The sequence below is a fragment of the Gluconobacter sp. R75690 genome (assembly GCF_015244525.1).
Lineage (GTDB): Bacteria > Pseudomonadota > Alphaproteobacteria > Acetobacterales > Acetobacteraceae > Gluconobacter > Gluconobacter potus.
This window is the reverse complement of record NZ_JABCQB010000013.1, coordinates 1-57,671: the sequence shown is the minus strand read 5'-3', so window position 1 is coordinate 57,671 and position 57,671 is coordinate 1. Positions and strand designations below refer to the sequence as shown.

The following is a 57,671-nucleotide window of genomic DNA, read 5'->3' as shown; positions in this document are numbered from 1 at the left end:
ATGGCTGCGAAATATCTGGCACCGGCAAACGCGAAGACGATGGCGATCATCGGCAACGGTGCGCAGTCCGAGTTCCAGGCCATGGCGTTCCGCGAGATCGTCGGGATCCGGGCGCTGCGGCTGTATGATCTGGACCGGACGGCTTCGGAGAAATGCGCCCGCAATCTGAGCGGACAGGGCTTCGACATCACGATCTGCGACAGCAGTGAAGAGGCCGTGGACGGGGCAGACATCATCACGACCGTCACGGCTGACAAGCAGTGCGCGACGATCCTGTCCGACAACATGGTTGGCGCGGGGATTCACATCAACGCAGTGGGTGGGGACTGCCCGGGCAAGACGGAGCTTCAGCGCGATATCCTGCTGCGGTCCTCCATCTTTGCGGAATATCCGCCGCAGACGCGCATTGAAGGCGAGATCCAGCAGCTTCCCGAAGACCATCCGGTGACGGAGCTGTGGCAGGTCATCAACGGCGAGGCCAAGGGCCGCGCCAGTGAGAGCCAGATCACGCTGTTTGATTCCGTGGGTTTTGCGATCGAGGATTTCTCGGCGCTGCGCTATGTGCGCGACAGGCTGGAAGCCACCGGCCTGTATGAGAAGCTCGATATGCTGGCCGATCCGGATGATCCGCGCGACCTGTTCGGGATGCTTCAGCGCTCCAAGGGCGCTGACAAAGCCTGAAACGCCGCTCCGGCTGCCCTTCTCGCAGGGGCAGCCGGAGCAGGTCTTTAGAGGCCGCCCTGTTCGATGATGAAGCGGGCAATGGCAGGGACGCCCTCGCCGGCGCGGATATTGGCGAAGACGAAGGGCCGTGTGCCGCGCATCTTTTTGCTGTCGCGGTCCATCACGCCCAGATCGGCACCGACATAGGGTGCGAGATCGATCTTGTTGATGACCAGAAGGTCGCTCCGGGTAATGCCGGGGCCGCCCTTGCGGGGGATCTTGTCTCCGGCCGAAACGTCGATCACATAAATCGTCAGGTCCGCCAGTTCAGGGCTGAAGGTCGCGGCCAGATTGTCGCCGCCGCTCTCCACGAGAACCAGATCCAGCCCCTCGAAGCGCTCCGTCAGTTCGGCGATGCCTGCCAGATTGATGCTGGCGTCTTCGCGGATGGCCGTGTGGGGGCAGCCGCCCGTTTCGATCCCCTTGATCCGCTCCGGCGGGAGCGAGCCTGCGCGGGTCAGGAACTCGGCGTCTTCGCGCGTGTAGATGTCGTTCGTGATGGCGGCGATGTTGTAATCGTCGCGGAAGGTCCGGCACAGGGCATCCATCAGCGCCGTCTTGCCCGTTCCGACCGGGCCGCCGATCCCGACCCGCAGCGGGCCGTGTTTTGCTTTTGTCATGTTCTGAACAACCTTGTTGTCTGGGTTTCGTGATGCATGGCCGCGAGGTCGGAGCGGAAGCAGGCGCCCCCGACATCGTCCAGGGTCCGGTTTTTCGTAACGGTCACGGCGCGCGAAAGAAGCGGTTCCAGCTTGGCCAGCGCGTGCAGGCCGTCCGTCTGCCCGAGCGGGACCAGACGGACGGCTGCGGATACGAGAGCGGCGATGGTGGCGTATCCACCCGAGAGCAGCGCCTGTTCCAGCGCCAGACCGCCGCGCCGGAACACCAGTCCCTGCGCCACCGGCAGCGGCCAGCGCGTACCGCGCAGTTCGGACGGATCGGGCGTGACCGGCCAGACGGATGCGGCCTTGAGGAAAGCTTCGCCCTGATAGACGGTTTCGTCATAGCGCTCCCGCGAGGAGGCGCAGGCGCAGGCAAATTCTGCCAGTTCGCGCAGGCGGGGCATATCGTCCGCAGTCTTCCAGGCTTCCTGAAGAACGATCAGGTCGCTGCCCGGCGCGCCGTGCTCCAGCAGGCAGCCGATCCAGTCGCAGAGGGTTGCGACATCCGTGACGTCTCCGCTTTCCACCGCCCATTCCAGACCGTGGCTGTAGGCGTATCCGCCCGTCGGAAAAGCGGGCGACACCCAGGACAGGAGGCGCAGGAAGGCGGCTCCTGCTTCCGGGAGCGGGGTTTCAGTCATGCGTGTGGTGATGGTGCCCGTCCCCGTGGTGGTGCGGCTCGTGGCCGCCCGCGCGGGAGGCATAGGCCCCGCTTTCCGGGTCGAACGGCGCTTCCACCATGCGCACATGCCCGCCCAGACCGTGGATCATGTCGGCAATGACGTGATCGCGGCGCACGAGGATGGCGTGTTCCGAAATGGCGGCGGGCAGATGGCGGTTGCCGAGATGCCATGCGAGCTGAAGCAGTTGCAGGGGGCTGTGGGCCGTGACTTCCATCAGCTCTTCGGGCAGGGCTTCCACGCGGATGATGCGGCCATCCTCCAGACGCAGCCCCTCCCCGGCCTGAAGCAGGCGGGCATGTTCCAACTCTAGCCGGATTTTCTCGCCGTTTTGCAGGGTCAGCATCATCCGGCGACGATGCCGCCCTTCATAATCGGCGGCGAAGGTGCCGCTGGCCTCGGTTTCGGGCCAACTTCCGGCGGGAAGGATATCCAGGATTTGGGTCATCAGAACAGGAAATACCTCTGGGCCATGGGCAGGACTTCGGCGGGCTCGCAGGTCAGGAGCACGCCATCGGCCCGCACTTCATAGGTTTCGGGATCAACTTCGATATGGGGCATGGCGTCGTTATGGATCATGCTGCGCTTGCCGATCCCGCCGCGCACGTTCGAGACGGCCGAGAGCGGCCGGCGCAGACCCAGCTTGCGGCCGATATCGTCTTCCAGCGCGGCCTGTGACACGAAGGTCAGGCTGGTATGGGTCAGCGCGCCGCCATAGCCGCCGAACATCATGCGCCCATGCACGGGCTGCGGCGTGGGGATCGAGGCGTTGGGATCGCCCATCATCGCATAGACGATGGCGCCGCCCTTGATGACCAGATCGGGTTTGACGCCAAAAAAAGCAGGATCCCACAGGACCAGATCCGCGAGCTTGCCGACTTCGACCGATCCGACTTCATGGGACAGCCCATGCGAGATGGCGGGGTTGATGGTGTATTTGGCGATATAGCGCTTCACACGGGCATTATCAGCGGCCCCGTCCCCGAGCAGAGAGCCGCGCTGGATTTTCATTTTATGGGCCGTCTGCCATGTGCGCAGCGGGACTTCGCCGACACGGCCCATGGCCTGACTGTCCGACGACATCATCGAAAGCACGCCCATGTCATGGAAGATGTCCTCGGCGGCGATCGTCTCGCGGCGGATGCGGCTTTCGGCGAAAGCGATGTCTTCCGGCACGCGCTGGTCCAGGTGATGGCAGACCATCAGCATGTCCAGATGTTCGTCCAGCGTGTTGACGGTGAACGGGCGCGTGGGGTTGGTCGAGGACGGCAGGACGTTGGGCAGGCCTGCCACGCGGATGATGTCCGGAGCATGGCCTCCGCCCGCGCCTTCCGTATGGAAGGCGTGGATCGTGCGGCCCTGAAAGGCGGCGATCGTGTCCTCGACGAAGCCGCTTTCGTTCAGCGTATCGGTATGGATCATGACCTGCACGTCCATGCGGTCCGCAACGCTCAGGCAGCAGTCGATGGCGGCGGGGGTTGAGCCCCAGTCTTCATGCAGTTTGAGGCAGCAGGCCCCGGCGCGCACCATTTCCTGCAGCCCGTCCGGGCGGGAGGCATTGCCCTTGCCCGCGAAGGCCAGATTGACCGGGAAGGCTTCCGCCGCCTGAAGCATCCGCGCCAGATGCCATGGGCCAGGTGTGCAGGTTGTCGCGGCCGTGCCGGTGGCGGGGCCGGTGCCGCCACCGAGCATGGTCGTGATGCCCGATGCCAGTGCTTCCTCGATCTGCTGCGGGCAGATGAAATGGATGTGGCTGTCGATCCCGCCGGCGGTCAGGATCTTGCCCTCACCCGCGATGATTTCCGTGCCCGGGCCGATAATGATGTCCACGCCCGGCTGGATATCGGGGTTGCCCGCCTTGCCGATGGCCGCGATCCGCCCGTCGCGGAGTGCGATATCGGCCTTCACGATCCCCCAGTGATCGATAATCACCGCATTGGTGATGACGGTATCCGCCGCACCCTCGGCCCGCGTGACCTGCGACTGGCCCATGCCGTCGCGGATGGTCTTGCCGCCGCCGAAGCGGACTTCCTCGCCATAGGTCGTGTAGTCGCGCTCGATCTCGACGAGGAGCGCGGTATCTGCGAGGCGCAGGCGGTCGCCGACCGTGGGGCCGAACTGTCCGGCATAGTCATGTCTGGAAAGACGCATCACTGATCCACACTCCCCATCACATCGCCCCGGAAGCCCACGACGCGCCGCAGGCCGCGCAGGGGGACAAGCGTGACTTCGCGGTCCTGTCCCGGTTCAAACCGGATGGCCCCACCGGATGCGACATCGAGACGCCAGCCTGTGGCCTGCGCGCGGTCGAATTTCAGGGCCGGATTGACCTCGGCAAAATGATAATGGCTGCCGACCTGCACCGGCCGGTCGCCGGTATTCGTCACCAGAAGCGTCCGGCGCGGCTGGCCTTCGTTGAGGACGATCTCGCCTTCGGCGGGCAGGATTTCGCCGGGAATGGCCTCGGCGGCGAGGGATTCAGCGTATCGGGTCATGAACGGTCACCAGCTTTGTGCCATCGGGGAAGGTTGCTTCCACCTGCACGTCATGAATCATCTCGGCCACGCCCTGCATGACCTGTTCGCGCGTCAGAACGCGGCCGCCGCTGGCCATGAGTTCGGACACGCTTTTTCCGTCCCGTGCGCCTTCAATGACGTGATCGGTGATGAGAGCCACGGCTTCCGGATAATTGAGCACGACACCGCGTTCCAGCCGTCGGCGCGCGACATTCGCCGCCATCGCCACCAGCAGCTTGTCCTTTTCCCGGGGGGTAAGTTTCATGTCCTGCTCCGTTACGAACTCTGTGTCATGACCGCCATGTGGCCGGCATGGGGCGCCCGTCCCGCAGGACCGGCAGGATCCGTCTGATCGTCTTTTCCAGCGACCAGCCACCTGACGCCACCCCGCGGATAACCAGCATGCCATTCCACGCCGATGCTGCAAACTCATGCGGCGCGATGGCGTCCAGCACCTCCCGCACGGTGTCGAGATGCGCTTCCGCGAGCGGCGAAATCAGAACCAGCGTGGCGACCGCGAACTGGTCCGTGCTCACGGCCTTGCGAGCCATCAGGGCGGAGACATCGCGGCTTTCCAGCCGCACGAGGTCTTCCAGAATGAGGCTTCCGCCCCGCCGGACTGTCAGCCGGTCGCGCAGGGCCAGTGTCTGGAGGATCTCGCCTGAGCCGGTGCGGCCGAATATCCGGCTTTCAAGAAAGAGGAAGCTGGATGAGGCATCCATGTCCACCTTCATGTACCGCCGCAACTGGCTGCCATCGAAGAAGATCGTTCCATGGGGCAGCCAGTCCAGCCGGGCTCCGGCCGCGATACGGCAGGAGGTGAGGATTTCGGGAGGCGTATCGCTGGCGCGGGCGCGGTAGATGCGTTCTGCGGCCTGCGATGTGACCAGAAGTTCCGTGTCCGGAGCGCAGGCGATACGGCCTTCAATCCGGTCCCCACCTGCGATGCCACCGGAAATATTGACGGTGACGGCTTCCAGAGAAGCGCCATCCACGCGCGGGAAAAGGAGGCGGCAGCATCCGCCCTGCTCCAGATCGCCGCGGACAGTCTGACCGTCACGGAGTTTTGCCGTCAGGCCGAACCAGCCCCGGGCGCGCTGAAGGACTGCCGTGCTCATGCAGGTTCCTCCCGGCCGGATCGCAGCAGAAGCCATCCGAGGACGGAGGCGCAGAAGACAGCCGCGCCGATCAGTTCAAAATGCTCGGACAGCAGGCTGGCGAGAGATGTGAGCGTTTCCAGTCCCGGCAGATGGTCCGCAAGAAGGTTCACCAGTTCGATCCCCGCAATGACAAGCGCCAGCATAACGGAGATGGTGGTCAGGGCCAGATTCCAGTTCATCCTGCGCCCTGCCCTTTGGTACAGGCCGTGCATCAGGACGCTGTCGGCCGTGTCCAGCAGGGCCATTCCGGCGGTAAAGAGCAGCGGGAACATCATGATCTGCCAGATCGGCAGGCCGTGCTGGTTCTGGACGATGGAAATGCCCAGAAGGCTGATTTCCGAAGCGGTATCGAAGCCCAGACCGAAGAGAAACCCGACCGGATAGAGGTGCCAGCTCACAGACACCTGACGCAGGACCGGGGCGAGCAGTCGGCCGAGGCCTCGGGATGGCATTTCGGGGGAAGTGGTTTCTGCGCCGCGCCGTCTGCGCCACAGATCATGCAGGGTCGTGGCGTTGAGGGTGGCGATGACAAGCAGGAACAAGACAGAGATCCATGTTCCGAACAGGCCGCCCTGTGTCGCAAAAGCGTCGATCTGCGTGCGGTAATGTTGTCCGGCGAGGACGATCACAAGTGTGGCCAGACAGACGATCGTGGAGTGACCCAGCGAGAAAAACAGTCCCGCTGCCCGCGCCTCCCGCCTCTCCCGCAAAGCCGCCCGCGTGACATTGTCGATGACGGCAATATGGTCCGCATCCAGTGCGTGACGCAGGCCCAGCCCATAGGCCAGGGAGGCGGCGCCCAGAAGAAGGGCGTTTCCATGGAACAGCAGGACTGCCAGAAGCCACGCCAGAGCGTTGACCCCAATCAGAGGTCCGATCAGGCGCAATGCTCCGGAACGATGGGGGAAATCCTTCCCTGTCAGGGACTTTCTCCCGTGTCTGGCACCCTCATGAAGCGCGTTTCCTAGAAGTTCAGATTGGCCTGCAGGTAGTAGTATCCACCGTTATAACCGAGCTGTTCAATCTGATAGTCATACTGGAACGCACCGAGGTAGCGGAATTCCTTGGGAATGCGGCGCTGCTTCGCGTTGCCGACATTGTTTCCGCCGAGCGTCAGCCCAAGCTGCGGCAGGACCTGATAGGACACGGCCAGATTGGTTTCGAAACGGGCCTTGTTCACGTAGCGCATGAAGTCGGTATTCGAATAGGCCAGCGGGCCTTCGTAATAGGTCAGGGACGAGGTCGCGTGGCCGTAGCGGACTTCATGGACCGAGACACCGAGCTTCTTGTACTGCCAGGTTCCACCGAAGATCAGCTTGTTCTTGGGCGTATAGCTCGTGATGTAGGCGGCCTGCTGGGAGTTCAGCAGACTGTTGCCGTTCCCGTCCTTGCCGACATGGGTCAGGTCAGTTTCGTTGAGGTTCAGGGCCACGTCCCAGTCGACCTTGCCCCAGTCGCGGAAGCGGGTTTCGTACCGCGCGGTCACGTCCAAGCCGCGCGTCCGCGTATCGGCCGCATTGGCGTAGTAGGAAGCCGTGACGGCATTGGAATCCAGCGTGGACGGCACCGTAAAGCCATCGAGACGAAGGGCTTCGATCGCATTCGCGCCGTTATAGACGCCTGCCGCCAGGATGCGGTTCTTGATGGCGATCTGATACGCATCCACACTGATATGCAGGCGCGGCAGCGGGTCCAGCGTGAAGCCGGCGCTGTAGCTCATGGTGTGTTCCGGATGGAGCGGCTTGGCCCCGATCAGGCGCGCGCCAGCGGAATTGACCGGCAGATAACCCGTTGCATAGGTCGGCGCGACCGACAGGTTGGACCAGTGCTCCTGAAGCAGGGAGGGTGCGCTGAAGCCGTTCGAGATCGTCCCGCGCAGGGCGAAATACTTGTTGAAATCGTAGCGCGTGGAGACCTTGCCGGTCTTCGTGTCTCCGGCATCTGTATAGTACTCGTAGCGCCCGGCGAAATCGACCTGCCAGTTCTTCAGTGGGCGCATCGAGAGTTCGACATAACCTGCCGTGACATCACGGTTGCTTTCACTGGCGTTCTGCGGACTCAGGCCGTGCAGACCCTGTGGGCCGGTGCCGTAATACGAGTTGGCGTCACCGGACATGATGTCGAACTCGTCGTAGCGGTACTGTGCGCCCATCGCGAGGTTGATCGGGCCTGCGAAGATCGGCGTGTGGAAGCTGCGATGGATGCCAAAATCGTTCGTCCACTGGGTGTTGGTAAACGCCATTTCGTGGAAGCTCGTCGGAGAAGCCCCCGTTGCCGCATAAAGCGACGGGTTGACGGTGTTGAAGAGATCCATCGACGTATGGTCGCTGCCATAGGTCGTGCTGAGATCCCAGTTCCAGCCGAACTTCTCGCCCTTCAGGCCGAGGGTGACGCTGTAATCGTCTTCCGAAACGCTCTCCTTCGGGCTGAAACCGTTGGGATACATGGGCCATTCCGAAGAGGCGACGCGCGCATCCTGATAGCTCTCGCCATAGCGATGGCCGTAAGTCGAAAACGAATACAGCGACAGGTCCGGCAGGAAGTCATACTGCATATTGTAGGAAATGGTGCCCCGCTGCTGACGCGGATCGCCCTCATCCTTGAAGTCATACTTGCCGTTCCGGCTGTCGGCCGAATTGCGGATGGTGTGATCCTGGTATTTGTACTCCGCGCTCAGATCGAAAAAGCCGCGTCCCATCAGGTCAAAGCCCGCATTGATGGACTCACCTGACTGGAAACCGTCTCCAGCGTAACGTCCGCCATTGGTGGCCTGCATCGTGATGCCGGACTTGCGGTGCTTGAGAATGATGTTGATGACGCCTGCCACGGCATCGGAGCCGTAAAGGGCAGCGGCACCGTCCTGAAGAATCTCCACATGATCGATCGCCGAGATCGGGATCATGTCGATATCAACACCGTTCGATCCCTGCTGCGGCCCGGAATTGTTGGACAGCACGGAGGTCGCGTGACGGCGTTTTCCGTCGACAAGGATCAGGGTGTGGTTGGGGGACAGGCCGCGCAGACGCAGGACATCCACCATATTGGCGTTACCAATCAGAAGCGGCGCGCGCGTCAGGGACGGCGTGAGCTGCGTCAGGGCATCACGGAGATCGGACTGGCCCGTGCGGGAAATTTCGGCAGAGGTCACGACCTGGATCGGACTGGCGCTCTTGCGGACCGTCTGGTGCGGGTCACGCGTTCCGGTCACGATGACGGTTTCGTCTTCCTTGGGGAGCGACACCGTTTTCTGTTTTGACGCCGCACGGATACCTGCCGCCTTGCGAGCTGTGGCACTGCCTTTTTCCGGCGCGGGATCTGCCGCGTAGGCCTGCATACAGACCAGCTGGCTCGCCGCGCAGGTGAGCAGAAGGGCACTTAGAGGAATGGAGACCTTTTTCATCGGCTGATATTCTTCCCGCTCGTCTCCCGCGTGCCTGTCGCTCAATCCAGACATTCGGAAGTTCTGAATGTTCCCGGTGACCTCCCGCACTCAGCCGATCACCTTGAGGGAAAATCTAACGAACTTCAGAACGATAACGGAATGTATGTTTTTTTCTATCCTACCGTAAGCTGTTCTTATCCTTCCTAGCGGATGGAAAACTGCAGAACCATTGACGAATGTTAGCCTTTGCCTCCCTCCAGTCAGGACAGGCCCCTCTCCTGACGTGGATATGATAGAAAGCAGATTAAATATTATATCCCATGTTTCTGTATAATCCGTTGATTATCGAAACACCGCGCCTGGCTTCTGTCAGGTCAGGCTTTTCATCTGTATTGTCATAGCCAAACCCCATATCAGTACCCATCCATTGAATAACAATGCCGTCTCTTCGTGAAACGACATACACATTCCCGAAACTCATGCTGCACAGCGCCTCGGGCTGCGGAATCAGCCACGCAATCTGCCCCCGTATGGGAACAATCGTATTGTCGTTCCAAAGAGCCCGTGCGCCATAGCCGGTGCAGTTGATAAAAACCGGCTCCGGCAGAGCCGTCAGGTCCGAGGGATGATGGAGGGTCAGGATTTTGATCCTGCCGCCCCGCTCCAGAAACTGTCGCAGCAGATAATCCGCATAGCCGGTGACGTTGAAAATCAGATTGGGTTTCTTGTGGACTTCCGAGTACGGGAGCCGACTGTTGTTTATCCGGATCAGATTCCCCTGAGGTTCAATATCCTGAATACGGTCGTCCAGGCTGGCGAACTCGATGGGATCGGTATGAGGAGCCGACGGTTCACGGGAATGCAGGCCATAGAACGTATCCCATTCCACGGGATGGCCGGGCAGTCCCTGAAGATTCTGGTAACAGGAAAACGAATACCGGGCCATGCTCTCCCATCGTGTGGCAAACTCCGGCGTCACGGCGTCTTTACGGGCGATACGGGAAGATGGTGTCCAGCTTCCCGACGCCCGTGCAGACCGGACGAATGGTGGAAGAGCCTCTGCATAGATCGTAACCTGCGCCCCGGCCTGCTGGGCGACAATGGCCGTTGTCAGGCCAATCGCGCCACATCCAATGACACCGATATTCCGGGAACTGACCGGCAACGCCCGTTCTACAGCCAGCTTTGCGCTTCCCCAGGACAGCGACCAGCCACTTCCCCCATGTCCATAGTTGTGAACAACCGTCTTACGCTCCACCTGCTCGACATCCAGGCGGGGACCCGCCGCCCGGAAAGGGCGCAGACAGACCGTAATCCGGTCAATTCTGTCAGTCCGCGCCCGGATGACAGGCAGGGAACGGACATCCGCATCCAGATCAGGCTGAAGAAGGGTTTCGCCCGCGCATCCGGAAAGACTGGAGAGGCCTAAAAGGGATACTCCCCTTGTCATGGCACGCCGACGGGAAAGAAGAGGCATTGTAAAAATCTTCCGGCTTGGAAAAAGAGTGATCCGCAGACAGACGCGGGGGCGGCTGGAACCGCATGACTTCACTTGTGTGGACCTGATACGATCAGGGTAACCCCTCATTCTGTCGCAACATGGGAAGCCACAAGTTTCATTCCGAACTGATATCAACCATCGGAAAATCCGAGCCGGAATGGAATTCTCAAAAAGCTCGTGAAACATAGCTTCAGGTTATGAGGCTCTGCGGGTAGCAGATCTGGCTTCGCTATTTGCATCACCTTTTGCAAAAGGGTGACAAAAAGGATTTCATTCCCCCACTTCACCTGCGAACAGTTCAGAAACCCATCTTCCAAAGCAAGGACCTCCAATGCGCCTGCGCCAGATCGAAGTTTTCTATGCGATTATGACTGCGGGTTCGCTCCGACGCGCTGCCGAACTGCTTCATGTCTCGCAGCCGGCGGCAAGCAAGGTTCTGCGCTATGCCGAGCAGTCCCTGGGATTTGCGCTGTTTGAGCGCGCGGGAGGACGACTAGTGCCGACCCGCGAGGCCCGTATCATGCTGCCCCACGTCAATGCGATCTTCGAGAAACTGTCCGACCTCAAACGCCTGACCGACAATCTGCGTTACGCACGCGACGGACATTCGATCAGTATCGGATGCGTACCGAGTCTGGGGCTGAGCCTCGTCCCCCGTGTCGTGCAACGCTACCGCGCGGATCATCCAGGCATGGAACTGACGATCGATGCCATGCACGGACCCGAAATCGTGTCACGCATCATGAATCATGATCTCGACCTCGGAATTGTGTTCGGCGACTACACATATGACGGACTGACGGCCCTGCATATCGCCGATATTCCGCTGATGATGATTGATGCGGAAGAAGGAGAAGGGCCGGTCAGTGTCACTGAAATCAACCCTGAACGCTATATCGGGCTCAGTGAGAACGATCCTACGGCCCGCATGCTTGATATGGTGATGGAAGAAGCCCGCATTCCCATCAAGGCGCATGTGCGGGTGCGGACCCATTTCATGGCAGCCGAACTCGTGCGCCTCGGTGGCGGGTGTGCCATCGTGGATGCTGTGACAGCCCTGCATCATCCGGGCCTGCCTCGCCCACGCCCTCTTTCTCCTCCCCTGAGCGTAACCTGTACGGTCCTGTTCCGAGCCGATCACGCCTTGTCCCATATCTCCCAGAGCATCCTTACCCTGCTGCGCAGCGAACTGGACGTGGACCTGCTCAGCCTGAAAAAATAATGGCCGGGACTTAATCCAAGGTTAAGGACAGCCTGCATCTTGAGACAGGACAGGCGGAACGTTTCGTGCTCTGACTCAGTCTTCCTTACGGTCTTCCCATAATCCGGAGCCGGAAATTCGTATTCAGAGCCGTCCATGATCCAGTTTCCCAGACAGTCACTTATGCTCGCCCTCCCGGCAGCACTCCTTCTTTCCACATCATACGTCGCCCAAGCCGCGACGCTTCCGTCAGGACTGACCGAGCAGGAAATCGGCACGACAGTGGAACATGCACGCTCGGCCTTCGACGTGCCGGGAATTGCGGTCGCGATAGTGCAGGACGGCGAGGTCGTGTTCAGCCGTGGCTATGGGCGACGCGCGCAGGACAGTGCGAGCGCCCCGGTTGACGGCCGCACGCTGTTTGCAATCGGCTCCAACACCAAGGAATTCACTACCACAGCACTGGCGCAACTGGTCGATCAGGGCAAGCTGGGCTGGAACGATCGCGTCATCGACCACATACCGGAGTTCCGCGTGGCCGACCCGTCCATTACGCGGGACTTCCGCGTCTCGGATCTGCTGACGCATCACAGCGGCATGGGACAGGGAGCCGGGGATCTGATGCTGTTTTCACACAGCACGTTCACCCGCCCGGAAGTCCTGGCCGGGCTGCCGTTCATGCCGTTCACAGCCCCGTTTCGCAGCGAATACGCCTATAATAATCTTCTGTATGTCGTCGCAGGCGCGCTGGTCGAACGCATAACAGGGCAGAGCTGGGAAGACGTGGTGCAGAAGCGCCTGATCAATGCCGCGGATCTGCCAGCCTGCCAGAGCACACCGCCGGTCAAAGGCCAGACGAACGTGGCCACCGGTGAAGGCGAAAGCAGTGTACTGCCTGGCAAAAGCGCCCTCCGCCTGCCAGCGGTCGCACCCGCCGGTAGTATCTGGTGCAGCGCCGATGGCATGGCGCGCTGGGTCCAGACCTATCTCAATGGTGGCCGCGCCCCGAACGGCCGACAGATCTTCAGCCAGGCCAGCCGCGATGCGCTCTGGAGTCCGCACGGACTGCTGCCTCTGCCCGACACGGCGGAAGCCACAAAAACGCATTTCCGCGCTTATGGGTACGGCTGGTTCATGGAAGATTTCTTTGGTCTGAAGCGTGTCTGGCATACCGGCACCATCGACGGCATGGTCAGCTATGTAACCTTCCTGCCCGAACGCCGCTCAGGCATTGTCATTCTGACCAACCACGATGACCATGCCGCGACATACGCCATCGCAACAACACTCAGTTCCTATGTCGCAACCGGGAAAAGTGCGGACTGGGTTACGCATTTCCTGAACGAAAAGACCGCCAGACAGGCCGCAAACGCGAAAAAAGCCGCCGAAACGGGCCCTGGTTCCCCCACACGCCCCTTCATCACGCTCTCACACGATGCACAACAGGATTATGTCGGGACCTATCGCGATGACTGGCGCGGCCCGATCACGATCAGCCGGCGGGGAACAGACCTGCGGATGTCTTTCAGCCATGCCGATGGCCTGACCGGAACGCTCTCCGCCCTGCCGCATGATCTGTTTGTTGTCCGCTGGGATGACCGGGGACAGGATGCCGAAGACGACTCTTATGTACAGTTCGAACGTAATGTCTCGGGTCAGGTCACGGGCATCAAAATGCAGGTGATCGGCTCCGATTTCAGCTTTGACGCACAGGATCTGAATCCGAAGAAGGTCAGTACTTCTGTAGCTGAAGGAACCCAAACTCCCTGATCCATTCTGAAGGCCATCGGACAGGATGGAAAGTTGTCTCCCCGAAATGGGCTAAAAGCCTGTCTGCGGCCCCGCATGTCGTGTTCGCAGAGACACCATGTGTTAACCGCAGGTTATGGGAAGCGGGTCTCTTTGCATTAGGCCGATCCGTTTGGGAAATGTAGGTTTTGTTCCTGATAACGGCGCAGGAGAACGCAGTTTTTCCCTGCGCCCAGCCTCTGGACGCTTGGGACACTTATGGCCGGTAGACGGACCATCACCATTATTGGCGGAGGCGTTATCGGCCTGACCTCCGCCTACACCCTTGTCAGGGACGGACATGACGTCACCCTGATCGAACGCCGCGACGACGTCGGGCGGGAAGCCAGCTTCGCGAATGGCGGCCAGCTCAGTTACCGCTATGTCAGCCCGCTGGCCGATGCTGGCATCGCGCAGGAGGCTTTGGGCTGGCTGTTCCGCCCGAACTCCCCGATCTCGCTGCGGCTGAAAGCCGATCCGCATCAGTGGCGCTGGCTGCTGGCATTCCTGTGCGCCTGCAACCGGCACACAAACCGCCGCAATGCCGCACTCCTGCTCGATCTCGCCCTCAGCGGACAGGCCGAGCTTGAGAAATATCGCGAGGAGGGACTGAGCGATTTCCTGTGGCGTCGACCGGGGAAGCTCGTCCTGTACCGCAATGCCGCCACTTTCCGCAAAGCCGCAAAATCCGTCAGCGACCCGGAACGTCAGCGCGTGCTTTCCCCTGCCGAATGTACGGACGTCGAACCGGCATTTGCCGGGCTGCGGAAGCAGGTTGCGGGTGGTATCTTCTCGCCCGAAGACGAAGTCGGGGACTGCTTCCTGTTCTGCAAGGCCCTGCGCGAGGCCCTCGCCGCTTCACCGAACTTCCGTCTCATACGGGGCAATGCCACGCTTTCAGCAGGCCTGAAAAACCGCTGCAGCGTCCAGCTTGATGGCCACGCGTTCGAGACTGATCTCGTCGTCCTTGCCGCCGGGATCGGCTCCCGGAAGCTGACACGGCCGCTCGGGATCGACCTGCCGCTTTATGGCCTGAAAGGTTACAGCCTGACCACGCGTCCGCGTGCCGACCTCGTGCCCTCGGTCAGCGTGACGGATTACGATAACCGCGTGGTCTATGCCGGGCTGGGCGACCGCCTGCGGATCGCCGCGATGGTCGATATCGGTTCCGAAAACACCCACCTGAACCCCAAACGCCTCGGAGAGCTGCGCACTCTCGTAGCGGAGACGCTTCCGGGCGCGCTGGGTCAGGGTGACGATACGCCCTGGGCCGGACTGCGGCCCGCCACCCCCACCGGCGTTCCGATCATCGCCCGCACCCGGTATGATAATCTTCTGCTCAATGTGGGGCATGGTGCCCTTGGCTTCACACTCTCGGTCGGCTCGGGCCTGAGACTGAAAGAGATCGTGGCCGGGTTCGACACCCGCGCCGTCAGCTGAGAAAGGAACAGGTTCTTATGCAGGCCACCCGCCGCACGGTTCTTCTTGGCGGCGTCGCCGCCACCCTGTCCGCGCCGGAACGCCGCGCCCGTGCCACGGCTCCCCTTCAGGGCCTGCCCGGTCTTGGCCAGCCGGTCGAGGTTCTGGAAGATTGCTGGGGCGTCCCCCATGTCCGCGCACAGAGCATCCCGGACGCTTTCTTTGCCGATGGCTATCTGATCGCGCGGGACAGGCTGTGGGAACTGGATTTCGGACATCGCAGGTCTCTGGGACAACTGGCAGAAGTCTTTGGCCCAGCCTTCGTCCCGTCCGACACGGCCAACCGGCTGGTGCTGTTCCGCGGAGACGCCGCGCGCGAACTCGCAGCCCTGCCCGCCCTGACCCAAGACTGCGCACGCGCCTATGTCGCCGGGATCAATGCGCGCATCGCGGAAGTTACCGCCACGCCTTCGCTCCTGCCGCCGGAATTCGGCATTTTCGCGACCACACCGCTGCACTGGGACGTGCTGGACCTGATCCGCGTCCGCGCCGAAATCACAGGCAACACGCAGACCGAAATCCGTCGCGCCCGACTGGCAGCACGCGGGGGGCTCGCCTATGACGCGCTCATCACGCCGCTGGAACCCGTCCATGATTTGCATGTCCCGGAAGGGCTGGACACCGCCGCCATCAGCGAAGCCGACCTCGGGCTTTTTGGCGTCCTTCAGGCCCCCCTGCCCCGACACGACCTCCATGCAACAGCCGAAGACGGAACGCGGCGGCGGAATGAGGGCAGCAATTCATGGGTCATCGCCCCCTCCCGCACCGCCACTGGCCGCCCGATCTTGGCCAATGATCCGCATCTGTCCTTCGGCGTGCCGGGTCCGCGTCACGTCATCCATCTGACGGCCCCGGGACTGGATGTGATCGGCGGCGGTGGCGCAGGCATGCCCGGCGTCATGCAGGGCCATAACGCGACGATCGCCTTCGGCCGGACCAATTTCCATATCGATCAGGAAGACCTGTTCATCCTGCGCACCAACCCCGCCGACCCGCTGCTTTATGCCCATCAGGGCGGCTGGAAACGCATGAAGCAGGTCGAGACACGGATCGCGGTCCGTGGTGAAGCCGAGCAGGTGGTGAACCTGTTCTACTCGGTCCACGGCCCGGTCGTCTCACGTGATCCAACCCGCAATCGCGCCACGGCAGTCTCCGCCACCTGGCTCGCCCCCGGCGCGAACGGGCTTCTGGCCAATATCGGCATCAATCTGGCGCATGACTGGCCCAGCTTCCGCGAAGCCCTGCGCGTCCATACCAGCCCGACCAACTTCACCTATGCCGATACCAGCGGCAATATCGGCTGGCAGGCCGCCGGTGGCCTGCCGCGTCGCGCTCCGGGACATGACGGGCTCATGCCCGCACCGGGAGACGGGCGATATGACTGGCAGGGTCTTCAGCCGCTCGAAGCCCTCCCCAGCAGCTTCAACCCCGCACGCGGCTGGTTCGGAACATCCAACGAAATGAACCTGCCCCCCGGCTATCCGGTCGAGGAACGGCGTGTCAGTTTCGAATGGCGTGACGGCTTCCGCCACGAACGCGTAGCCCAGATGCTGGATGCAACACCGCGTGCAACCCTTGCGGACAGCGTGGCCCTGCAACACGACACATTCTCCGTGCTGGCCCTGCAAATGGTCCGCCTCCTGCCCGACGTCCCGCCCGATCTCGCCGCAGAGGCTGCTCTGCTGAAGGCATGGAATGGCCGCGTCGATGCCAGCAGTGCGGCGGCCGCGCTATATGAAGTCTGGTGGACCCGTCTCGAACGCGCCCTGCACGCCCTCATCATACCGCCCACCCTGCACGACCTGCTTCCGGGCCCTGTAAACGCCACCGTTCAGCTCGCCCTGTTCCAGTCCCCCGATGCCCGCTTTGGCGCCGATCCGGTGAGCGCACGGAACAGGATGCTCGTCGAACAGTTCCGGGAGGCCGTTCAGGAACTGCGGGGGCGACTCGGTCCTCTGCCCGCCGCCTGGCGATGGGGGGCGCTCCATACCATCACGCTGCGTCACCCGCTCGCAGTCGTCCCGGCTGTTGCGGCAGCTTTCCCCACGATCGGCGGCCCGTCAGCCCAGAGTGGCGGCGACCCCTATACCGTCATGGCCCGCTGGTACAGCCCCCAGAAAGGCGGTGTGAATGCCTATGCCACCACCGGAGGGGCCAGCTATCTGATGGTGTGTGACGTCGGCAACTGGGACCGCTCGCTGTATCTCAACTTCCCCGGTCAGTCAGCCGATCCAAAATCGCCGCATTACGCCGATTTCCTGCCCGTCTGGCTGCGCGGCGCCATGCAGCCGCTGTCATTCAGCACCCGCAGTGTCGATGCAGCCGCCGTCCGACGCATGACGCTCCGCCCGGAGGCTCAACCATGATCATCCGGGGCCTCACACTGGCCGCCCTCACGGTCCTGTCCTCAGCCGCACACGCCCAGACACCCACCGAAACCACCCACGCGCTGGATCGCGTCCTGACGTAGGGCGAAGTCCGCCCTCTGGCCGCCATCGCCGCAGTCCGTCTGCGGCACGGTCGCGTCGCCTACAGCTATTACGGCGGATTTGCCCGACAGAGCCCGGACGGAGCAGTCCCCATCGGTCCGCAGACGCTTTTCCGCATCGCCTCAATCTCGAAAGTCGTCACAACCATCGGGCTGATGGAACTGGTCGAACAGGGCAAAATCGACCTCGATCAAGACGCCTCCGACTATCTGGGCTTCCGGCTCCGCAACCCGGACTTCCCGCAGACACCCATCACCGTGCGAATGCTGCTCAACCACACCTCCAGCATCCGCGACGCCGATGGCTATACGCTCCCCCCGGACCACAGGATCAGCGAGTTCTTCGACGCCACCCGCAAACCCGGTGACCCCGGCTATCACTTCGCGCATGGAGACGGACATGCGCCGGGCACATGGTTCGAGTACTGCAATCTCTGCTACGGCCTCGTGGGCACGATCATGGAACGTGCCAGCGGCGAACGCTTCGACCACTACCAGCAGACGCATGTGCTGGATCCGCTCGGGATCGACGGCGGCTATAACCGCATGGCCCTCGCCCACCCCGACCGTCTGGCCACGCTCTACAGCCACCAGTTCAAAGGATGGGAAGCCGAGACGGACACCCAGCCCCTGACCCCGAGCTGGAACGCCGCATCCCTCGCCAGCTACACGCCGGGCACCAACGGCACGCTGTTTTCCCCGCAAGGGGGCCTGCGCATTTCCATGGAAGGGCTGACCCGTCTTGCCCGCTTCATGCTCGGGCATGGCACGCTCGACGGCAGGACGCTGCTTTCCGCACACAGCATCGCCCTAATGCAGACCCCCACCTGGCAGTATGACGGCAGGAACGGCGACTGCCCTTACCCGATCGCCAGCTATGGCCTGAGCATGGCGCGCCTGACCGGAGCACGGGATTCTTCGGGGCGCGAAACCCGGCCCTACAAAGGCTATTCCGGCGATCTGGCCGGTCATCTCGGCGACGCCTATTCGTTGCATTCAGGCTTCTGGTACGATCCCGCAACCGGCGACGGCTTCCTGTTTGCCGCAGACGGCTTCCCTGACGCCGGGCAGGAACGGCCGGGCGCCTATTCCTCATTCACCCGCGTCGAGGAAGAAATCTTCACCGCCCTCGCCGAAGCCGGGACATCAGCCCCATGACCATCCGACTGTCCCTTCTCGCCGCTTCAGCCCTACTCGCGGCCCCCTGTTCCGGCGCAAATGCGGCCCCCACGCAGGACACAACCCAGCTGGGTGCCCTGCTGGCCATGCCCTATGCCAACGGGCTGACAGGAGCTGCAAAAACAGCGCGTCTGGCTTGGGTGGAACGCCGGAATGGCGTCCGCAACATCCTGATTTCCGACGGAGGCGCGGCCCCCCGCAAGGTCACCGCCTATACGCAGGATGACGGAACCGATCTGTGGGGCCTCGCCCTCAGCCCGGACGGACGGACACTGGCCTTCGTCGAAGGCGGCGATGCGGAATATCCCAACGACCACGCCCCCAACGCTGGCAACGCGGCTGTCCCGGGCAGGGAAACCGTGCGCGTCATCCTGCCCAATGGCCGGACCGTCACCGCCGGAGAAGGACACAGCCCGGTCTTCTCCCCGGACGGACGCCTGCTGGCCTTTATGCGGGACGGCGCGCTTCTGGTCGGACAGCCGGGCCAGACGCCCCATGTCGTCATGACCACACCGGGCGAGATCACCGCGCTCCACTGGTCCCCAGACAGCACCCGACTTGCGCTCGAAATCGACCGTGGCTCCCACAGCCTGATCGCACTCTGGGACGCCAGAAACAGCAGCGCCGCGCCCGTGTTCCTGCCCGCCGCACTGGGACACGATCAGGAAGCGACATTCTCGCCGGACGGTCGCTCCATCGCCTTCGTCCGAGCCTATCAACCATTGCTGACGGCCGAACGAGACAAGGGACATTTTTGGTCCGTTCAGGTTTATGACACCGCATCCGGCGCAGAACACACGCTCTGGACCGCACCGGAAGGCGCCGGAAACCAGTTCTGGGCACCGGAAGGCATGGACCTGACATGGACCCGCAACGGACAGCTTCTTTTCCCATGGGAAGGCAGCGGCTGGCTCCGGCTCTGCGCCCTGCCCGTCGCGCGCCCTGCTGCAACGCCACGCTGCCTGACGCCAGATGGCGCCGAAATCGCATCCTACCGTCTGTCAGCGGACGAAACCCATCTGCTCTACACGGCCAATATCGGCGATCCGGATCACTGGCGCGCCTGGTCCCAGCCCCTCGATAACGGCCAGCCCGTTGCCCTCAGCGACCCGAACGAACAGGTCATGGACCTTACAATGGCGGGTCCAGCCATTGCCATGATGGCCACGGGTAAAGACCTGCCCGCCCATCCGGTCGTCCTTCAGGACCACACTCGTCACCTTCCTGTGACGCCCACAGTCCCGGCCGGCTTCACATTCACAACGCCTCAAATCGTGCATATCCGCAGCGATGACGGCCGCGACATCCACGGACAGCTGTTGCTGCCGCCCGCCGGAACACCCGGCCCGCATCCGGCACTGGTCTTCGTGCATGGCGGCCCGCACCGGCAGATGCTCCCGGCCTTCAATCCGATGGGCTATTATTCCAATGCCTACGCCATGAACCAGTTTCTGGCATCGCGCGGATATGTCGTGCTGGCTGTCAACTACCGCAGTGGCACCGGCTATGGCGTGGATTTCCGGACCGCCCCCGGCATCGGCCGGGCTGGCGCCAGCGAATACAAAGACGTTCACGCGGCCGGACTGTTCCTGCGCAGCCGCTCCGACGTAGCCCCCGGCAAGATCGGCATCTGGGGCGGAAGCTGGGGTGGCTATCTGACGGCCCTGGCTCTGGCCCGCAACAGCGACCTGTTCGTGGCGGGAGCAGATTTTCACGGCGTCCATGACATGACGGAACCAGATCATTCCGGACTGTCCCCCGAAGAAAAGCAGCGGGAAAAGGACAGCGAATGGCGTTCCTCCCCAATCGCCGACATCACCCACTGGCGCTCACCGGTCCTGCTGATCCATGGGGATGACGACTTTAACGTCGAATTCGAACAATCCGTCCTGCTGGCCCGCATGCTCGTGGCGCGGAATATTCCGTTTGAGGATCATGTCTTCCCCGGCGAACGCCACGCTTTCCTGCGCACGCAGGACTGGCTGAACGCCTATCTGTGGACGCTGCATTTCTTTGACACAAAACTTCAGGCTCAACAGCCTCGCTGATCTCTTTTCAATCCCTGAATCGTCAGGGAACGACGCAGACATAACTTCAGGTTATATGGCGCGCGCAGTTTCAAAATCGACGACGGCATGACAGATATGCAACATTAGTTCGATATCGCAACATCATCGCCCACCGGCGCTTATCGAGGGAACCAGGGTATGACGGTCAGACTGCCCCTAAAGTCTTATTTCCTGTCCTTTGCCGCCCTGTCGTCGGGCGCAACATTCCTCATGCCACAGCAGGCTTACGCCGCAGCAACAGTGGCCAAGCCTGCCGATACCAAGCATTCATCTGCGCAGTCTTCCAAACCTGCTGCAAGTCATAAAAAGACACAGAAGCAGACAGAATCCAACCGGGAAGTCATCACCGTTACGGGCAGTCATATTGCAAACTCCCATATCAAATCCCCGACCCCCATCAGCTCTCTGAACCAGCAGGAAATCCTGAATCAGGCGCCCAGCAACAACATTGCCGACCTGATCAATCAGATGCCGCAGTTCGCGGGCAGCCAGACGCCCCAGAACTCGGCATATTCCCTGAGCGATGGCACAGCCGGCATCAACGCGCTCAACCTTCGCAATCTTGGCGCCGTCCGTTCGCTCGTGCTGATGGATGGCCGACGGATTACGCCCTCTGCCATCACCGGCATCGTCGACATCAACACGATTCCCCAGCAGTTGATCAAGCGCGTGGACGTGGTAACGGGCGGTGCTTCCGCGCAGTACGGTTCCGATGCCGTTGCGGGTGTCACGAACTTCGTGCTCGACAAGACCTATACGGGCCTGAAGGTCACGGCGGATTCCGGCATCTCGGATTATGGGGACGGAGAGAACGAACATGCCGCCATCGCCGGTGGCTTCGGCTTTGCCCACGGAAAAGGACATGTCCTCCTCAGCGGCGACATTGCCCATCAGGACGGCATTTTCCAGGTCTCGCGAAGCTGGAATGTGAACGGCGACCGTATTGTCAACAATCCTGACTATGTCGCCGGAAATGGTCAGCCTTACTATCTCCGTGTCAGCGATGCCGGCACCAACAACGTCATGCCCGGCGGCATCATCAACGCGTCCACGGGCGGTGTAACCAACTCCCTGCGCGGGATCTATTTTGGCCCTGGCGGAAGCATTAACCATTACAATTATGGCTCCCTCTCGACATCCAGCGTTTCCGTCGGTGGCGACCAGAACCTGGCCAACAACAACAAGGACATCGGCCTGGAACCCCAGAGCGACCGCAAAAATCTCTTCGGACGCCTGAGCTACGACGTCGCCCCCTGGATGACCCTCTATGCGGAAGGCGCCTACAACGATAGCGAATACGTTTACAACTCCGGCCCCCAGTATCTCAGCTCGATCTCGCTGAAGGGAACAAACCCCTATCTCGTGGACGCTCTGGGCGCCGACGCCCTGCAGGACGTCTCGTCCGTCACGGTCGGCACGACCGCGCTCGACATGCCTTACCGCCGGACCGACAACCGCCGCAACGTCCAGCGTTATACGTTCGGTGGCGAAGGCAATTTCGAGATGTTCAACAAACGCGCGTCATGGAGTGCCTACGCCCAGTATGGCGTCACCCATACGCATGAGCAGATCTATAACGTCATGAACACGGCGAAGATCGCCAACGCGACTGACGCCGTGCGCAACTCGGCCGGCCAGATTGTCTGCCGCTCATCCCTGACGGACCCCGGGAATGGCTGTTCCCCGATCGACTGGCTGGGAACGGGCGTCATGTCCTCCTCGGCCATCGATTACGTTCTTGGTTCGCCATGGCGAAACCAGCGGTTTCAGGAAATCGTCTCGGGCGTAAACCTCTCAATGATCCCGTTTGCAACATGGGCTGGAGACGTGAACGTCGCTGTCGGTGGCGAATATCGTGACGAACGCTCCTCAGGATACGTTCCGACGGAATACCAGTCAGGCTGGTCTGTCGGTAATTACCTGCCGACATTTGGCCACTACAACGTCAAGGAGGCCTATCTCGAGACCGCAGTCCCTCTGGCAAAAGGCCTGTCCTTCAACGGCGCCGTTCGCGGAACGGACTACTCGACCTCCGGTTATGTCACGACATGGAAAATCGGTGGGACCTGGCAGCCCATCAGAGACGTCCTGTTCCGTGCCACCCAGTCGCATGACATCCGCGCGCCCAACATCAACGAACTCTACAATGCCGGGACATCCCAGACGACAACCGTGCTCGATCCGGTCACGGGCCAGACAGATACCGTTCTCGCCACAACGACGGGCAACACGAAACTGCGTCCCGAGACGGCGAATACGACAGTCGTTGGTGCGGTCATCACGCCGCGATATGTGTCTGGTCTGGCTATCTCGGTCGACTGGTTCCATACCAAGATCAAGAACGCAATCGAACAGTTCTATCCGCAGTCCATCATTGATGAATGTTATTCAGGATACACCACATTCTGCTCGGCCATACGCGCTGACCCGACCGGCACGCGTGATCTTCTGATCAGCGCCTCTCCCTTCAATTTTGCCAAGCTCGAAACCAGCGGCATCGACATCGACGCCTCATACAGCTTCCCGCTCAGCCGCTTTCTGCGCGATGCCGACGGGACATTTACAATCCATGGACAGGCCACGAATTACCTGAAATATATCTCTGATTCCGGCATGGGCTATACAGTCGATACGTCAGGGGACATCGCGTCTGGGCCGCCGCGCTGGATCTACCGTTTCTCGGCCACGTACAGGACGTCAAAATACAGCCTCACGGCCATTGCCCGGGGTATCAGCGCGGGAAATTACTCCAACAGCTACATCCAGTGCTCGGGAACTTGCCCGGCCTATAACGCCAACTATCCTACGATCAACAATGACCATGTCACGGGCATTTTTTACTTCGACATGAACGCGACCTATAATCTGCCCGTAGAAAAAATCGGCAAAATGCAGCTCTTCCTGACTGTCACCAACCTCGCAAACACCTCCCCGATCCTGCTGCCGGAAGGGGGACTTGAGGCCGACGAAACCTATAGCAGCCTGCTTGGTCGATCCTATCGCGGCGGCATCCGCATGGAGTTCTGAACGCAGTCTTTCACACCTGTCCTGCCCACGACGAGGCTGCCTGTTCCCCCGACACAGGCAGCCTTCTGTCTTTTCAGCATCCCGACGGACACGTCACACTCTCCACTCAGCCAGGGCCGTCATGCGTCAGATTTCCAGCCATGTTTCGCAACGTTTGCCCCGGCTCTTCCGGGAGCTGCTCCCCCGCGCCGCCGCCGGACTTCCCATCGCCCTGAGTGCCTGCGCCGTCCAGAACTCCCCGCCCCCGCTCGGGCCACATGCGCTTGCAGAACGCCTTTCTCCCATCCTGCAAGCCTCACAGGAGCAGGGCATGCGCTGGGGGATCGTCATTGCCACTCAAGACGGAAAAGTCCTGTTCTCCCGCAATCCCAACGGGCGCTTCATCCCGGCTTCGAATACCAAACTGTTCACGACAGCCGCCGCAATGGCAGAGCTTGCAAAACTGGACCAAGAAGCAGCCGAACACCCCACGACACTCCTGCTCGCCCCCCGCCCTCATGGAGCCCCAGACCTCATCCTGCGTGGCTCGGGCGATGCCGTCCTGTCCGATAATGCGGCCTGCCAGACCGACTGCCTGAAAACACTGGCAGACGCCGTCTCCGCCAAGCGGCTCAGACGCATCCATGCCATCATCGCAGATGACCAGCTTTTTGCGGACGAACGCTGGGGGGATGGTTGGAGCTGGAACAACCTGCCGACCCAGTGGGGAACCGCAGTCTCGGCGCTGACGCTGAACGACAACGTCGCCGGACTGGCCGTCCAGCCAGGAACACATCCCGGCGATCGCCCGTTGCCCAAATGGTCAGCACCCGACGAAGGACTGACGCTGGTCAATCAGGCCCTGACGGTACCGGACGGCAAACCCGAACTGAGTCTTGAAAAGAAGCCCGGCGACACCCGCGTCGTCCTGACAGGAACGCTTCCGGCAGGCGTGCCCGTTCAGACACTGAAAATCGGGCTCGACGATCCGGCCCTCTCAGCCGCCCGACACTTCAGGTCCCTGCTGCGCGAAGCAGGGATCCGGGTCCAGGACATACAGGTCAGGCACCGCCTGACAAAAACCGCTGCCGATACTCCTGCGCCAGACACCCGCATCCTCGCCACCCTCCCCGCCCCGGATCTGAAAGACGACATCCGCCATCTGCTGAAAGTCAGCCAGAACCTCCATGCCGAACTCCTTCTGCGCCGTCTGGCCCTTGTCCATGGCAACGGTTCTGTCGAGGACGGCATCGCCGAACGCAAACAGGCTCTGACCACTCTGGGCCTGCCCGCCGCCGGCTTCTCGCTCTACGACGGTTCGGGAATGTCCCCCTACAACCGCGTAACACCCCAGACCGTCATCCAGCTTCTGCGCCTCGCCGACCGCCAACCCTGGGGCGCAGACTGGCGGGACGACCTCCCTCTCGCAGGCCGAGACGGAACGCTCGCGCACCGCTTCATCGGCACCCCCGTCGCGGGCCACCTGCATGCAAAAACCGGCACACTCGCAGCCACCCATTCCCTGTCCGGCTACCTTCAGACCACCCGCGACCAGATCCTCCTGATCACCATCTTCGCAAACGACATCCCGGACGATCTGCCGCATCCGACCAAAATCATGGATGATCTGGTTACTGCCGTCGCCGAAGCCGAATAGCCAAATCCCGGGAGCCCGCACGACATGCCCCACCGTCCTTCCGCAACCCCTGCCCACAAAACCTCCCTCGGCCGCCGTACCTTCATGGGTCTGTGCGCAGGAACCGCCGTATCATCCTGGGCAACCGCTTCAGGAATGCCCGCGGGATGTCCTTCCCCGGTCAAAGTCCGAACTGGCTATGACGCTCTCGAAGCCGATGGCTATCAGGCGCTCAAAGGCCGGAAACTGGGCCTGATCGCCAACCCCACAAGTATGGACCGCCACCTGCGCCATATTGCAGACCAGTTGCACGCCGCTCCGGGCGTAAACCTGAAAGCCATTTTCGGACCTGAACATGGCTTCCGCGGATCGGCGCAGGCTGGCCATTCCGAGGCCAAAGGCATCGACCCCCGCACAGGCATCCCCGTTTACGACATGTACACGCTCTCTGGTGCGAAGCTGGATACGCTCCTGAAATCGGCAGACATCGATCTTCTCATCTTCGATATTCAGGATATCGGCGCACGGTTCTACACCTATATCTGGTCCATGTTCGACGCCCTCGTCGCCTGCGCACGCTGCGGCATCGCGTTCATGGTGCTGGACAGACCCAACCCCATCACGGGCCTGCACGCCAGCGGTCCCACCCTCGATCCGGCATTTTCATCATTCGTAGGGAGAGTCCCGATCCCGCTGCGACACGGCATGACCGTTGGCGAACTGGCACGCCTGTTCAACAGCCGGTATGTGCCCCAGCAGGCAGGACGCCCTGCCCGCTTGAGCATTATCTCCATGACCGGCTGGCACCGTGACCTTTATCAGGACGACACCGACCTCGTCTGGGTCCCCCCAAGCCCCAATATGCCCGACGTGACAACGGCCATCGCCTATCCGGGAACCTGCCTCTTCGAAGGAACAACCCTGTCAGTCGGCCGCGGCACGGCCTCGCCCTTCCTGACACTCGGCGCGCCCGATCTCGACGCAACCCGCTGGGTAGAAGAATTGAGCAACGCAGGCCTGCCGGGTTGCCTCTTCAGGGAAGACTGGTTCACTCCCGGGTTTGAAGTCGCAAAAGAGCAGCTATGCCACGGGCTCCAGCTTGCCATCACCGACCGGAAATCCTTCGATCCCCTGCTGACGGGCGTGACGATGCTTCAGACTGTGCTGAAAATATCGGATAACCCGATATGGAGAAAATCCGGTTCCACCTTCGACATCCTGGCTGGCAGCAGCGCTCTCCGCCGACAGCTTTCACAGGGCATGCCAGTTCCCAATATTCTGGAGACCTGGAAAGCAGACGAAGCAGAGTTCAATCGGCAGCGCCACCCCTTCCTGCTGTACTGATCCAGGAGTGCCCGAAACTCAGAAACGACCACGCCCTCTTCGCTATCAGATCTTTCGTCTGAGACGGATGCTGTCGATTAGGAATATTATCCAGTTCAGAAGATATTTAAAAAAAACCGGTCCAAAGGATTTCTGGGATGCCCTGCTGCACTTCAGATACTGGATGTGGCCGCGAGAGTACAGAACCGCATAATCGGCATTACATGCAAGGCCGTTTACGAGAAACCTCATCCTGAAACGAGACAGGGCAGACTGGCCGAACGCGCGCCCGCTGCCCAACTCGTAACTCAGACCAAGGTCTTCCCGTTCCCGTAAGCTGAAAAGACGGAATTCAGCACAGCCCCCTTACTGGTACAGCCCCGGCGCGGGGTCCCAGCCGGTCAGGAGGTGGCGGCCGATTTCTTCGTGTTTCCATTCCACGGGATCGTGCAGCGAGAGTGTTCGTGCATCGCGCCAGTAGCGGTCGAACCCGTACCTCGCATCCGTTACGCGCGCGCCGAGGGCGGACATGAGGTCTGATCCTGCCCGCAGGGAGGCCCGGGATGCCGAGGAGCGCGACGCGTAGACGGGGATGGCCACATCCGTCCGCGAGCAGGCACCGCGCTCGAAAACATCCAGCAGTCCGGCTGCTGTCCGCGCACTTGCGCAGGCCGCGGCCAGTTCCGCACCGATCTCTCCGAACAGGCGACGGACAAGAAGATCATCCGCCGCTTCATTTACCCCGGCAGACGCCCAGGGGCGGCTGTGTTCGCGCACGAAGGCCGCCGCCGCCTCCAGCGCGGCCAGTCCGATCCCCACGAGGATCATCGAAAATCCGTTCTGGTAGCGCAGGGGCGCATGGACCTGCGGCGCGGACTGTGCGGTCAGTACCGACCATTCCGGTCTGGTCTGGACACGGTCCAGAACGACGCTGCCGGACTCCGTTGCCCGCTGCCCCAGCCGGTTCCAGTCTTCCCCGAAGCTTACGCCCGGTGTTCCGGAGGGCAGCAGGTCCAGACGCATCGTCTGCGCGACCACGTCATAGGACGACACCAGCAGCAGGTCCGCGCCTACGGCGCCTGTCGCATAGATCTTGCGGCCGTCGATGAGGTGCCCTTCGCCTTCGGGCCGGGAGACGACATGCCCGAAATCGACCGCCCGCTTTCCGTTTTCCGCCAGTGCCATGCCAATCATGGCCTGATCCGCACAGATCCGCTCCGCCAGATGGCGGCACATTTCCGGCGTGGCCACGGACAGCAGTTCCCGCACCGCATCGTCATGCACCTTGTAAATCTGCGCCACGGATGGGTCCGCCATGCCGAGTTCCAGAAAAATCTCCTGCGAGAGCGCCTGCGACAGGCCGAGGCCTCCGAGTGCCACGGGCAAGGGAGCTTTCATCAGGCCGCAGTTTTTCAACGCCTGAATGGAGGCGCGGGGATAGCGTCCGAGACGGTCGTTTTCCGCAGCGCGGGGGGTAACTTCGGATCGGATCACGTCTCTGAGGGTTCGGAAAAACGCGTCCAGAGCGGGCGGGATGGAGCAGACCGGCACAAGACTGCGCAGTCCGCCAAAAACATTCCCACAGGAGTGTCGCATCAGTCCGTCTCCGCTTCTGGCTGTTTCGCGGGGCTATCATGCACCCTGCATGGCGTCCGTTCCAGCCGGGCTGGTCGCGGTGCAATCTTCACAGAACTGACGCGCCTCTCTGGACATCGACCCGGATACAAGTTTTCCTGCCCGAACGACGCGCCCTGACCGGGCGTTCATGCGTTACGGCCGTTAACCGACGGCAATGCCCAACGGCGAATGCAAGGATTTTGAAGCAATGGCCCATCTCAGCCCCCTGGCCGGCAAAACGCTTTCCCCCGACCAACTGACCGATATTCCCGCCCTGATCGCGGCTTATTATGACCGCAAGCCCGACCCTTCGATTGCCACGCAGCGCGTTTCGTTCGGCACTTCCGGCCACCGGGGCTCTTCGTTCCATACCAGCTTCAATGAAAACCATATCCTCGCCATCTGCGAAGCCATCTGCCGCCATCGCAAGGCCGAAGGCATCGACGGCCCGCTCTTCATCGGCATGGACAGCCACGCCCTGTCCGGCCCGGCGCAGAAATCCGCCATCGAGGTCTTTGCAGCCCACGGGATCGACGCCCGGATTGACGAAAACGGCGGCTACACGCCGACCCCCGTCATTTCCCATGCCATCCTGACCTACAACAAGGGCCGCACCACGGGTCTGGCCGATGGCGTCGTCATCACGCCGTCGCATAATCCGCCATCCGATGGCGGGTTCAAATACAACCCGACCAATGGTGGACCGGCTGACACGGCCATCACCAAGGCCATTCAGGACATGGCCAATGACTTCCTTGCCAACGATCTGAAGGACGTCAAACGCCTGCCTTACGAGCAGGCGCGGCAGGAAGCCTGCATCAAGGGCTATGATTTCATTACGCCTTATGTGAACGATCTGGACTCGGTGATCGACATGAAGGCGATCCGCGATGCCGGCGTGAAGATCGGCATCGATCCGCTGGGCGGCGCTGCCGTGGCTTACTGGAAGCCCATCATTGATCGCTACGGCCTGAACGCCACCGTCGTCAGTGACGTGGTTGACCCGACATTCTCCTTCATGACCGCCGACTGGGACGGACAGATCCGCATGGACTGCTCTTCGCCTTATGCCATGGCGCGCCTGATCGAGATGGGCGACCGCTTCGACGTTGCTTTCGCCAATGATACCGACGCGGACCGTCACGGCATCGTTGCCATACCCGACGGGTTGATGAACCCGAACCACTATCTTGCGGTGGCGATTTCCTACCTGTTCCGGAACCGTCCGGAGTGGAGCCCGGAACTGGGTGTGGGCAAGACGCTCGTCAGCAGTGGCCTGATTGACCGCGTGGCAAAAGACATGGGCCGCAAGCTCGTTGAAGTGCCGGTCGGGCTGAAATGGTTCGTCCCGGGCCTGATGGACGGTTCGCTGGGTTTTGGCGGTGAGGAAAGCGCCGGTGCCACCTTCCTGCGTCGTGACGGCACCGTCTGGACCACGGACAAGGACGGCCTCATCCTGGGTCTGCTGGCGGCTGAAATCACGGCCAAGACCGGCAAGAACCCGAGTGTGCATTATCACGAGATCATCGCCCGTCTCGGCACGCCCTATTACGAGCGCATCGACGCTGCCGCCAATCCGGAACAGAAGGCCAAGCTGAGCAAGCTCACGCCCGAGCAGTTCCCGCTGGAGACGCTGGCGGGCGACAGGATCATCAGCAAGCTGACCCGTGCGCCAGGCAACGACGCGCCCATCGGCGGGCTGAAGGTCGTGACCGAAAACGGCTGGTTCGCCGCCCGTCCGTCCGGCACTGAAGATGTCTACAAGATCTATGCCGAGAGCTTCGTCAGCGAGGAGCATCTGCGCGCGATCCAGCAGGAAGCGCAGGACGCCATCTCCAAGGTTTTTGCTTCTTAAATCACGCCTCTCCCCGGGACATGACGCATGTCCCGGGTCACCCCTGCCTGATCGCGCGCCTGCATCTCCGCAGACCGGCGACTCCCCTTTTCGACTCTGAAAACCTATCCCGCGCCCTTTAAGGCGCGACCCGATCCTCTCCTGCGGTGAGAAAATCCCGCATGGCTGGACGATCGGATTTTCTGCGCATTTTCAGCGGTCTTGCATTTCCTGCACCACTTCCGGGCCCCGGTCCTGCCGCTGAACCTCACACCCATGTGATGCTCGCGCTCTGGTCATCATCCGCGATTTGGATAATACCCGTTTCTGGCACTCGGTGCCATATTTTGACAACAACCTGTTTCTCGACAGTCTATCTGTTTTCAATCCGGATAAAGGACGAAATGGATGTTGAAGATCGGCCATAATCCCGTGGAGTCTTTTTGCCCACGACATGATCTTCGTCGCTCCATTATTCCATCCTGTGCCGCGTATACTGTCCTTTTTCAGCACGAAATCCAGAAACAGAGCCTCTCACGCCCGGACGCCCTGCGCCCTGTCGCCTTCTCCCAATCGGTAACGAGGTAAAAATGGCCTACGCAACGACAAATCCCCTTACTGGCGAAGTCCTCAGGACCTTCCCCAACGCAACGGATGAAGAAGTCCAGGCGGCCCTCTCCGAAGCCCATGCGGCTTTCGAAAGCTGGCGCGACACCCCCTTTGCCGAACGGGCAAAGATCATGAACGCTGCCGCAGCCATCCTGCGCCGCGACATCGACAAATACGCCCGCCTCGGCACGCTGGAAATGGGCAAGCTGTTCACAGAGTCGAAACTGGAGATCATTCTCTCCGCCGAGATCTTTGAATATTACGCCAAATATGCCGAAGAACTGCTGAAGCCCGAGACGCTTCCGGTCGCCAATCCGGCCGAGGGCAAGGCGACGCTGGTTCACGAACCTCTCGGGATCGTACTGGCCATCGAGCCCTGGAACTTCCCGTTCTATCAGGTCGTCCGCATCATCGCGCCGCAGCTTTCGGCCGGTAATGCTGTGCTGCTCAAACACGCATCCAACCTGCCGCAGTGCGCCGCCATCTGCGAGGACCTGATGAACGAGGCCGGACTGCCCAAGGGCCTGTTCCGCAACCTCTATCTTGCCCGTCCCCATACGGAAATGATCCTGAACGATCCCCGCGTCTGCGGCGTGGCTCTGACGGGTTCCGAAGGGGCTGGCGTCATCATCGCGGGTACGGCCGGCAAGGCGCTGAAGAAGGCCACGATGGAACTCGGCGGCGCCGATGCCTTCATCGTGCTGGATGATGCGGACGTCGAAAAGGCTGCGAAATGGGCCGTCATGGGCCGCCACTGGAATGCCGGTCAGGTCTGCGTTTCGGCCAAGCGCATCATCGTGGCGGATGCGGTCTATGACCGCTTTCTGGAGATCTACAGGAAGGGCGTTTCCGAGCTGAAGGCCGGTGATCCGATGGATCCGTCCACCTCGCTTGCTCCGCTCTGTTCGCAGGGTGCGGCGGATGATCTGCGCAAACAGGTCGAGGAAGCCAAGAAGCATGGCGCGAAGGTTGAGGCCATTGGAGCCCCGGTTCCCACGAAGGGTTCCTTTTTCCAGCCGCTGCTGATGACCAACCTGCACGAGAATAATGAAGCCCGTCACTGGGAATTCTTCGGGCCGGTCACGCAGCTCTATCGCGCCAAGGACGAAGCCGATGCCATCCGCATCGCCAATGACTCCCCCTATGGTCTGGGTGGTGCGGTCTTCACGAAGGACAAGAGCCGCGGTGCACGGGTGGCGTCGAAGATCCGCACGGGCATGGTCTACATCAACCATCCCCTGATCCCGAAGGCCGATCTTCCCTTCGGCGGCATCGCCCGCTCCGGCTATGGCCGCGAGCTGGTGGGGCTGGGGATCAAGGAGTTCGTGAACCACAAGCTCATCAACATCGTGGATATCGACGCCCCGATCTGAGGACAGCGGGGATGTGCCGGGAGACACCTTCCCGGCGCATCCCGCCCCTGACGCATCACGTTGATTTGAGTTCTTTACTGAATTCCGGAAAGAATTCGCCGGTCTTTATTACAGTCACCTGAATATGATTTTCGGCATATCCGGAATCCTCATAACAGTCTGTGCGGACTCTACCGTTTAATAAGAGCGTTTACTGCCGCCGTGCGCGGTAAACGTCTCTTCCCTCGTGTCTTTTTCTGTTGCCCACCCCCTGAACGGAGGCCTGAAAACCGATGGCGTCTCGATCTGAAATTCTGATTGTCGGTGGCGGTGTTGCCGGTCTTTCCCTTGCAACCCGCCTCGGCAAGTCGATGGGAAAATCCGGAAAGGCGCGCATCACGCTGATCGACAAGAGCTTTTCCCATGTCTGGAAACCGATGCTGCACTGCTTTGCCTCCGGCACGGTCAGCAACGAAAACGACAAGGTGAACTTCATCTCCCAGGCCAGCGGACACCATTTCGAGTTCTGGCCCGGCGAGGTTGCCTCCATTGACCGCGAGAACCGCGAGGTCGTTCTCAGCCCGCTTCTGGAAGCCGACGGCACCGTCATTCTGGAAAGCCGGCGCATGAAATACGACACGATCGTCATCGCGATCGGCAGTACCGCCAATGATTTCGGCACGCCCGGCGTCAAGGAACACTGCATGTCCATCGACAATCTCGTGGACGCCAATGCGTTCAACGAGAAGTTTCGGATGGAGCTGCTCCGCGCCTTCGCCAACAATTCCGAACTGGACATCGCGATCGTCGGCGGCGGTGCGACCGGTGTGCAACTCGCCGCCGAGCTTCACAAGGCACTGGAAATCGTAGGGCCGTACAACCTGCATGCTTTTGGCAAGGCCCCGCCCAAGCTCCATGTCACGCTCCTGCAGTCCGGCGCGCGCATTCTTCCCGCTTTTCCGGAATCCGTCTCGGCTGCGGCACAGCAGGAACTCGAACATATCGGCGTTACCGTCCGCACCAATGCGCGCGTCGCGGGGGCCGATGAGCATGGTTTCACGCTCAAGGACGGGTCCTATGTTTCGGCCAAGCTCCGCGTCTGGGCGGCTGGCGTCAGAGCCCCAGAGGTCACGACTGCCTATGGTGGGCTGACGATCAACAGGACCGGTCAGATCCTCGTCAATCCGAACCTGTCCTCCATTGATGACGAGCGGATTTTCGCCATGGGAGACTGCTCCTTCATCCAGGACGATCCCCTGCCCGCCACGGCGCAGGTCGCCCGCCAGCAGGCCCGGCATCTTGCGCGCCATCTGCCGGCCTGGATCGAGCATGGCCAGAAGGTTCCGGGCTGTATTTTCCACAACAAGGGTGCGATCGTGGCTCTGGGAAAATACAATGGCTGGGCGGCTCTTCCGGGCGGTACGGTCTGGGGGGGAGGCATCTCGCACGGTTTTTCGGCGCGGATGGCCCATCTCATGCTCTATCGCCAGCACCAGATCGAGCTGTTTGGCTATTATCGGGGGCTGATGTCCTTTTACTCCGACTGGGTCGAAACCTTCGTCCGGCCTTCCGTACGCCTGGACTGAGCACCGTCCGCGCCTGAGGAACCCGCCTGACAGCAAAAAAGCCCGCGGCCTACGCCACGGGCTTTTTGTCCTAGAAGTCCGCCCGTACGCTGCCGAAGAACATCCGAGGTGCTCCGATCTGCATGGACTGATCCGTCAGCGCGCCCGAGGCGATATCCGCCGGATTGCCGTTTTGCCCCATCGTGGAAATATAGCGCCTGTTCGTCAGGTTGGAGCCATTGAACGCGACCGTCAGGTTTTTGATGGCGCCCAGATAGCGGTTGTACTGCTTCATGTTTCCGAAGCTGTACTGCACGCCCACATTTGTCAGCCAGTAGCCGGGGCTTTTGACGTCTCCCGTGTAGCTGTAATTGCGCGTGCCCGTGTAGCTTCCATCGGCATAGGCCGTCATGCCATGCCATTCGTAAGACACGCGCCCCTTGTACATGAAGCGTGGATAATTGACGATCTGCTGGCCTTTCGTCGCATAGACCGTGGAGCCGCTGACAAGGTTCTGGTCATAGACGCCGTGGTTGTAGCTGACGGAATTGGTCAGCGCGAAACCCCGGAACGGCATCAGTGTCAGACCCGCATCTACACCGTTCATCGTCACGCCGCCCACATTCGAGACGGCCGAGATCGGGTTGACGACCGGCCCTTCCGTGATCTGCTGCAAACGGTTGTTGTAGTTCGTCCGATAGGCATAGACCGTCGCGGCGACCAGTTTGCCCGTGTAGCGATAGCCGATCGCATAAGTCCACGCCGTCTCGGGACGGATCGAGGATTTCGTATCGTCATAGGCCGTCTGGGACACTGCAAACGGCGAGTTCGACAACTTGTAGCCGGATTCCGCATAGGTCCGGGCGTTTTCCGAAATATCGAAATACAGCTCGTGATCCTTCAGGAAATGCCAGTCCGCGCTGATATGCGGCAGGAACGGCTTGGCTACCGTCAGGCTTTCCCCGCTCGTAACAGCCGCACCAGCGCCATAATAGTCCTGGTTCAGATAGCCGTCGCCAACACGCGTCGTGCTCAGCAGGGACTTGAAGCCGACATGCAGGGCCAGGTTCGGCAGCACGTTGTACGTGTCCTGCACGAAGGCCGTGAACGTGTTGGTGTTGTAGTTCTGGTTAAAGATCTGTGCGAACGGATCGCGCCACTGGGTCAGCGGATCATGCACCTTTCCCTGAACCACGCCATTCACGACCGCCGGCTGCGCATAGGCGTTCATGGGCGACATGTAGCTGTTGTTCTCGTACCAGACACCCGCGCCGATATGATTGTGCGCGATATCGTAATGCAGTGCCGAGACGATGCCGAAACGCCGGATTTCCGGCTCTTTCATCAGCTCACTGACCGGAGATCCCGTGGGCGACGGATAATAGGGAGTCGCCCAGGAGGTCTGGTTGCGCTCGCCATGCCCGTAGGCCGTCGTGTTCCATGTCAGACGGTCCGTCAGGCGCAAATCGGCCTTGATGCCACCAAACGTATCGACCGTATTCGTGCTGCCATCGTAATACGCTGCGTCCACCGGATCATCGAGCGTCCCGACTTTCCCAGGATAGATCCCGTTCGCCGCGTTCACAGCCGCGATATAGCCGGAATTGCTGCCATTCTCGTAACTCGACAGACCATAGCCCACCCGGTTGATGATCTGCGGCGAGACATCCGGATAGGTGTTCTGGTGCAGGTCGCTCCAGTCAAAGAACGCTGAAATCGAGCTGTCATGACCGATCGGCTGCACGAGCTTGGCGTTCACCTGCTGCATGAACTGCTCGCCATAACCCTTCCACATCCCGCTGTCGTTGCGCATGTAGGACGTATAGAACTTCGTGCCGCTGGAATTGAGCTTCCCGCTCTCGAAGCGCAGGAACGTATGGTAGGTGCTGTAACTGCCGAAACCCGCCGAAGCCGTGCCGCCCATTTTGTCTGACGGCGTCATCGAGACATAGCTCAGCCCGCCACCCAGATTGTTGCTCGCCGCCATGCTTTCCGCCCCGGCCGACTGCGACACATCGATGCGCGCTACGTTCTCCGACGAAATCGCCATGATCGGGTTCAGACCGTTATAGTTCCGGTACGTCATCTCCCCGAGCGGCATCCCGTCGAGCGTCATGCCGATTTCCTGCTGCTGGAAGCCATGCATGAAGATCTGCGCACTCCATGTGTCGAGCCCCTGTGCATCGCCCGACTGGAACACAATGCCCGGAAGCTGTGAGATCACCTTCATCGGGTTGGTACCGGCCGGTGCTTCCGCCAGCATTTTCTGGCTGACCGTCTCGACTGTCCCGCGCGGCGGATGACGGGCCACAACCGCCATGTTTTCCGCGCTTTTGCTTACATATGGCCCGGTATGCCGATGCTTCGGAACTGCCGCACGGGGCATGTTTTTATGTGCAGCGGGAGCTGCTCTGTGCACCACGGACGAATGCCTGGTGGCCGCCATGGCGGACGAAGAAAAGGCGGCCGACAGCATCGTCGTCACGGAGAAGGCGAGGTGCAGGGAGCCGGGTCGTTTACACATATGCAGTCTACCTCATCTGGCTTACAGGCACGTCCTGTAGCGGGGCGGAAATTCGGTCCTGAAAGTCAGTAGCGGCCCTGAAGCGCCTCGAAGAAACCGTCGAAATTGTCCCAGGGAATCATATGTCCCGCATCCGGAACATATGTGATAGCTATCGCAGGATTGAGCTGCAGGATTTCTTCAACATCCTCCTTCTGGATCACGCCACCCCGCGTTGCGATAACAAGAATGGCAGGCGTTTTGAGATGAGGCAGATCCTGATGGATATCTTCGGTGTGGAACTTCTCGAACGTGATCCGGGTCGCCAGTTCATCACAGGTATGGAGCCACTGCGCCCGCAACGTGCATTGCTCGTCCGTCCATGTCGGGCAAAACCGCTTCATCTCCGCCCCGCTCATGCCCCTGCGCGCCAGACGGATTGATTCCGTGTACCAGTCCAGTTTGGCAGGATAGGCCCGACGTCCGGGACCACTGACGGGAGGATCGATCAGCGCCAGATGTGCCAGCCCGGCATCATTCTGCCGCGCCGCACGGATCGCAATGCGTGCGCCCATGGAATGCCCCATCAGGACCACATCCTTCAGGCCCAGCGCGTCAATGAAGCCGCGGACATCCGCCGCATAGGTATCGAGATCATAATCCAGATCCGGCCCCGTCGAAGACAGGCCACGCCCGCGCACATCCAGCACATAGACATCATGCGTCTCGGCCAGACGGTCCGCGACGAACCCCCAGGTGATGGCCGGGCTCGTAATGCCGGGCACCAGCACCAGTGGCGCACCCTTGCCGCCGTAGCGCAGATAATGCTGCCGGATGCCATTGGCATGAACATTTGCACCATAAAGCAGACGTGTCTGGGTCATGACGTGATCCTTCTGAAAAATCGTGATATCAGGCGTTGGGAAGGCGGGACAGCAGGGTGTCGAGGTCCATGACGTCCCCGCATTTCTGCGCCATATCGAACAAATTGGCCTCATGCGGCCCGATGGCCCGGTCGCCCACGCAGTCGGAGACGATCACCGGACGGAATCCGTACTGCATCGCATCCAGCACGCTCGCGCGCACACATCCGGACGTCACACATCCAGCGACAACAACGGTCTGCACCCCGTGCGTCACCAGCCAGGAGGCCAGAGGCGTACCCGCGAATGCCGACGGCACCGTCTTGCGGACCACATATTCACCGGACTCCGGCGCCAGTTCATCCACGATGGCAGACGCGGGGTTACTTTCCGTCAGCCCCAGCATCGTCGGCACTTTCAGCGAAAAGATGTTCGCATCCGCGCCATCATCCGCAAACACGATCCGCGTATGTGCCACTTTCCAGCCCAGACGCCGCGCCGTTGCCAGCAGCGTTTTCGTCCGCTCGATCGCTGCGGGAATATTGCCGCCACCAAAGGCTTCCGGATCGGCAAACCCGTTGACGAAATCGACAATCAGAAGCGCAATGCGCCCCGTCATGCCCATTTCGTTTCCGAAACCCTGTTTTTTGTAGCGATCCTCGTCGCGGTTATCCTGCGTGCTCATCATGCGTTCTCCACAAGCCTGCCGTCTTTCACGACCGGCACATCATCAAGCGCGACCGTGCAGCCCCGCATCGGAATATCGATATGGCACGCCGTATCGCGCGTGCCGCCCGCTTCATTGTTCGGCCCCGTGGACCACAGGAAGTTTCCCGAACAGGCGCGCGGGTCCATGCCGATGCTGGCCTCGCGGTCATAAAACCCCATGACTGACCAGTGCGCCCGATCCTGCATTCCCCAGCCGATATGCGACACCGCATAGACTTCCGGATCGTTGAAACTTTCCATGTAGTCCCGCAGATGGTCGGCCTCGTAACCGCCCTCGATTGCCCGGACGAAGCCTTTTTCAAGGTGGCAGGTGATGGGCGCCGTCACATAGGATTTCTGCGGCAGGAGAATGTCTCCCGGCGCCAGAACGATCTTTCCTTCCGCCGAGCCTTCATTGGACCATGTCGCCAGAAAGCCGCTCGGCCAGTGGTCCCATCGTCCCGGCGCATCCACGAAACCATATTCTTCCAGCATCGGATAATCGCCCAGCGCGAAAGACGCATCCGTCCCGGCCGCCGACGTCACCCGCATCACCTTCGCCGCCTGAAGCTTTTTCGAGGCCGCCAGAACGCGCTCGCGATCTTCCATCGTCGGCGTCATCCGCACCAGAACCTCGGGCGGCTCCACCGCCAGCAGGATGCGGCCACCCGCTGCGAGGATTTCATGCTGCTCGGCCGAGAACAGCAGCGTCATCAGATCCAGCACCAGATCGCTGGCCTTGAGCATCTCGACCGCCGCCCGGTTGTTCGTCAGCGGCGTCGTTCCGACAAAAGCCAGCGGATCGCGCGAGAAGGACAGCGCACCGTTCGTCGGCTGAAGATCCAGCCGGTTTGCAATCGCTCCCTTTTCCCGCACGGCCAGAACCGCACAGCGCAGGGTCTGCTCATTGCTGCCCAGCGACGTCAGCAACGTCACGGTCTGCCCCGCTTCCAGACGGCACAGCGTCAGCACCTGTCGCCAGGCCTGCACCAGTTCAAAATCACTTACGGGCATGAAGGTGGCTCCTTGGACTCCGATCCTGCCTTGAGGATCTGGTTGAGGCCGATGGCGGCGATTGTGGCGGTCGCAATGCCGCCCAGCGTCACACCGCCGATTGTGAAAGTGAGATCTCCCGCCCCGGCCACGAGGGCCACGCCAACAGGAAACAGCGTTGAGGCGCGGGAGAAATCGACGCGGTTATCCACCCAGACGCGCACCATCGTCGCCGCGATCAGACCAAACAGCCCGACCGAGAGGCCACTGAGCACAGGCTCCGGAATGGCCCGCAGCAACGCCCCGAAGAACGGCGAAAAACCCAGCAGAATGGCGAAAATTCCGGCCACCCCGAAAGTCAGCGTCGAATAGACCCGCGACAGCGCCATAACGCCGATATTCTCGACATAGGTGGTCACGCCCGTACCGCCGAGACTGGCCGCCAGCATCGTCGCCAGCCCATCCCCAAGGAACGCACGCCCCGTCAGATGATCCAGCGGCCGGCCCGTCATCGCTCCGATTGCCTTGAGATGCCCAAGGTTTTCCGCCACCAGAACCAGCGCAACAGGGGCAAGAAGGATCGCCGCATGGCCGGTAAAACGTGGTGCCGTCAGATGCGGCATCCCGATCAGCGGCGCGGTCAGAACTTCGGAGAAGTCCATCGCCGGCGCCAGATGCAGCCCATTCGCCACCACAACATACACAAGCGTGGAGACAATCAGGGAGAGCAGGATCGCCAGTCGCCGCAGATAAGGCCCGCCATAAACCGCCAGCAGAGCCGTACACAGCAGCGCGAAGAGACCGCAGGCCGTGCCCGCCCCGCCATGCCCGAGCCCGCGCGACGCCACGGGGGCCAGATTAAGCCCGATCGCTGCTCCGATCGCGCCAGTGACGGACGGTGGCATGAGGCGTTCGATCCACCCCGATCCCGTAATCCGTACCAGAACCCCGATCAGCGCATACACCACGCCTGCCACGAAAATCCCGCCACAGGCCAGTGCAATATCGGGGTTCGGACCGTGTCCGGAATATCCGGTCAGCGCCACGACGAGTGCAATGAAGGAAAAGCTCGATCCCAGATAGCTCGGAATGCGTCCGCCGGTGATGAGGAAGAACAGGATCGTTCCCAGCCCCGAGCACAGGATCGCCACATTGGGGTCAAACCCCATCAGCAGCGGCCCCACCACGGTCGATCCCGTCATCGCAAGAACATGCTGGCCGCCAAGGAGGATTGTCTGCCCCACGCCCGGATGCTCGTCGGGCGCGATCATGTCCGTCCGTTGTGCCCGGCGCCAGACCGGAAGCCAGCGTTCACCCATTCTCAATGCCCTCCCTGCGCACGGATGCGGGCCACATGAGCCTCCAGATCCGTCCACTCGGGACGACCGGGGGCCATTGTCCGCCGCAGATACGCAACAAGTTCCGCAATCTGTCGGTCAGACAGGATCTCCCCGAATGCCGGCATGGTGGTCGCCTGCGCATAGGCCGGCTCCGACACACCCCTGAGAATGACATGAACGAGATTATCCGGGCTGTCCGCCTGGATATTGCTGTTGAGCGCAAGCTGCGGACGCGCGCCAAACAGATGCGCGCCTTCGCCTTCATGGCAGCTTGCGCAACTCCCGTTATAGATCCGCGAGCCTTCGCCCCGGTCCAGCGCCTGCAGCCCGCGCGCCTGCTCCAGAACCGCATCCCGACGCGACGCCACACCTTCGATGGCGTTCCTGCGATCAAAGGACGCGATGTAATGCGCAATCGCCCGCACATCCGCATCAGGCAGGGACGCCATGGAATGAACAACCGGCGCCATCGGCCCTCCCGCTGGACCATGCGCTGGACTGAACCCCGTCCGCAGATAGGCGTACAGATCGTCCTCACTCCAGGGCAGCGGAGACTGCGACAGCGTGCTCAGCGCCGGGGCCGACCATCCCTCAGCCTCGCCCCCGCCCAGATACGCATTCTTCCAGCGCTCGGCCCCCAGCGCATTGCGTGGCGTATGACAGGCCGAGCAGTGCCCCAACCCTTCCGCCAGATAGGCGCCGCGGTTCCACTGTTCGGATTGTGCAGGATCGGGCGTGAACGGCGCGGGGTCATGGAACAGCATATTCCACCCGGCCATCGAAAAACGCATGTTGTACGGAAACTTCAGCGCCGTCTTCGGCACCGCATTACGCACCGGTTTCTGCGACATCAGATAGGCATACAGATCCCGCAGATCCGCATCGCTCGTCTTCGCAAATGCTGTGTAGGGAAACGCCGGATAAAGATGCCGCCCGTCCCGGCTGATGCCATGACGCATCGCCCGCTCGAACGCTTCGTAAGACCAGGCCCCAAGCCCGGTCTCCACATCCGGCGTGAGATTGGTGGAATAGATGATCCCAAACGGCGTCTCCAGCGGGAACGCCCCCGCATTCGTCACTCCACCCGGCGCCGTATGGCAGACCGCACAATCCCCCGCAGCCGCAACCTTCTCGCCCCGCGCAATCGCGGCATCGGAAAACAGACCGGCTTCCGGCGGCGAAACCGGCGCAATCGCCGACCGCCATGGCATGACCGTCGCCATCAGACCGCCCACCGTCGCAAAAGCCGCCGCTAACGCCCCGCGACGCAGCTTCGCGCCCAGCGTGGTCCGTGCCATCGCCGGACGCATTTCCGGCCCTGATATGCTTAGCGCCGCCAGTGGCCGCACTGCCTCCGTAGGCAGCGGCCCCAGCGCCTCATCCAACCGCGCCTTCACCTTTTCCGGCGTGAACGGCACATCCCGAAAACGCACGCCCGTTGCGGCATAAAGTGCATTGGCAATCGCCGCCGCACTCGGCACGGACGCGGATTCCCCCGCCCCCAGAGGCGGCTGGTCCTGACGGTCCATCAGCACGGGCTCGATCGCCGGAAGCTCCGGGAAGGTCAGGATCGGATATCCGCCCCAGTCCCTGCTCTCCACGCCCTTGTCGTCGAACTGCACCTCTTCGCGCAGGATGCGGCTCGTGGACTGGATGACATTGCCCTGAAGCTGATGGCGCACCCCGGCCGGGTTCACCATCATGCCCGCATCCTGCCCGACCACCGCCCGCGTGACACTCACCACGCCGGACTGACGATCCACCTCCACATCCGCAACCCAGGCCGACCACGCCGCCGCCGTGCCGGGAAACGTCCCATGCACATACTGCGCATAGGCCAGTCCGCGGCCCTTCAGCACGCGTTCCTGCGGATCAACTTTGACTGGGCCGGCCCGATAGGTCCATCCAGCCCGATCCGCCGTCGCCTTAAGAAGCTCGCAGGCCCGCTGGTCCGGCAAATGCTCCAGACGGTATTCCAGCGGATCAGCCCCGGCCTCTGCCGCCAACTCGTCGATATAGCTGTCATGCGCAAAGCTGTTCGGAAGTGCCGAGACCCCCCGGAACCAGGACGCCCGCGCAATCGGGGGCATGTCCTGAACCGTCACCCGCGCGTTAGGATAATCATAGGGCGGAACAGACGTCCGGTCCCCCATCTGCGCCACGGCCGGAACTTCCGCCGGAACAACACCGGTCAGAACCAGCGCGAGCAGCGGCGAGACATTGGACGGATAGCTGGTGTCCAGATCATACGCGACGGGCTGCCCGGACGCATCAATTCCGCCCCGGATCCGCACGAACTGTGCCGCGCCCTTCGGCTCCCAGACATGCTCCTGCTCACGCGAAAGCTGCACCCGCACCGGACGCCCCACCGCACGCGACAGCAGAGCCGCATCGCCCCCCACATCGTCTGCGCAGTTGCGCCCGTAGCACCCGGCCGCTTCGTGCCGGATGACCTGAATGTCAGCCGTGGACAGTCCCATCAGCAGCGCCAGATCCGCACGCAGCATATGCGGGTTCTGCGTGCCGGACCACACTTTCAGCTTCCCGTTCTGCCAGTCCGCAACCGAACAGGATGGACCGATGGAACCATGCATCTGGTACGGCCAAAAATATTCCCGCTCCAGAACAGTCTTTGCCCCGGCCAGGCCATCTTCAAGCGTGCCACGATCCAGCACCACCCGCGGCGTCGAAGGATTGTCATGTACAGCCTCGGCCGGATTGGTCAGATCCGGCAACGCAACAGGCGCCCACTCCACTCGCAATGCCTGCGCGGCGGCCGCAGCCTGCTCTTCACGTTCGGCCACAACACCCACGAAATCGCCGACCACGACCACATCCATCACACCTGGCAGATGCGCCACAGACTCCCGGTCGACCGAAAGCAGCGCCCGCCCGACATACGGCCCGTGGTCGTACCCCTCATAAGGCGGCCGCACGACGCGCCCATGCAGCATCCCGTCCACACGCACGTCATGCACATAGACTGCCCGGCCCGTCACCTTGTCCGGAATATCCACGCGCGGCATGTCGCGCCCCACCAGACGATATTCGGACGTACTTTTCACCGCCGCCGCATCATCCAGCAGAACCCGCAGTTCCACGCCCTCAACCAGATCTCCGATGCGATAGACCCGGTTCGGCAAAGGCGGTTCACAGACCAGTTCGCCATCCCGCAGCGTCATGGTCCCGATCGCACGGCCTGTCAGTTCCGCTGCACGTTCCAAGAGAAGACGCCGCGCCTGTGCTGCGGCCCGGCGCAGCGGAATGGCCGTGACCTGAATGGTCTCGCTCGCAATCGTCGCACCCTGATCCGGCGTATCTTCGGTATGGCCCAGCACCATCCGCACCCGTGCCGGACGTGCATCAAGCTCTTCCGCCACGATCTGCGCCAGAGACGTCGCAATCCCCGTTCCCAGATCCACATGCCCGCAGAACGCCACGACCTGATCATCAGCCGTGATGCGCAGGAAAATTTCGTCTTTGGGAATAAACCCGCCCCGTGCCGCCAGTCCTTTCGGTGGCTGAGCGGGACGGAAAATGCTGAGAGAACCAGTGGGGAGCGACGCCTGCGCCATCAAGGGTCTCCCTTCACAAGACCCGCCGCAATGCAGGCCGCCTTCATGATTTCGACATGGGTGCCACAGCGGCACAGATTATATCGCAGCGCCTCTCTCAGCGCCGCTTCGTCAGGATCGGGCACGGCATCCAGAAACGCCTTCACCGTCATGACCATTCCGTTAAGGCAATACCCGCATTGCGCTGCCTGTGCCTTGATGAAAGCCTGTTGGACCGGATCGGACCCGTCAGGAGAAAGCCCCTCCAGCGTCACGACGGCCTCACACGCTGCGGCCGTTTCGACCCGGACCACACAGCTCCGCGCGGCCTTGCCATCCAGCAGCACGGTACAGGCTCCGCATTCTCCCAGTCCGCACCCGAATTTCGGACCATTCAGACCGAGATCATTGCGCAGCACTGTCAGAAGCGGTGTGCCGGGGACAGCGTGAACCTTGCGCCGTTCCCCGTTCACCATCAGAAAGACGCTGTCCGTCATAGCGTCCCTCTCCTTCACGTCAGGACGTCAGCTTCAGGTCATAGACATTGTCGCCGTAGCACCAGTACGGATCCTCCGGCTGACGCAGCCAGGTGTTGGCGTTGGAGATCGTCTGGACCTTGGTCGCACGCTCTTTGCGGGCACGGTAATAAGCCTCGAACGTCGCTTCCAGATCGGCAACGCCAAGCTCGCTCAGGCAACGCGTCAGAACCGCTGCATCCTCGACGGCCATGGCTGCACCCTGCGCCATGTGGGGCTTCATCGGATGGCAGGAATCGCCCAGAAGCACCACGCGGCCCTCATGCCATTTCGGAAGCGGCTCACGCGTCTTGAGCGGCCATTTCGTCACGGTTTCCGCCGCATCGATATAGCCCTGAACCATCGGATGGTAATCCGCGAACGCCGCCTTGAACTCTTCACGCGTGGAAGGAAGCTGACCGGCGCGACTGGTCCATTCCGCCGGCTCTCCCGTCACAAGATAGAATTCCTCTTCCTTGCGATCGAGGTAATAGCAGACGATATGGCGGTCCGCAGTCCACCACTTGGCATTGACATCCGCGCCCAGAGCCTTTGCGGCCGCACCGGGGATAATCGCCCGGTGTGCAATCCAGCCGGTATAGAGAGCTTCTTCCAGACCGAAGATTTTCTCACGTACACGCGAATTTATCCCGTCCGCCGCAACCAGAATGTCCACGGTATCCGTCAAACCGTTCTCGAATTCCAGCGAAACGCTCTTCCCGTTATCCGTGAAGTCGACGAGTTTGTGCCCCCATTTGATACGGTCGGGCTCAATGCAGTCCAGCATCGCCTGATGCAGATCACCGCGATGAATGGTGATGTAAGGTGCGCCATAACGCTCACGCTCCGCATTCAGCGGGATTTTTGCGAGTACCGCACCATCCGTTCCGTTCCGACTGACCCAATAGTCCGGAAGACAGGAAATCTCCGCAAGTTTTCTGTCCAGACCATCAAGATGAGCAAGGATTTTCAGGACATTAGGGCCAAACTGGATGCCTGCCCCCAGTCGGGAAAAACCGGGCGCCTGATCATAAAGCGTTACGTCAAAGCCCTGACGCTGCAAAAGTCCTGCTGCTGCAACGCCGCCAAGACCAGCCCCCACAATACCGACCCGAACACCACCCGACATCTGATTGCCCTTCTGCTGCTGGCCATCGCGGAGCAAGAGAGCTCAACAATAATGGCGTACACACTATATATGGATAATTCACAGTCCTTCTTGGAACGTCAAGCGAATTATGACGATTCCGTTTCGTTTCCTGTGAGGGATATATCCTGTGGTTTTCAGTCTTCGAAAAATGCCAGTTTTCTGAGGATATGCAGCGCCGCGATCCTCTCGCACTCATCAAGAGGCGCCAGTGTTCGTGCGGTTACATCAGCGGCACTCGGAATGGTGCTCTCCACAAGAGCAAGCCCTTCTGCTGTCAGGGAGACGATACGCTGCCTGCGATCATTGCGATCCTGGACGATGCTCAACAGCCCTCTCTTGCGCAGACGCATGACGATATCACGCAGAGTTGCGTGGTCGATGCCGGTTGCCGCGCTGATCTGTACGAGGGGCGCCTCTTTCAGGCGATGAACCGTCACCATGGTCGCAAACTGAGCGGAGGTCAGCCGATCATCGGGAATTTCACGCTGGAAGATGATTGTGTGCTGCTGATAGGCACGCCGGAGAAGATATCCGATCTGATTGCAAAGTTCGTAATCTGCATCATGCGACATCGGATTTTTCTCCATTAAAACCATCCAGGATTCTTACAGGCTCCGGGAGGATTGTATATTCAAATTTCCCGGTCGTACTTCCCTCCCACGAGAATAAGGACAACACCCCATGCCGCATCCCGGATATCCCGACCGGCCATCCCCAGCCACACGAAATTCAGCATGACATGCAGCCATGATTAATGACGTACACACCACGGAAAGACTTATGCCTGTCAGAGACACATAGCGGGCAGAAACAGCAAACAATGGCAGCAATACAATGTTTTTTTGCTAATGGATTTTTTGTTGCAGAATCGAATTGTCATTCATATTGTCGTTTACACGTTATAAAATCGCAACGTAGCGTTCCCCGGTTGTCCAGATTGCCACCCCGTCAGACCCGTGTGAGGGCAAGGATTGATCTCAATGCGTATCGTCACTCAGAACAAGCTCGCGTTACGCCACATGGCTCTGCTTTCCACAGTGCTGGCCGTCATTCCCTCATACGGATGGGCGGCAGAAAAACTACAGCATGTCCGCAAGGGGAAAGCGCATCCGCTTTACACGGTCCCCAAGTCAGGAGCCCCTGCCGCACGGCATGCCCCAACCCGCCCTATGCAGCCCGAACTCATGCAGGTCCAGGGGCAACGCGTTTCGCATGGTGCGCAGACTGTTATCTCCCAACACGTCTTTACGAACGCCGTTGCCGGAACCTCCGTCATGAAGGCACTGCAGAACGTGCCGGGCGTGCTGTTTCAGTCGGACGATGCGCAGGGCGTCGATACAGGCGGCGTCAAACTCTATATCCACGGGTTTTCGCAGAACCAGATCGGCTTTTCACTGGACGGCATTCCACTCGGTGAGTCCGTCTACCGTAACTATAACGGCCTGAATGCCGTCGCAGCACTGTCGTCCGAAAACGTCGGCCATATGGAGATGTCCCAGGGCGCTGGCGCCGTGGATATGCCCAGCACCAACGTGCTCGGCGGCGCGATCATGATTTCGTCGTCCGATCCCAAGGACAAGTTCGGCGGCACCCTTGCCGCAACGGGTGGCAGCAACGCCACCACGCATGCTTTCATCCGCATTGACAGCGGCAAGCTGAACCCCACCGGGACCAAGTTCTACGTGTCCTACATGCGCAATGACACAAAACTGTGGAAAGGATACGGCACCCAGTTCTTCCAGCAGGCCAACCTGAAACTGGTGCAGCCGATCCATAATGAAAGCAGCGTCTCGCTCCTGTTTGACTGGGCGGACGTCCAGCAGTTCAACTACCAGTCCGAAACACTTGAGACGGTCCAGAAGCTGGGCTACGGCATCTCCAACTATTATCCGAATTACCGGCTAGCCTATAATGCCGCGCAGGGGATCTACTCGCACGGCGAAGATACGACCAGTGACCCGAAGGATGTGTCCTACTACGCCGGGACAACGGCCTCACGTGATCTGCTGGGTGGACTGAACTTTCATCTCAAGCTGGCGGATCACCTTCGCTGGGATTCTGTCGTGTACGGCCACAATCAGAAAGCCAATACCCAGTGGTCCGACCCGTGGATGGCGTCGGCGAACGGCGCTCCCCTCTCCGAAATCGTCAAGCAGCCCGATATCCAGCGCTTCGGCCTCACATCGAGCATGACGTATGATATCGGCAAACACGAAATTCATGGCGGCATCTGGTACGAGAACAACAAATACGTCTCGAACATGTTCGCCTATAACGACCCGCTTCTTGCGGACGGACAGACGCTGACGCCCAACCCTTTCCGCAAATGGTCCGATCCTTTCGCGAAGCTCTGGGGCCAGACCTACAATACCAACACAATGCAGACCTATATTGAGGACACCTGGCGCCCGGTCAAAAACCTGTCGCTCCATGCCGGTTTCAAGTCCATGCTGAGCACGACCCATGTCGGGCAGACCGGAAATTACGAACCCTATACCGGTACCAATGCCCTTGCCGGCGGCGTGGGCCTGACGACATTCGGGGCGTTCCTGCCGCATTTCAGTGGGGACTGGCACTTCCTGACGCATCATGAGCTGTATTTCGATATCGCCAAGAACATGCGCGCCTATCCGGAAAGCGGCTATCACCTTTCGGCATCGCCGTTTGCCGTCTCGCAGGACGCCTTCGACCTGTCACGCAGCTCCGTCAAACCCGAGACCAGCTGGGCCTACTCGGTCGGCTACCGCTTCACGCAGCGTCGCGTGGATTTTTCTGTCAGCGCCTACCGCGTGAATTTCTCGAACCGTCTGGGTGCACTGGTCCAGGGCAGCCAGACCAACCCGCAGACAACAGTGCTGAACCTCGGCGGCGTCACAATGAACGGCGTGGATGCAGGCCTGACCCTGCGTCCCCTGCGGGGCCTCTCGATCTTCAACTCAATCAGCTACAACCACTCGACATACGACAACAACATCACCCAGCAGGGCACGACCTATGCCACCAAGGGCAAGCATGTCGTGAACTACCCGGACCTGATGTACAAGGCGACGGCGGAATACACCTACAAGAAGGCCAGCTTCAACATCGACGCCCTCTACACCAGCAGCCGTCCGTTCAGCTACACGAACGACACGTCCCTTCCGTCCTACTGGCTGGTCAATTTCGGAGCGCGCTACAATTTCGGCCGCATCGGACGTCTGGAAAATCTGACGGCATCGTTTAACGTCACCAACCTGACAGGGTCGCGCTACCTGATCATGACCGGCGATGACGGTGGCAATCCGCTTTCGGGCGATTACCAGTCGCTGGTCGTGGGCGCACCCCGCCAGTTCTTCGGTGGAGTAAAGGCAGACTTCTGACTCTCCCCTGTCCACACCAGACATTCCCCAGGACTGCCTTTCCGGCTTGATGGAAAGGCAGCCACGACCCCAACCGGATGGCTGCATGAACGGTACGACGAACAACCAGCGCCCTGCCCTGTGGGAACGGATGAGCTTCGGCTTCGGCGATCTGGCAGGGAATGCCCTGTTCGGAATTACCGGGGCCTATCTCATCTATTACTACACCAATGTTTACGGTATTTCCGCGTCTTCCGTTGCCCTGCTGATGCTTCTGGCACGTGTGGTCGACAGCGTGGTGGACCCGGTCATCGGATATCTGATCGACCATCGCATCCTGTTCGGGGGGTGCGTCCGGCCCTACCTGAAATGGTTTTCCCTGCCACTCGGCTTCCTGACATTCTGCTGCTTCCTGCCCCTGCCGCTTGGGGCAGGCGGCCGCCTTGCCTGGGCCTATGCTACCTATCTCGTGATGGGGGTTCTTTTCTCGCTCGTCATCGTACCTTACGGGCTGTTGCCCAACGTCATGACCCGCAACCGGGAAGACCGTCTCTCCCTGTCGACCTTCCGCATGATGGGCGCAACGCTTGCGACATTTCTGGTCGGATCGTCCATCCTGCCCATGGTGCACCTGTTTGGCGGGGGCAACGAGAAGCTGGGATATCCGCTGGCGATGGCCGTTGCGGGAGCGACAGGTGGAGGGCTGGCGCTCATTCCCTTCTTCACCTGCCGTGAGCGCTACGAACTGGAAGCGAATAACAGTCCCGTCCGGGTTCTGCTCGGCTCCCTGTTCCACAACCGGGCATGGGTGATCGTCACGATCGTGCTGAGCCTGTTCTATATTAACCTGACGGCATTCTACGGCCTGTCGATCTACTATGCGACGGAAGTCCTACATCGCCCGCAGTATTTCGGAGGGATGCTCATTTCGATGATGGGGGCCAGCAAGGTTCTGGGGGTAACCTGCTCGCCCTGGCTTGCCCGACATGTCGGACAGAAGCTGACGATTGTTCTGCCCTACATCCTGTCTGCCATGGGGCTGGCGCTCTTTGCATATGGCCCGAACAGTGCCGCTTATCTTGTCGCGGTCTTCGGACTGATCTGCTTTTTCCAGGGCATGACGCTACCGGTTTTCTACGCAATGGTCGCGGATTCCATTGATTACGGCACGGCTGTTACTGGTGTGACGGCATCCGGAATGGCCTATTCCGTGAACAGCTTTGCGGGAAAGGTCGCCTGGGCCATCGGCGGCTCACTTTCCGCGGCGATTTTGGGCTGGGGCGGCTATGTTCCCCATGCCGCCACCCAGACCCACACTGCCCGCGCCTTCATCACGTTCGGTTTTCTGGGCGTGCCTGCCTGTGTCGCCCTCCTCTCTGTCCTGATTATCCTGCTTTACCCTTCCGAGGCCGAGATGACGCGCATCCTCCAGCCGGAGACCCCAGTTGAGCCACAGAGCATCTGACATGACGCACCCATTCGACAGGGAGGCCGCCACGATCGTCGCGCAGATGACGATTTCGGAAAAACTCGACCTCGTCTGTGGCAACGGCCTGTGGCGCACGACAGGCGTGCCCCGTCTGGGGCTGCCCTCCCTATTGATGGTCGATGGGTCCAACGGTCTGCGCGTCGTGCCGGACCAGATCTCTACAGATACGCAGAATGCCGATCTCGGGGCGTTCCTTGATGCCGTTGATACAACGGACGATCCGGAAAACCGGGACAGCAATGTCCTGCTCGGCAAAAGCGTGCCGGCAACATGCTTTCCAGCGCTCTCGGTTCTGGCCAACAGCTGGGACGTCGCGCTGGCCCATGAAGTCGGAACAGCATTGGCAATCGAATGCCGCGCTGCGGGCGCCCAGATCCTGCTCGGGCCGGGGATCAACCTGCGGCGCTCACCGCTGGCAGGTCGAGGATTTGAGTATTTCAGCGAAGATCCGATCCTGACGGGAGAAATGGCAGCGGGCGTCATCCGCGGTCTTCAGAACAGGGGCGTGGGGGCATCACTCAAGCATTTTGCGTGCAACAATTCCGAAGTTGAGCGCATCAGCATGGATTCCGTCGTCGAGCCCCGCGCGCTGCACGAACTGTATCTTCTGGGATTCGAGCGTGCGATTGCCAGAAGCAGTCCGTGGACGGTCATGACATCCTACAACCGGCTCAACGGAATCCAGACATCCCAGAACCCCTGGCTTCTGCGCCATATCCTGCGGGATCGGTGGCAGTATGACGGCGCGATCATGTCCGACTGGCACGGAATTCAGGATCTTCCCGCCGCCATAAAAGCCGGAAACGATCTGGACATGCCGTTCAATGCCGCCCGCAGACGACAGCTTGAAAACGCAGTCCTGAACGGGAGTATGCCCGAAACTGCGCTGGACGAAGCCTGCACCCATATCGCGGCCCTTACCCTGCGGATCGTGGATGCCCAGCGCAGACTGCCCGTCACACGCCCGGATTTCGCGGCCCATCACGACCTCGCCCGCAAGGCCGCCTCCCGCGCTTGCGTTCTGCTGAGCAACCGGAACGACGTCCTGCCCCTCACCCCTGAGCCCGGCGAACGCCTGCTGGTCATTGGCACAGGCGCGGTCTCACCCGAAATCCAGGGTGCGGGCAGCGCCGCTGTGCGGCCCATCCAATGCGATATTCCGCTGAAGTGCCTGAAAGCGACTGCCCCGGAAAGCGTATCCATCCACTGGGAACCGGGCTGGGGCGCGGATGGCGACCATGACGCGGAACGTCTGGCCACTGCCCTTGCCGCAGCATGCATAGCCGAAACCGTTATCGTCTTTGCCTCAACCCCGCCCTGCTTCAGTGGCGAAAATGCCGACCGGCCCGATCTGAATCTCTGTCCGGCGCATGATCATCTGATCACCGAGCTGACGAAGATCCACAATCGGGTCGTGGTGGTTCTGACACATCCTGACGCTGTCGTGCTCCCTTGGGCCGATAACGTGCAGGCCATTCTTTCGGCAGGTTATGCGGGAGCGGGGTTTGGGCAGGCCGTCGCCGATATCCTGTTCGGGCATGCCAACCCTTCCGGCAAGACGTCCGTCACATGGCCTGTGCGACCAGAAGACTGCCCGGCCTTTCTGGGATATCCCGGTGAACAGGGGACGCATCTGTACCGGGAAGGCATTTTCGTCGGATACCGGTTTTTCGACATCCGCCGCATACAGCCTCTTTTCCCGTTCGGCCACGGGCTGTCCTACACGTCCTTCACCTATGACGCCTTGGAGCTGACAATCGGAGCAGATGGTGTTGCTATCCAGTTCACACTATCCAACACCGGCACCCGGGCCGGTTGGGAAGTCTGCCAGCTTTACCTTGGGCGCAGTCCGACCGCTCCCAACCGCGCACTCCCCCATCATCCACTCCGGGCCTTGAAAGGGTTTGCGACGGTTCATCTGGAACCGGGCGAAAGCCGCGTCGTGGACATGACGCTGGACCGCCGCGATCTCGCCTATTTCGACACCGTGCGTGAGGACTGGACCGTTCTCACCGGAACGGTCAGCATCGAAATCGGGGCATCCTCCCGCGATATCCGCCTTGTCACGGAACTGCATGTCGCGGGAGACGCTACTCCAGCACGATGGCTCAACCTGCACACTCCGCCCGGACAGGCGCTGGAGGTTGCGGGTTTGCAGGATGATCTGGTCACATGGCTTGCAGATGTGACGGGCCAGAGCATCTCCGAGACCGAAACGCGGCTTGCCCCCTGCCGCCGTTCCTTCCTCGGCATTTATGACACGCTTTGCTGGTCGTTCGATCTGGAGCTGGACGAAACCCAGCTGACACAGATCCTTGATGACGCCAACAGACGCAGTGGCGCAAGAAAACCCGAACATCGCAGCGAACTGGAACCATCATGATTGTTGAGAGCACCGTGCCCCCGGCCCGAGCATGGAACACCTGGTCCGACCGCCCGGCAGCGATGACGTTCCTGCCACTGGGCGTTCATGTAACGCCCCTGCTCTATTCCACCAGCCAGCGCTGCGCGACGCTTCTACCGCCGGGCAAGGACCTGTTGTTCGGCCGTCATGACATGGGCGGAAGGCTGGTGGAGTTCGAGACCCGGCATGGCGGAACGGAAATCGCATTCCGCTATGAGAAGGATGACCCCTACTGCCTGCGGGGGGCATGGGACGGAAAAGTCCTCGCGGAGTGGGGATTGCGATACTGGCTGACACTGTGCCTGTCTGCCGAGTGCGGTACAACTGTGACCTATAATGGGGAGGCGGCCGTCATCCGACTGGGTTATCGGTATGTAGCCCTGATGGGCGACATGGCCCCCGTTCAGGTCACGGCTCATGAAACGCTGGAAGCCGCAGCAAAAGATTTCGACGACAACGGCTATTTCCATACAGCCAGCAGGGGCACATCCGCCCCCGTCATCGCATTACGGTTCAATCTGGAAATGATGCGCAAAGGGCGTTTCGCTGCAGCCGTCGCGGACAGTGAAGCTTTGGCTACCGTGAAAGCACGAGAAGCACTTAAGCGCACTTTTGAGAAAGAACCAATGCTTCCAGCCCAGACCGGACGTCACGCTGGAGCCCTGGATGCCGTTCGTGATGTCATGGCTTGGAACACCCTGTATGACGGCATCAATCGTCGCCCTTATACCACTTTCAGCCGGACCTGGAATCTGGGGACATTCGCAGTCTGGTACAACGATCAGACTTACTCCGCATTGATGACCGCCCTCATTGATGGACAGACTGCGCGAGAGAACATGGCGGTAGCGACAGCAAGCGCAACGCCTCAAGGCAATTTTGCCTGCCTTGCCACATCAAACGACACATGGGTGGACCGGACACAAGCTCCGAACGGCGCATTCATGACGTGGATGATCTATCTGCGCCAGCGCGAAAGATCATTCCTCGAATGTCATTACGAGGCGTTGTCCCGCAACCACATGTGGTGGCGACGTGAACGCGATCCCGACGGCATGGGGCTTGTCTCCTGCGGAACTTCCGATGTCGGAGAGGCCCTGTACAAAGGTACTCACTTCGGAGCCCGCAACGAAACAGGCATGGACAATTCCCCAACCCATGACGAAGCTGTCTACGATCCGAAAACCCGCACACTGTCACTCCTTGATGTCGGTCTCAACTGCTCCTTAGCGCTTGATGCGGAGTACCTAGCCCATATTGCGCGGGAACTGGGACACACTGAAGATGCACAGACTTTCGATGCGATGGCAGACGACACCCGAAGCAAGATCCGGGAGCATCTGTGGGATCACGAACGCAGCATTTTTGCCAATCGCCAACGCCACGGCGGGTTCGTCCGCAGTCTTGGTCCAACAAGCTTCTTCCCGCTGATCTGTGGTGCCGCCACGCCTGAACAGGCCCAGTCCCTGATCGAGCACTTTTCTGATCCAGTTCGCTTCGACGGCCCATATATGATCCCGAATGTCAGCCGGGATGACCGTGCCTTTGCAGATAACGTTTACTGGCGCGGCCGTATCTGGCCGAATGTAAATTATTTTGTATGGCATGGCCTGCGGCGCTACGGTTTTGTAGCCGAAGCAGCCCTGCTTGCTGAACGCAGCATGGCTTTGTTCAACCAGTCCTGGCGCGGACGCAGGATTGCAGCAGAAAATTACTCTGCGACAACAGGCGAAGCCAATGACCAACCAGATACTGACCTATTCTATTCCTGGGGGGCAATGCTGCCGATGCTGGGCGTTGCAGACGTTATGGACATCAATCCCTGGGCAGGCTGGGAGTTGCATAACACAGGTGCGGACGTCACACTTGGCCCGATCCACACGCCTATTGGACAAGTCGTCGTGACAACCACGAATGCTTGTATGACCCTTTGCCGTGGACAGGAAAAAATTCTCTCCTGGACAGGAACAGGCCGCCTGACAGAGCTCACGATCAGCGATGGCCTCCTAAGTTGCCATATCCATGCTGCTGAAGGCCGGCAGGGCATCCTGACACCCGGCCCGACCTACGCCGCGCGGATCGTGGAAATTCGTGTGGATGGCAGCCCCTTCCCCACACCACAAAGCCCGGACATAGACCTGTCCGGTATTCGTTGCGGGCAACGGCTCGATCTTTACCTCGCTCCGCGGTTCACGACGTGAGCACCACGGCATTGCCCGACTGGTTCCAGAAACCCGAAAACCGTTTCCGGACCGCGGCCTTCTGGTTCTGGCATCACCTGCCCACGCCTCAGATGTGCCGCGAGGCCATCGCGGACATGAAACGGGCTGGGCTGGGCTGCATTCTCGTGCAGGCCCGACTTGCCATGCCATTGTCCGACTATCTTTCTCCAAACTATCTGGCCCTCTGCCGTCTCGTCTCGGATCTCGCAGAAGAACACGGGCTTAGTATTGAGATCTACGATGAATATGGCTGGATGTCGGGACATGGAGGGGGCCTCACTGTACAGGGCGCAGATCACCTCCGCGAACGACACCTGTTCTGGACTACCGGAATCCTCCAAAACGAACAGACCATACTTCAGATTTCAGGCATCGACGCCACGTTTCTGGATTTCCTCGGGCCAGCCGGAAGACGATGGACACATGAAGGTGGCAAGGCCCGATGGGGCTTGTGGCAGATCGTAGCCGGTGGCGTCATACCCTCCCGGACACTTCTTCAGCCTTCCCAGATCAGATTTCTTGAAACAAGCGACAGCGGTTGCACCGTACAGATCATTGCCCCGGATCTCCCAGACGAAACCCCTGTTGCCCTCTTTGTGGCAGCGACATGCCTGACATCTCGGCTGGTCAATTACCTTCTTCCGGAAACAGCCGAACGCTTTTCCAACCGTGTCTACGCGCCCCTGCGAGCGGCTTTTCCCAAAGCAGAAGCATTTTTCTTCGACCATCCTTATGCCGGTTTCTACACATGGAACGGCCAGAATTCAGGCTCCGGACCTGACGCAATCCACAATTCCCTCCTCTGGGACGACAGCCTGATTGACGCTGGAATTAACGGTATCGTCCTTTTAGACGCAGTTTATGGCACGGCCCCACAGGCAGCATCCCGTCGCGCATATCTGTTTGAAACCTACACCCGGCAAATGCATCATGCCTTTTTCGGCACACTGAGACGATGGTGCGACACGCATGACATTGGCCTTACTGGCCATGAACTCCTGCCCCATGTCGGTGGCTGGAATCTGCTTGGAGGGCTGGACGGTATTGATGCGCGTGTCAGTCCGGGTGTAGACTATTTTGATATCGATACATTCAAAACCCAGACCGTCACGGATGCTGCTGACTACAGTACCCAGCTTTCCGCCATATTGGGAGACTCCCTCGCCCGTGCGCATGGCCGCACACGCTGCACGGTCGAACAATATTCTACCGGCCGGGAAGTGGGTCGACCATCACTGCACGGACAATGGGACCTTTCACTTTCTCGCCTACGCGCCCAGATGATTCGTCATATCCTTCAAGGCGCACGCCGCGTTCTGCTCCATGCCCTCTTCCTGCCAGACGCGATTCATCCAAATCCCTCTCATCAGTCCGATCCTCGTTTTGACTTTGCACCTGGATTCAACCTTCAGCCCTGGTGGGAGGACGCACCGGACGTTCTGGAAGAAGTTGCTCGTCTCTCGGCTTTTCTGGAAGAAGGAACGCCTATAAGATCCGTCGCCCTGCTCTATCCCCTGGAGGATCTCAGGGAAAGTAGCAGTACACCAGACTGCGCAGCTCATTTCGGCTTTTGGGCCGAAGCATTGATGGACGCAGGCGTCGGATATACCGTTATTGACGAAAAGCAGATCAGTGAGGAAACCGTCTGCAACGGCTGGCTGCATCTGGTTTCAGGGCAGTTCGATACGCTTATTCTGCCAGACGTCACCGTCGTCCGTGATCCTCAAACTCTCTCGATCCTTGAAAAATTCTCCCATACGGGCGGACGCCTGCTCAGATCAGGCAAAGCCATAACAACCTCCCGAAATGACAGAACGCGGTGGATCGAAGGACCAGTTATCACAACTTCGGAAATTACTCGTCTTATTAAAGAAAACTTCCCTCCACCCCTCCTGTCAATCGAAGGCCAATCTCAAAGGATTACATTACAGAGATTGACCCCCTCCCTGCTACGCATAGCTATCTTTAATGACTCAGATCAGGAAAGAACCGCCAGACTTGCCCCAGCACCGCGGGAACGAATTCTTCTAGAGTGGCGATGCGATACGGGGGTAGCAATGTCACCGGTTTGTGTCCCCGCCAATACGACATTCACCCTCTCCCTGATGCCCCGCCAGCTTTCAACTTTTGAATTATCTGTCACAACAACAGAAACCCACTGTTTCCCAATGGAAGATAAAGCCTGTCTCCCGACTTCTTGCACAAAGATGCTCAAAGACGGATGGCTCTTTCAGCCCGATCCAGAAAGCCGTCCGGTGCCTATCGCCGTTGAATGCGGCTGGGAACAACAGGGATTTGAGTATTTTTCCGGCACAGGCATTTATACCCTGCACCTATCTAATTTTAACAGACCCTATAAAGAAACTCTCCATCTGGTCTTACCAAAAATTGCAGGCACAGTGAAATGCTTCATTAATGGGCTACAGATAGGGAAAAGCATTGAACATAGCGCGTCATTTCTTCTCCCTTCATCAGATCAAGATCTAAAAATTACTCTGCACATCCGCAATACTGCTGCAAATACTCTATACCCTGCAATGGATTCATCCTTGAGTCCAACAACTTTTGTTTCCGGTTTACTGGCCCCCCCTACATATGGCACGGGATTGCGCAAATAAAGCAGATGGTTACGGGTGTAGGGCACCCCCGCTTTGAGCCTGCGGGTGCCAGGGCATTGAAATGATGGGAATTTGATAGGCGCCTGGTGTTTAGCAACAAAAAAACCCGCCTCTAAGGGCGGGTTTACCGTGTCCGATCAAGGACTTATTCGGATGGTTGCGGGGGCAGGATTTGAACCTGCGGCCTTCAGGTTATGAGCCTGA

The 57,671-nt window shown here is 60.5% G+C and carries 38 protein-coding genes (1 of these 38 running past the window's edge); 18 read left to right on the top strand and 20 right to left on the bottom strand.

The genetic code is table 11. The features are described 5' to 3' along the window. Window positions 1-681: the 3' portion of an ornithine cyclodeaminase gene (locus HKD27_RS13890; protein ID WP_194689847.1), read on the top strand. It extends 390 nt beyond the left edge of the window; 681 of the gene's 1,071 nt are visible here — the last part of the coding sequence; its start codon lies beyond the left edge, outside the window; its stop codon occupies window positions 679-681. A gap of 47 nt (window positions 682-728) precedes the next feature. On the opposite strand, the gene ureG is transcribed toward HKD27_RS13890, so the two are convergent. The 10 genes from ureG to HKD27_RS13840 all read right to left on the bottom strand — a co-directional run bounded on the left by ureG (window position 729) and on the right by HKD27_RS13840 (window position 10,573). Then, window positions 729-1,343 (bottom strand): urease accessory protein UreG, encoded by a 615-nt coding sequence (ureG, locus tag HKD27_RS13885; protein ID WP_041111847.1) that lies wholly within the window; start codon window positions 1,341-1,343, stop codon window positions 729-731. Beyond that, complete coding sequence (locus HKD27_RS13880; RefSeq protein WP_194689878.1) at window positions 1,340-2,026, bottom strand: urease accessory protein UreF; 687 nt, start codon at window positions 2,024-2,026, stop codon at window positions 1,340-1,342. Before HKD27_RS13880 ends, ureG begins: the two co-directional genes overlap by 4 nt. Further along, a complete protein-coding gene (locus HKD27_RS13875; RefSeq protein ID WP_041111846.1) occupies window positions 2,019-2,513 on the bottom strand; it encodes an urease accessory protein UreE in 495 nt (164 codons plus the stop codon). The genes HKD27_RS13880 and HKD27_RS13875 overlap by 8 nt, the downstream gene beginning before the upstream one ends. Next, window positions 2,513-4,219, bottom strand: coding sequence for an urease subunit alpha (ureC, locus tag HKD27_RS13870; RefSeq protein ID WP_194689846.1), 1,707 nt, complete (start codon window positions 4,217-4,219; stop codon window positions 2,513-2,515). The genes HKD27_RS13875 and ureC overlap by 1 nt, the downstream gene beginning before the upstream one ends. After that, on the bottom strand, window positions 4,216-4,560 hold the full coding sequence (locus HKD27_RS13865) for an urease subunit beta (RefSeq protein ID WP_197436618.1): 345 nt from the start codon (window positions 4,558-4,560) through the stop codon (window positions 4,216-4,218). The genes ureC and HKD27_RS13865 overlap by 4 nt, the downstream gene beginning before the upstream one ends. After that, window positions 4,544-4,846, bottom strand: coding sequence for an urease subunit gamma (locus HKD27_RS13860; RefSeq protein ID WP_194689845.1), 303 nt, complete (start codon window positions 4,844-4,846; stop codon window positions 4,544-4,546). Before HKD27_RS13860 ends, HKD27_RS13865 begins: the two co-directional genes overlap by 17 nt. Window positions 4,847-4,871: 25 nt before the next feature. Then, on the bottom strand, window positions 4,872-5,699 hold the full coding sequence (locus HKD27_RS13855; RefSeq protein WP_194689844.1) for an urease accessory protein UreD: 828 nt from the start codon (window positions 5,697-5,699) through the stop codon (window positions 4,872-4,874). After that, window positions 5,696-6,628, bottom strand: a complete 933-nt coding sequence (locus tag HKD27_RS13850; protein WP_194689843.1) for a HoxN/HupN/NixA family nickel/cobalt transporter — start codon at window positions 6,626-6,628, stop codon at window positions 5,696-5,698. Before HKD27_RS13850 ends, HKD27_RS13855 begins: the two co-directional genes overlap by 4 nt. Before the next feature lie 77 nt (window positions 6,629-6,705). Further along, window positions 6,706-9,141, bottom strand: coding sequence for a TonB-dependent siderophore receptor (locus HKD27_RS13845; RefSeq protein ID WP_194689842.1), 2,436 nt, complete (start codon window positions 9,139-9,141; stop codon window positions 6,706-6,708). Between the two features lie 286 nt (window positions 9,142-9,427). Continuing rightward, on the bottom strand, window positions 9,428-10,573 hold the full coding sequence (locus HKD27_RS13840; protein WP_228518531.1) for an FAD-dependent oxidoreductase: 1,146 nt from the start codon (window positions 10,571-10,573) through the stop codon (window positions 9,428-9,430). Between the two features lie 382 nt (window positions 10,574-10,955). Between HKD27_RS13840 and HKD27_RS13835 the strand changes: the two genes are divergently transcribed. The 9 genes from HKD27_RS13835 (at window position 10,956) to HKD27_RS13795 (ending at window position 26,814) form a co-directional block, all read left to right on the top strand. Then, a complete protein-coding gene (locus HKD27_RS13835; RefSeq protein WP_194263748.1) occupies window positions 10,956-11,846 on the top strand; it encodes a LysR family transcriptional regulator in 891 nt (296 codons plus the stop codon). 135 nt (window positions 11,847-11,981) lie between these two features. Further along, window positions 11,982-13,595 (top strand): serine hydrolase, encoded by a 1,614-nt coding sequence (locus HKD27_RS13830; RefSeq protein WP_194689840.1) that lies wholly within the window; start codon window positions 11,982-11,984, stop codon window positions 13,593-13,595. Window positions 13,596-13,832: 237 nt separating this feature from the next. Next, a complete protein-coding gene (locus HKD27_RS13825) occupies window positions 13,833-15,053 on the top strand; it encodes an FAD-dependent oxidoreductase (RefSeq protein ID WP_194689839.1) in 1,221 nt (406 codons plus the stop codon). A gap of 17 nt (window positions 15,054-15,070) precedes the next feature. After that, window positions 15,071-17,458 (top strand): penicillin acylase family protein, encoded by a 2,388-nt coding sequence (locus tag HKD27_RS13820; protein ID WP_194689838.1) that lies wholly within the window; start codon window positions 15,071-15,073, stop codon window positions 17,456-17,458. 119 nt (window positions 17,459-17,577) lie between these two features. Then, on the top strand, window positions 17,578-18,738 hold the full coding sequence (locus tag HKD27_RS13815; protein WP_228518538.1) for a serine hydrolase: 1,161 nt from the start codon (window positions 17,578-17,580) through the stop codon (window positions 18,736-18,738). Continuing rightward, window positions 18,735-20,807 carry an alpha/beta fold hydrolase gene (locus HKD27_RS13810; protein WP_194689837.1) on the top strand — a complete coding sequence of 691 codons (2,073 nt, stop codon included), beginning with the start codon at window positions 18,735-18,737 and terminating at the stop codon, window positions 20,805-20,807. The genes HKD27_RS13815 and HKD27_RS13810 overlap by 4 nt, the downstream gene beginning before the upstream one ends. Before the next feature lie 159 nt (window positions 20,808-20,966). Beyond that, on the top strand, window positions 20,967-23,855 hold the full coding sequence (locus HKD27_RS13805) for a TonB-dependent siderophore receptor (RefSeq protein ID WP_228518530.1): 2,889 nt from the start codon (window positions 20,967-20,969) through the stop codon (window positions 23,853-23,855). Between the two features lie 121 nt (window positions 23,856-23,976). After that, entirely contained in the window at window positions 23,977-25,491 is a 1,515-nt protein-coding gene (dacB, locus tag HKD27_RS13800; protein WP_194689836.1) for a D-alanyl-D-alanine carboxypeptidase/D-alanyl-D-alanine-endopeptidase, read from the top strand. Window positions 25,492-25,515: 24 nt separating this feature from the next. Beyond that, the gene (locus HKD27_RS13795; RefSeq protein ID WP_194689835.1) at window positions 25,516-26,814 is read left to right on the top strand and encodes an exo-beta-N-acetylmuramidase NamZ domain-containing protein; all 1,299 of its coding nucleotides are present in this window, start codon (window positions 25,516-25,518) and stop codon (window positions 26,812-26,814) included. Window positions 26,815-27,159: 345 nt separating this feature from the next. Here the strand turns inward: HKD27_RS13795 and HKD27_RS13790 are convergent, their stop codons facing one another. Then, window positions 27,160-28,389, bottom strand: coding sequence for an acyl-CoA dehydrogenase family protein (locus HKD27_RS13790; protein ID WP_194689834.1), 1,230 nt, complete (start codon window positions 28,387-28,389; stop codon window positions 27,160-27,162). Window positions 28,390-28,618: 229 nt separating this feature from the next. Here HKD27_RS13790 and pgm point away from each other — a divergent pair, with 229 nt between their 5' ends. The 3 genes from pgm to HKD27_RS13775 all read left to right on the top strand — a co-directional run bounded on the left by pgm (window position 28,619) and on the right by HKD27_RS13775 (window position 33,791). Further along, the gene (pgm, locus tag HKD27_RS13785) at window positions 28,619-30,265 is read left to right on the top strand and encodes a phosphoglucomutase (alpha-D-glucose-1,6-bisphosphate-dependent) (protein WP_194689833.1); all 1,647 of its coding nucleotides are present in this window, start codon (window positions 28,619-28,621) and stop codon (window positions 30,263-30,265) included. Window positions 30,266-30,834: 569 nt separating this feature from the next. Continuing rightward, window positions 30,835-32,226, top strand: coding sequence for an NAD-dependent succinate-semialdehyde dehydrogenase (locus HKD27_RS13780; protein ID WP_194689832.1), 1,392 nt, complete (start codon window positions 30,835-30,837; stop codon window positions 32,224-32,226). 272 nt (window positions 32,227-32,498) lie between these two features. Continuing rightward, window positions 32,499-33,791, top strand: a complete 1,293-nt coding sequence (locus HKD27_RS13775) for an NAD(P)/FAD-dependent oxidoreductase (RefSeq protein ID WP_194689831.1) — start codon at window positions 32,499-32,501, stop codon at window positions 33,789-33,791. 70 nt (window positions 33,792-33,861) lie between these two features. Here the strand turns inward: HKD27_RS13775 and HKD27_RS13770 are convergent, their stop codons facing one another. The 9 genes from HKD27_RS13770 to HKD27_RS13730 all read right to left on the bottom strand — a co-directional run bounded on the left by HKD27_RS13770 (window position 33,862) and on the right by HKD27_RS13730 (window position 45,968). Then, window positions 33,862-36,090, bottom strand: a complete 2,229-nt coding sequence (locus tag HKD27_RS13770; RefSeq protein ID WP_228518529.1) for a TonB-dependent receptor — start codon at window positions 36,088-36,090, stop codon at window positions 33,862-33,864. Between the two features lie 269 nt (window positions 36,091-36,359). Next, window positions 36,360-37,157, bottom strand: a complete 798-nt coding sequence (locus HKD27_RS13765) for an alpha/beta fold hydrolase (RefSeq protein ID WP_194264405.1) — start codon at window positions 37,155-37,157, stop codon at window positions 36,360-36,362. A gap of 28 nt (window positions 37,158-37,185) precedes the next feature. Further along, the gene (locus HKD27_RS13760; protein WP_194689875.1) at window positions 37,186-37,821 is read right to left on the bottom strand and encodes an N-carbamoylsarcosine amidohydrolase; all 636 of its coding nucleotides are present in this window, start codon (window positions 37,819-37,821) and stop codon (window positions 37,186-37,188) included. Continuing rightward, window positions 37,821-38,858: a 2,5-dihydroxypyridine 5,6-dioxygenase gene (locus HKD27_RS13755; protein ID WP_194689830.1), complete on the bottom strand. Its 1,038-nt coding sequence runs from the start codon at window positions 38,856-38,858 to the stop codon at window positions 37,821-37,823. The genes HKD27_RS13760 and HKD27_RS13755 overlap by 1 nt, the downstream gene beginning before the upstream one ends. Then, complete coding sequence (locus HKD27_RS13750) at window positions 38,849-40,156, bottom strand: solute carrier family 23 protein (protein ID WP_194689829.1); 1,308 nt, start codon at window positions 40,154-40,156, stop codon at window positions 38,849-38,851. Before HKD27_RS13750 ends, HKD27_RS13755 begins: the two co-directional genes overlap by 10 nt. 2 nt (window positions 40,157-40,158) lie before the next feature. After that, window positions 40,159-43,752 (bottom strand): molybdopterin cofactor-binding domain-containing protein, encoded by a 3,594-nt coding sequence (locus HKD27_RS13745; protein WP_194689828.1) that lies wholly within the window; start codon window positions 43,750-43,752, stop codon window positions 40,159-40,161. Continuing rightward, a complete protein-coding gene (locus HKD27_RS13740) occupies window positions 43,752-44,228 on the bottom strand; it encodes a (2Fe-2S)-binding protein (RefSeq protein ID WP_194689827.1) in 477 nt (158 codons plus the stop codon). The genes HKD27_RS13745 and HKD27_RS13740 overlap by 1 nt, the downstream gene beginning before the upstream one ends. 19 nt (window positions 44,229-44,247) lie before the next feature. Beyond that, window positions 44,248-45,375: an FAD-dependent monooxygenase gene (locus HKD27_RS13735; protein ID WP_194689874.1), complete on the bottom strand. Its 1,128-nt coding sequence runs from the start codon at window positions 45,373-45,375 to the stop codon at window positions 44,248-44,250. Window positions 45,376-45,530: 155 nt separating this feature from the next. Next, window positions 45,531-45,968 (bottom strand): MarR family winged helix-turn-helix transcriptional regulator, encoded by a 438-nt coding sequence (locus HKD27_RS13730; RefSeq protein ID WP_228518528.1) that lies wholly within the window; start codon window positions 45,966-45,968, stop codon window positions 45,531-45,533. Window positions 45,969-46,376: 408 nt separating this feature from the next. On the opposite strand from HKD27_RS13730, the gene HKD27_RS13725 reads away from it, so the two are divergent. The 5 genes from HKD27_RS13725 to HKD27_RS13705 all read left to right on the top strand — a co-directional run bounded on the left by HKD27_RS13725 (window position 46,377) and on the right by HKD27_RS13705 (window position 57,467). Beyond that, a complete protein-coding gene (locus tag HKD27_RS13725) occupies window positions 46,377-48,755 on the top strand; it encodes a TonB-dependent receptor (protein ID WP_194689825.1) in 2,379 nt (792 codons plus the stop codon). 85 nt (window positions 48,756-48,840) lie between these two features. After that, complete coding sequence (locus HKD27_RS13720; RefSeq protein ID WP_194689824.1) at window positions 48,841-50,199, top strand: MFS transporter; 1,359 nt, start codon at window positions 48,841-48,843, stop codon at window positions 50,197-50,199. A 1-nt stretch (window position 50,200) separates the two neighbouring features. Next, window positions 50,201-52,606 (top strand): beta-glucosidase, encoded by a 2,406-nt coding sequence (locus HKD27_RS13715; protein ID WP_194689823.1) that lies wholly within the window; start codon window positions 50,201-50,203, stop codon window positions 52,604-52,606. Then, window positions 52,603-54,828, top strand: coding sequence for an MGH1-like glycoside hydrolase domain-containing protein (locus tag HKD27_RS13710; protein ID WP_194689822.1), 2,226 nt, complete (start codon window positions 52,603-52,605; stop codon window positions 54,826-54,828). The genes HKD27_RS13715 and HKD27_RS13710 overlap by 4 nt, the downstream gene beginning before the upstream one ends. Beyond that, entirely contained in the window at window positions 54,825-57,467 is a 2,643-nt protein-coding gene (locus tag HKD27_RS13705) for a hypothetical protein (protein WP_194689821.1), read from the top strand. The genes HKD27_RS13710 and HKD27_RS13705 overlap by 4 nt, the downstream gene beginning before the upstream one ends. Window positions 57,468-57,671 lie beyond the last annotated feature (204 nt).

What these genes read in the sequence shown, in the direction of transcription:
- HKD27_RS13760 (WP_194689875.1), bottom strand. Translation starts at nt 37,821, where the DNA reads ATGAGCACGCAGGATAACCGCGACGAGGATCGCTACAAAAAACAGGGT.
- HKD27_RS13810 (WP_194689837.1), top strand. Translation starts at nt 18,735, where the DNA reads ATGACCATCCGACTGTCCCTTCTCGCCGCTTCAGCCCTACTCGCGGCC.
- HKD27_RS13795 (WP_194689835.1), top strand. Translation starts at nt 25,516, where the DNA reads ATGCCCCACCGTCCTTCCGCAACCCCTGCCCACAAAACCTCCCTCGGC.
- HKD27_RS13875 (WP_041111846.1), bottom strand. Translation starts at nt 2,513, where the DNA reads ATGACCCAAATCCTGGATATCCTTCCCGCCGGAAGTTGGCCCGAAACC.
- ureG (WP_041111847.1), bottom strand. Translation starts at nt 1,343, where the DNA reads ATGACAAAAGCAAAACACGGCCCGCTGCGGGTCGGGATCGGCGGCCCG.
- HKD27_RS13780 (WP_194689832.1), top strand. Translation starts at nt 30,835, where the DNA reads ATGGCCTACGCAACGACAAATCCCCTTACTGGCGAAGTCCTCAGGACC.
- HKD27_RS13880 (WP_194689878.1), bottom strand. Translation starts at nt 2,026, where the DNA reads ATGACTGAAACCCCGCTCCCGGAAGCAGGAGCCGCCTTCCTGCGCCTC.
- HKD27_RS13820 (WP_194689838.1), top strand. Translation starts at nt 15,071, where the DNA reads ATGCAGGCCACCCGCCGCACGGTTCTTCTTGGCGGCGTCGCCGCCACC.
- HKD27_RS13770 (WP_228518529.1), bottom strand. Translation starts at nt 36,090, where the DNA reads ATGGCGGTTGTGGCCCGTCATCCGCCGCGCGGGACAGTCGAGACGGTC.
- HKD27_RS13715 (WP_194689823.1), top strand. Translation starts at nt 50,201, where the DNA reads ATGACGCACCCATTCGACAGGGAGGCCGCCACGATCGTCGCGCAGATG.
- HKD27_RS13720 (WP_194689824.1), top strand. Translation starts at nt 48,841, where the DNA reads ATGAACGGTACGACGAACAACCAGCGCCCTGCCCTGTGGGAACGGATG.
- dacB (WP_194689836.1), top strand. Translation starts at nt 23,977, where the DNA reads ATGCGTCAGATTTCCAGCCATGTTTCGCAACGTTTGCCCCGGCTCTTC.
- pgm (WP_194689833.1), top strand. Translation starts at nt 28,619, where the DNA reads ATGGCCCATCTCAGCCCCCTGGCCGGCAAAACGCTTTCCCCCGACCAA.
- HKD27_RS13735 (WP_194689874.1), bottom strand. Translation starts at nt 45,375, where the DNA reads ATGTCGGGTGGTGTTCGGGTCGGTATTGTGGGGGCTGGTCTTGGCGGC.
- HKD27_RS13775 (WP_194689831.1), top strand. Translation starts at nt 32,499, where the DNA reads ATGGCGTCTCGATCTGAAATTCTGATTGTCGGTGGCGGTGTTGCCGGT.
- HKD27_RS13750 (WP_194689829.1), bottom strand. Translation starts at nt 40,156, where the DNA reads ATGGGTGAACGCTGGCTTCCGGTCTGGCGCCGGGCACAACGGACGGAC.
- HKD27_RS13865 (WP_197436618.1), bottom strand. Translation starts at nt 4,560, where the DNA reads ATGACCCGATACGCTGAATCCCTCGCCGCCGAGGCCATTCCCGGCGAA.
- HKD27_RS13825 (WP_194689839.1), top strand. Translation starts at nt 13,833, where the DNA reads ATGGCCGGTAGACGGACCATCACCATTATTGGCGGAGGCGTTATCGGC.
- HKD27_RS13710 (WP_194689822.1), top strand. Translation starts at nt 52,603, where the DNA reads ATGATTGTTGAGAGCACCGTGCCCCCGGCCCGAGCATGGAACACCTGG.
- HKD27_RS13855 (WP_194689844.1), bottom strand. Translation starts at nt 5,699, where the DNA reads ATGAGCACGGCAGTCCTTCAGCGCGCCCGGGGCTGGTTCGGCCTGACG.
- HKD27_RS13745 (WP_194689828.1), bottom strand. Translation starts at nt 43,752, where the DNA reads ATGGCGCAGGCGTCGCTCCCCACTGGTTCTCTCAGCATTTTCCGTCCC.
- HKD27_RS13730 (WP_228518528.1), bottom strand. Translation starts at nt 45,968, where the DNA reads ATGTCGCATGATGCAGATTACGAACTTTGCAATCAGATCGGATATCTT.
- HKD27_RS13755 (WP_194689830.1), bottom strand. Translation starts at nt 38,858, where the DNA reads ATGCCCGTAAGTGATTTTGAACTGGTGCAGGCCTGGCGACAGGTGCTG.
- HKD27_RS13805 (WP_228518530.1), top strand. Translation starts at nt 20,967, where the DNA reads ATGACGGTCAGACTGCCCCTAAAGTCTTATTTCCTGTCCTTTGCCGCC.
- HKD27_RS13765 (WP_194264405.1), bottom strand. Translation starts at nt 37,157, where the DNA reads ATGACCCAGACACGTCTGCTTTATGGTGCAAATGTTCATGCCAATGGC.
- HKD27_RS13860 (WP_194689845.1), bottom strand. Translation starts at nt 4,846, where the DNA reads ATGAAACTTACCCCCCGGGAAAAGGACAAGCTGCTGGTGGCGATGGCG.
- HKD27_RS13835 (WP_194263748.1), top strand. Translation starts at nt 10,956, where the DNA reads ATGCGCCTGCGCCAGATCGAAGTTTTCTATGCGATTATGACTGCGGGT.
- HKD27_RS13845 (WP_194689842.1), bottom strand. Translation starts at nt 9,141, where the DNA reads ATGAAAAAGGTCTCCATTCCTCTAAGTGCCCTTCTGCTCACCTGCGCG.
- HKD27_RS13830 (WP_194689840.1), top strand. Translation starts at nt 11,982, where the DNA reads ATGATCCAGTTTCCCAGACAGTCACTTATGCTCGCCCTCCCGGCAGCA.
- HKD27_RS13740 (WP_194689827.1), bottom strand. Translation starts at nt 44,228, where the DNA reads ATGACGGACAGCGTCTTTCTGATGGTGAACGGGGAACGGCGCAAGGTT.
- HKD27_RS13725 (WP_194689825.1), top strand. Translation starts at nt 46,377, where the DNA reads ATGCGTATCGTCACTCAGAACAAGCTCGCGTTACGCCACATGGCTCTG.
- HKD27_RS13790 (WP_194689834.1), bottom strand. Translation starts at nt 28,389, where the DNA reads ATGCGACACTCCTGTGGGAATGTTTTTGGCGGACTGCGCAGTCTTGTG.
- HKD27_RS13840 (WP_228518531.1), bottom strand. Translation starts at nt 10,573, where the DNA reads ATGACAAGGGGAGTATCCCTTTTAGGCCTCTCCAGTCTTTCCGGATGC.